Origin of the sequence: Clostridium sp. UBA7339 (assembly GCF_002470865.1) — a bacterium.
In the GTDB taxonomy this organism is placed as follows: Bacteria; Bacillota; Clostridia; order Clostridiales; family Clostridiaceae; genus Clostridium_J; species Clostridium_J sulfidigenes.
This window is the reverse complement of record NZ_DKPI01000014.1, coordinates 763,724-821,394: the sequence shown is the minus strand read 5'-3', so window position 1 is coordinate 821,394 and position 57,671 is coordinate 763,724. Positions and strand designations below refer to the sequence as shown.

Below are 57,671 nucleotides of genomic sequence, written 5' to 3'. Positions count from 1 at the left end.
AGAGAGTGGGCACAAGATACTTGCTCATATTTCTGGAAAGTTAAGAATGAACTTTATAAGAATTTTACCAGGCGATAAGGTTACAGTAGAACTTTCTCCATATGATTTGACTCGTGGGAGAATAACTTGGAGAGATAAGTAATAAGGAGGGTTAGCTATGAAGGTAAGACCATCAGTTAAACCTATATGTGAAAAATGTAAAGTTATAAAAAGAAAAGGAAGAGTAATGGTTATCTGTGAAAATCCTAAACATAAACAAAAACAAGGTTAATAAAAATAAATAAGTAGTGATACTTAGGAGGTGTAGATTGTAGATGGCAAGAATTGCAGGTATTGACCTACCAAAAGAAAAAAGAGTTGAGATAGGTCTAACTTATATATTTGGTATAGGACTACCAAAATCTCATGAAATACTTGAAGCTACAGGAGTGAATCCTGATACTAGAATCAAGGATTTAACTGAAGATGAAGTAAATACATTAAGAGATTATGTAAATAAGAGCTTAATGGTTGAAGGTGATCTTAGAAGAAAAGTTGCCTTAGATATAAAGAGACTTAAAGAAATCGGATGTTATAGAGGAATAAGACATAGAAAAGGTCTTACAGTTAGAGGTCAAAAGACTAAGACTAATGCAAGAACAAGAAAAGGTCCTAAGAAGACTATAGCAGGCAAGAAGAAATAGTAAGGAGGGAATATAATGGCTCAAAAGAAAGTTAGAAGTAGAAGAAAAAAAGAAAGAAAAAATGTTGAGCACGGTGCTGCACACATAAAATCTACTTTCAATAATTCCATCGTTACACTTACTGATGCAGCTGGAAACGCATTGTCATGGGCAAGTGCTGGTGGATTAGGATTTAGAGGTTCAAGAAAAAGTACTCCATTTGCAGCTCAAATGGCAGCTGAAACAGCAGCTAAAGCAGCGATGGAACATGGTTTAAAAAGCATAGAAGTTTATGTTAAAGGTCCAGGAGCAGGTAGAGAAGCGGCTATAAGATCACTTCAAGCTGCAGGATTAGAAGTTACTTTAATCAAAGATGTAACTCCAATTCCACACAATGGATGTAGACCACCAAAAAGAAGAAGAGTTTAATTAACAGGAGGTGTAATGAATGGCAAGATACACAGGCGCTACATGCAGACTTTGTAGAAGAGAGGGCCTTAAGCTTAACCTTAAAGGTGACAGATGCTTCACTGAGAAGTGCGCTTTTACTAGAAGAGGTTATGCACCAGGTCAACACGGTCAAAGCAGAAAGAAAATGTCAAACTATGGAACTCAATTAAGAGAAAAGCAAAAAGCTAAGAGAATATATGGAGTTCTAGAAGGACAATTTAGAAAGTACTATGAGAAAGCTGAAAAGCAAAGAGGAATTACAGGTGAAAACCTATTAAAATTCCTAGAATTAAGATTAGATAACGTTGTTTATAGATTAGGATACGGAAGCTCAAGAGTTGAAGCTAGACAATTAGTAAACCACGGACATTTCTTAGTAAATGGTAAAAAAGTAGATATTGCATCTTACTCTGTTAAAGCTGGAGATGTTATATCAGTTAGAGAAAAAAGCAGATCTTCTGAAAAATTCAAAGTTTTTGCTGAAAATCCAAAAACTCTACCAACTTGGTTAGAAGGAAATATTGAATCATTTGAAGGTAAGGTTGCTTCAATACCAGCAAGAGAAGACATAGACGTTCCTGTTAATGAAACATTAATCGTTGAGTTATACAGTAAATAGTCAATAATGTAATCAGTTGCCCTCGATATAAAAAAACCACTAAATTTAAAAGGAGGGTTATAAATGTTAGAAATTGAAAAGCCAAAAATAGAATGTGTTGAAACCGCTGAAAATGGTACATATGGCAAATTTGTTGTTGAACCATTAGAAAGAGGTTATGGAATAACTTTAGGTAATGCATTAAGAAGAATTCTTCTTTCTTCACTACCTGGAGTTGCTGCTAATTCGATTAAAATTGATGGTGTTTTACACGAATTCTCAACTATACATGGAGTTAAAGAAGATGTTTCTGAGTTAATTCTAAATATAAAGGAATTAGCACTTAAGATGTCTGGTGAGGGCCCAAGAACAATATATATTGATGCTGAAGGTCCTGGTGAAGTTACAGGAGCAGATATTAAAGTGGACGGAGATGTTGAAGTAGTTAATAAGGATCTTCATATTGCTACCCTAGATGATGGTGGAAAGTTATTTATGGAGATAAATATTAATAGTGGTAGAGGTTATGTTTCTCAAAATAAGAACAAAACTGATGATAAGCCAATATCAACTATACCTGTTGATTCAATATATACTCCAGTTAAAAGAGTTAACTTTACAGTTGAGAATACAAGAGTAGGACAGATCACAGATTATGATAAATTAACTATAGAAATTTGGACAAATGGAACTATTAGACCTGATGAAGCTATTGGTTTATCAGCTAAAATTCTTATTGAACACTTTAAACTATTTATGACATTAACTGATCATGCAGATAATGTTGAAATAATGATAGAAAAAGAAGAAGACAAGAAAGAAAAAGTTCTAGAAATGACTATAGAAGAACTAGATTTATCTGTTAGAAGCTTTAACTGCTTAAAGAGAGCTGGTATTAATACTGTTCAAGAGTTAACAGAAAAATCAATGGATGATATGATGAAGGTAAGAAACCTAGGAAAGAAATCTCTTGAAGAGGTTGAGCAAAAACTTGAAGGCTTAGGATTGGGATTCAAACCTAGCGAGGAGTAAGGAGGTATAGAGATGGCACAGCAACGTAAGTTAGGACGTCCAACTGATCAAAGAATGGCAATGCTTAGAAATCTTACGACTAGTTTCTTAAAGCACGGTAGAATTGAAACAACTGAAGCTAGAGCAAAAGAAACTAAAAGATTAGCTGAGAAAATGATAACTTTAGCTAAAAGAGGAGATCTTCATGCTAGAAGACAAGTGCTTGCATTTGTTACAGAAGAGGATGTTGTTAAGAATTTATTTGATAACGTAGCTCCAAAGTACGCTGAGAGAAATGGTGGATACACTAGAATAATGAAAATGGGACCTAGAAGAGGCGACGGAGCAGAGGTTGTTGTATTAGAATTAGTATAATAATTCAAGGGGATTAAGTAAGGCTAACTTAGTCCCCGTTTTGTTATAAAATTGAGTATTAGATAGTAACTCTCTAATGGAGGGATAATTGATGGAAACTAATATAAATTCTAGAGATAATCAAATTGAAAAGCTTAATGAAATTAATAAAATAGATAATTTAAATTCATCCAGTGAAAAAGTACCGGAAGTTATTAGTGAAAACTTGAGATACACTTATCCTCCGGATAGTGAAGGTAATATAAAATTGGCTATAGATGGTGTTAATATTACCATTAATAAGGGTGAGTTTGTAGTTGTATTAGGTCATAATGGATCAGGAAAATCTACTTTTGCAAAACATATAAATGCACTCTTAATTCCAACAGAGGGCAAAATTAGTGTGTCTGGATATGATACTAGCAAAGAAGAAAACATATGGAATGTAAGAAGCAAAGCGGGGATGGTTTTTCAAAACCCTGATAACCAAATTGTTGCAACTATAGTAGAAGAGGATGTAGCTTTTGGACCAGAAAATTTAGGCGTAGAGCCTAAGGAGATAAGAAGAAGAGTAGACGAGTCACTTAAGAGAGTAAACATGTATGATTATAAAAAACATGGACCACATCTTCTATCTGGGGGTCAAAAGCAACGTGTAGCTATTGCTGGTATATTAGCTATGATGCCTGAATGCATAGTATTAGATGAGCCAACAGCCATGCTTGATCCATCTGGAAGAAAAGAAGTTATAAATACGATAATGGATTTAAATAAAAACAATGGGATTACAATAGTATACATAACACACTTTATGGAAGAAGCTGTTGCAGCAGATAAGATATATGTTATGGATTCAGGAAAAGTTATAGTAGAAGGAAAGCCAAGAGAAGTATTTCAAAATGTAGAAATTATGAAAAACTTAGGTTTGGATGTACCACAAATGACAGAATTGGCTTATGAATTAAATAAATCAGGTGTTAATATAAAATCGGATATATTAACTATAGATGAGATGGTGAGAGAATTATGTCAATTAAAATAGAAAATTTAACTCATATATATATGGCTAAAACTCCCTTTGAAAAGGTTGCCCTTAGTAATGTTAATGTGAATATAAATGATGGCGAATTTGTAGCCCTCATTGGACATACAGGTTCAGGTAAATCTACTTTGATACAACACATGAATGGGTTATTAAAACCTAACCAAGGAAAGATATTTGTTGATGGTGTAGATATTACTGCTAGTGGAGTTAAGCTTACAGACATAAGAAAAAAAGTTGGATTAGTATTCCAATATGCAGAGTATCAACTTTTTGAGGAAACAATAGAAAAGGACATAATGTTTGGACCTAAGAATTTAGGGCTTAATGATGAGGAAGCTTTAGCAAGAACTAAAAGAGCCATGGACATGGTAGGTTTAGACTATGAAACTTACAGAAATAAATCTCCATTTGACCTAAGTGGAGGACAAAAAAGAAGAGTAGCAATAGCTGGAGTTGTAGCTATGGAACCAAGGGTTTTAATATTAGATGAACCAACAGCTGGATTAGATCCTAAGGGGAGAGATGAAATTCTAGGAGAGCTATATAAGCTTCATAAATCCTATAACATGACTATCATTCTTGTATCTCATAGCATGGAGGATGTGGCAAAGGTTGCAGACCGTATATTGGTAATGGATGAAGGAAAATGTGTATTAGATGGTACACCACAAGAAATATTCAAAGAAGTAGATACATTAGAAAATGTAGGTCTTGCAGTTCCACAGGTAACATATCTTATGCGAGAATTGAGAAGGGTTGGATTTGAATTACCTGATGATATTTTCACATTAGAACAAGCTAAAAAAGAGTTACTTAAGATACTAGCAAAAAACTAGGCTCTTTTATAAAGTTGTGGAGGAGTAAATATGATTAAAGATATTACCATAGGCCAATATATACCTGGAGAGTCATTTGTCCATAAATTAGATGCTAGGGTAAAAATACTATTTTCCTTACTCTTTATAATAGACTTATTTTTAATAAAAGAGTTCTCAGGATATATTGTTATTTTTATATTTACAATGATGGCTATAATTGTATCTAAGATTCAATTTAGATATATATATAAGGGATTAAAGCCTATATTTATATTAATGATAATAACGGCACTATTTAATGTGTTTTTAACTAGAGGTAACGTATTATTATGGCAATGGGGATTTGTTAAAATATATAAAGAAGGTATAGTAACAGCTATATTTATGATATTAAGACTTACTTTTCTTATTATAGGAACATCTCTATTAACATTAACTACATCACCAATAGAACTTACTGATGGAATAGAAAAATTACTAGGACCATTTAAGAAAATTGGTGTACCAGCTCATGAACTTGCCATGATGATGACTATAGCACTACGATTTATACCTACTTTAATGGATGAGACTGATAAAATAATGAAGGCTCAAAAGGCAAGAGGTGCAGATTTTGAAAGTGGAAGTATAGTTAATAGAGCTAAAAGCCTTATACCACTACTTGTACCGCTATTTATTAGCTCCTTTAGAAGAGCTGATGAATTAGCAATGGCAATGGAAGCTAGATGCTATAGAGGTGGAGAAGGCCGAACTAGAATGAAGATACTGAAAGTAACTTCGAGAGATTATGTAGGAATGATTGTTATGTCTGCATTAACTATAATAGTTATATATATGAGATTTTAGATGTAGTAGAATAAAGGGATATATATATGAAAAACATTAAGTTAATACTAGAATATGATGGAACTAATTATATGGGGTGGCAAAAACAGCCTAAGGGAGAAACCATTCAAGGAACAGTTGAAAATGCAATCTCTAAGATCACTGGGGAAAAAGTTGAAGTGATTGGTTGTAGCAGAACCGATAGTAAAGTACATGCTAAAGGATATGTGTGTAATTTTAAGACTAGTAGTAATATTCCTGTAGAAAAGTTTAGAGAAGCATTAAATCATGTATTACCAGAAGATATATCTGTAATTAAGTCCTCACAAGTTCATGATGATTTTCATGCTAGATATGATTCAAAAGGGAAGATGTATTGCTATACAATACTAAATACAGAAGTAAGAATGCCCATATGTAGAAATTTTTCATATCACTATAAAAAGAGTTTAGATATAGAGAAAATGAAGGATGCTGCAAAATTTTTTATAGGAACTCATGATTTTGAAGCTTTTAGGAATATTGGAAGTTCAGTTAAAACGACTACAAGAACTATTAGTAAAGTTGATATAGTTAAGAACGAACACTATATCAAAGTATATATAGCTGCTGATGGATTTTTATATAATATGGCAAGAATTATGATAGGAACGCTTATAGATGCAGGAAATGGAAAAATAAAAGCAGAAGATATACCTAAAATAATATTAAGTAGAGATCGAAAAAAAGCAGGCAAAACATGTTCACCCCAAGGTTTATGTTTAATTGAAGTTTATTATTAATAATAGTAAAAATCATTGACACACCCGGGAAATTGTATTATAATGAATTTTGTTCGTATAATAAATATTTGTGTGTAAGATCCATTAGCCCCGGATCTTTATCCATAGAATTATAATTGTTAAAAATCAGGGAGGTAGTAAGATGAAATCATACTTAGCTAAACCAAGTGAAATACAAAGAAAATGGTATGTAGTAGACGTTGAAGGAATGACTTTAGGTAGAGCTGCAAGTCAAATAGCTTCTATATTAAGAGGTAAAAATAAACCAGAATTTACTCCAAATGTAGATACTGGAGATCACGTAATAGTTGTAAATGCAGAGAAAATTGTTTTAACAGGAAAGAAATTAGATCAAAAAATGTTAAGACATCACTCATTATACCCAGGCGGATTAAAAGAGATCCCTTACAGAGAAGCATTAGCTAAGAAACCAGAATTTGTATTTGAAGAAGCTGTAAGAAGAATGCTTCCAAAAGGAGTTCTTGGAAGACAAATGGCTAAGAAGCTAACAGTTTACAGAGGACCAGAGCACAAAAATCATGCTCAAAAACCAGAAGTATTAGAATTAAAATACTAATATAGTATTGTAAGGAGGAATAAATAATGGCAAAAGTTCAACATTTTGGAACAGGTAGAAGAAAGAAATCAGTTGCTAGAGTAAGACTTGTACCTGGTGAAGGTAAAGTTGTAATAAATAAAAGAGATATGGATAACTACTTTGGATTAGATACATTAAAATTCATAGTTAACCAACCATTAGTATTAACAGGAACTAAAGACAAATTTGACGTTTTAGTTAATGTACACGGTGGTGGATACACAGGTCAAGCTGGAGCTATCAGACACGGAATATCAAGAGCTTTATTAAAAGCTGATGAGAGCTTAAGACCAGAACTTAAGAAAGCTGGATTCTTAACAAGAGACCCAAGAATGAAAGAAAGAAAGAAATACGGTCTTAAAAAAGCAAGAAGAGCTTCTCAATTCTCAAAAAGATAGTATTTGTACATACAACTGTATGTTATATAAAAATAAGGAGTATATATGTAAATATATACTCCTTATTTTTATTTTGTGTAAATTTTTAGGTAAACTCATTTTATATATAATCATTAGTGAAGTTTAAATTATAACATTACTTAATATATTTATAAAAAGTTATGTTAAATTCGTGTTAAATATGTAAATAAGTATTAACATGTTTTTGATTATAGTGTATTATTAATATGGAATTTTAATGGACAAAGAAAAAGTACATATTATGGAATGAGATTTATTGTAGGAGGTAAATTGATGTATAATATCATATTTTTGATTATTAACCTTTTAGGAGGATTAGGACTTTTTCTATATGGGATGAAGCTTATGGGGGATGGTCTTGAAAATGCAGCAGGAGATAAACTGAAGGGTATTTTTGACAGAATAACATCTAATCCAGTGAAAGGTGTGCTAACAGGTACCATTGTCACTGCTATTATTCAAAGTAGTAGTGCTACTACAGTAATGGTTGTTGGATTTGTTAATGCAGGACTTATGAATTTATTTCAAGCAACATCTGTTATAATGGGAGCTAATATTGGTACTACAATAACAGCCCAATTAATAACATTTAAATTTGATGCTTTTGCACCTGTATTTTTAGCTATTGGTGCAGTTATGATACTTTTTTGCAACAAAAGAAAAGTAAAAGAATTGGGTCAAATTATCCTTGGATTTGGTATATTATTTTTAGGATTAAAACTTATGTCAAGTGCAATGTCACCGCTTAAGGACTCAGTATTCTTTACAAATTTAATACTAAAATTAGAAGGACATACTATATTAGGTCTTTTAATAGGAATGATGATGACAGCTGTCCTTCAAAGTTCATCAGCTTCTACTGGTATACTAGTAGCATTAGCATCTACAGGAAGTTTACCATTAACAGTAGCAATACCAATATTATTAGGTAATAACATTGGTACATGTGTAACAGCATTAATATCTAGCATAGGAACTTCAATAACAGCAAAAAAAGCAGCAGTTATTCACTTGTTATTTAACCTTATAGGAGCTGTTATATTCTTAATTATCCCAGTTACATTCTTAGCTAATATAGTTTTATCAATAAGTCCAGATGTAGGTGCTGAAGCTATACCAAGACAGATAGCAAATGCACATACCTTATTTAATGTGGTAAATACCTTACTATTACTTCCTTTAATTAAATATCTTGTTTCCTTTGTTAATAAGATAATTCCTGGTGAAGATGAAAAAGATGTACCGGGTGTTAAATATATAGACGAAAGATTGCTAGAGACTCCAGCAATAGCTTTTGGTCAAACAACTAATGAAATAGTAAGAATGGGTGAGAAGGCAAAGGAAAATTTAAAAGTAGCTATGAATTCTTTTTTACAGGGAGATGAAGAGCTAATAAAGGTAGCATACAATAATGAAAAGATAATTAATCTATTAGAACATGATATAACAAGATATCTAGTTAAGTTATCTAACTCAGATTTAGGTGATGAACAGAGAGCAGAACTAGCTGCATATTTCCATGTGGTAAATGATATTGAGCGTATAGGAGATCATGCAGAGAATATCGCAGACCTTGCTAGTGAAAGAATCACTAAAAGATTGACTTTTTCTCCAGATGCTATGAATGAAATAAAAGGTATGTTTGACTATACTATAAGTGCAGTAGAAATGAGTATAGATTGTTTTAAAAGTTATAATAGAGAAAAAGCAGCGGGGATAAGAGGAATAGAAGAAAGAATAGACTCGCTAGAAAAAGAATTAAGAGCATCACACATAAAGAGATTAAACAATGGGGTATGTAATGCTGTAGTGGGAACAATTTTCTTGGATTTGATAAGCAATCTAGAGAGAATAGGTGATCACTCAATAAATATAGCTGAAATAATATATGAAAATTAAATTAATAGTTTTTTATAGCTTTTATGTTAAAAACCTTTTGGATAATGTGAATCCAAAAGGTTTTTATTATATAGGTAAAAGAATAATAGTATGAATTTATGAATAAGTATAATTACAGAGTAATAAAAAAAAGGTGGGAGGAACCATTAAGAATACTAAATTAATATCAATACTTACAGTAATTATTTTAGGATTCATATGCATGTCTGTAATTAATGTAAACAATGTGGTTACAACTTATAAAAATGCTGAATCAGAACAAGAAAAAAATAAAATAATACTAATTGATCCAGGACACGGAGGAATAGATGGAGGTGCTTCATCTAAAGATGGAACTACAGAAAAGGATATAAACCTAAACATTGGACTTCTATTAGGGGCAAATTTAAAAAGTCAAGGATATAAGGTTGAATTTACAAGAACAGAGGATATAGGACTTTATACTGAAGGAAAATCAGTAAAAGAGAAAAAATATGAGGACTTAAATAAAAGAGTAAGTTTGAAGGAAGAAACAAAGTGTGACATATTTGTTAGTATACATCTAAATACATTTCCAGAATCATATTGTAAGGGTGCTCAAGTATGGTACTCAAATTATGAAGGAAGCGAAAGGTTAGCAAATATCATGCAAGGTACATTAAAGGATAAATTGGACCAGTCCAATAAGAGAAAAGCAAAGGCTGCAGGCACTCAATATAAAGTATTGAGAGGAAATGATACTATGGCAGGAGTTATTGTAGAGTGCGGATTCCTAAGTAATACTGAAGAATATCAAAAGTTAAAGGATGAAGAATATCAAAAGAAAATTGCAGATGCGTTAGCTGAATCTATAAGCATTTACTTGAAAGAAGGAGCAAATTAAAGATAAGAGCCTACTTTTTCTATAAAAGGTGGGCTCTTTATAGAATATACAAAAATGTGAAATTGCAAATGATTAGTCCATATGATATTATGATTAAGGATTGGATTAAGCCATTGGTCCAAAGGGTCAGGAGATGAGATTTTGAACATTACAATTGATAAAAAAAATGGGATACCTCTCTATATCCAAGTAAAAAAACAAATAATGCATCTTATAAAAGATGGAACTTTGAGAGTTGGAAGTAAAATGCCGACAGAAAGAGAATTGTCTCAAGAGTTAGTTGTTAGTAGAAATACCATTAGCGCTGCCTATAATGAACTAGAAGCTAAGGGCGTATTAAAATCTATTCGAGGAAAAGGGACTTTCGTAGCAGAAGAAGTAGTATCATGGCAAAGTTATGATAGTAGAAGGAAAATTAATAAATTTGTGGATTTAGCTCTAGAAGAAGCTTTAGAATGCGGTATAGATCCAGATGATTTTTTGGACATAGTAACAAATAGGGTTAGTGAGAAAAAGGATGTTATGAATAAAGTTACTTCAGCATTTGTGGAATGTAATATTGAGCAAGCGAGAATGTTTAGTAAAGAAATAACATCAATAACAAGTATGAATACGATACCATTTACTTTAACAGACTTAGAAAAAATGAGTGACGACACAAAGGACAAGCTTTCGACTTGTGAAGTAATTATATCACCATTTAACCATGTAAATGATGTAGATGGATTTTTAAAAGGCATGAACAAGGAAATACTGGGAGTAGCAGTAAACCCTAATCTAGAATCCATTGTAAGAATCGCTAGACATCCTTCAGAAACAAAGTTTACTTTTATTTGTTTATCTGAAGAGTTTATATTTAAAATTAAGTCTGCACTTGATAATGCAGGTCTTTCAGATTTATCAGTTGAGTATTTTAGTATAACTGAAGAAGCTAAATTAAAACACATAATTGATAAATCGGAGGTACTAATAGTAACTCCAGGTAGATATAAGGATGTTTGTAAGCTCAATCATGAAAATAAAGAGCTTATAGAGTTTTCTTATAACTTAGACTCTACATCAGTGAAGGCACTTAAGTCAAAAATTGTAGAATTAAAGTATCAAAAAAATTAATTCAGGAGGAATTAAAAATGGAAAAGAAGACATTAGTTCTTGGTGTTATTGGAGCAGATTGTCATGCTGTAGGTAACAAAATCATGGATTATGCATTAACAGAAGCAGGGTTTGAAGTCATCAATATTGGGGTGCTATCACCACAAGAAGACTTTATAAATGCTGCAGTGGAAACAAATGCTGATGCAATAATTGTTTCTTCTCTTTATGGACATGGAGAGATTGACTGTAGAGGCTTAAGAGAAAAGTGTGATGAATCAGGATTAAAAGATATCCTTATCTATGTTGGTGGTAACATAGTTGTAGGTAAACAAGATTGGGATGAGGTTTATTCAAGATTTAAAGCAATGGGCTTTAATAGAGTTTACCCACCAGGAACAAGTATAGACACTACTATACATGACTTAAAAGAGGACTTAGGAATAGAATAGACATAAGCACATAAACTAACTAACTAAAGTAGATTTTACTTGGAGTTTTAATAGAGAGCTGGAGTGATTTAAATGAATGCATATTTACTTTTAGACTTTGGTAGTACTTATACCAAATTGACTGCAGTAGATATAGATAATGAAGAAATATTAGCTACAGCCAAGGACATAACAACTATCGAAGATGATATAATGATAGGATTTAATAAAGCTTATGATAAGCTAATGAATAAGCTAGAAGGTGAAGAAGTAAATTTTGTTGAAAAACTTGCTTGTTCATCTGCAGCTGGAGGCTTAAAGATGGTTGCAATTGGACTTGTGCCAGATCTTACAGCAGAAGCTGCTAAGAGAGCTGCTTTAGGAGCAGGAGCTCGAGTTATAAAAGTATATAGTTATGAATTAACTAAGGACGAAGTATTAGAGATAAAAAATTCTGATGTAGATATAATTCTTTTAGCCGGTGGTACTAATGGAGGAAATAAACAATGTATTCTACACAACGCAAAGATACTAGTAGATTTAGATGTTAATCTTCCTATAGTTGTTGCTGGAAACAAAAGTGCTAATGATGAAATAAAAGAATTATTTCAAAAAGCTGGATTCTATTTCAGCATAACAGAAAATGTTATGCCTCAATTAAATGCTTTAAATGTGGAACCAGCAAGAGAAGAAATAAGAAAAGTATTTATGGATAGGATAACTGATGCAAAAGGACTATCCAACGCAGAAAATTATATAAATGGTATACTAATGCCTACACCAGCAGCTGTACTTAAAGCAGCTAGAGTGTTGGGAGAAGGCACCGACGAAGAAGAAGGTATTGGAGACTTAATCATTGTTGATATAGGTGGAGCTACTACTGATGTACACTCTATAGGATATGGAGAGCCAACAAAGGGTGGAGTAAATATGAAGGGGTTAGAGGAACCTTTTGCAAAAAGAACTGTAGAAGGTGACTTAGGTATGAGATATTCAGCTGTGTCTCTTTGGGAAGCTGCAGGTAGTAGAAAGCTTAGATCGTATTTAAATGATAAAGATAGAAAAGTACAAATTGAAGAAAGATGTAAATATAGGAATAGTAATATTAAAATGGTACCTGAAACAGATGAAGATATAAAATTTGATGAAGCTATGGCAAAGGCAGCTACAGAACTTTCTATGGAAAGACACTGCGGCACTGTTGAATGCATATATACTCCAATGGGAGCTGTATATAATCAATTAGGAAAAGATCTTATGGATGTAAAATATATGATTGGTACAGGTGGCGTTTTAGTTCATAGTAAACATCCAGGTGAAATATTGAAAGCAGGAACCTTTAATAAAGAAAATGCTACTTCTTTAAGACCTAGAAATCCAAAAACTTTAGTAGATAAAACTTATATATTATCATCAATGGGTTTGTTAGCTCAGGATTATCCTGACAAAGCAATAAGAATAATGAAAAAATATTTAGTGGAAGTGTAAATTACTAGGAGGTAAATTAAAGTGGAACTAAAAAACAAAAAGTGGACCGAGGAAGAGTTTTTTAAGACAAGAGAAGAGGTTTTAGCACAATGGCCAACAGGTAAAGAAGTAGATTTACAGGAGGCTATAGACTACAACAAAAAAATTCCAGCACACAAGAACTTTGCTAAAAAATTAATGGAAGCAAAGGAAGCGGGCATAACATTAGCTCAGCCTAGGGCCGGTGTAGCTTTATTAGATAGCCACATAGAATTACTAAACTACTTAGACAAAGAAGGTGGAGCGGATCTTCTACCATCAACAATAGATAGTTACACAAGACAAAATAGATATGAAGAATGTGAAGTTGGGATACAAGAAAGTATAAAAGCTAGAAGATCACTTTTAAATGGATTTCCAGGGGTTAACCACGGGGTTAAAGGATGTAGACAAGTATTTGAATCTGTTAACTTACCATTAGAATCAAGACACGGTACTCCAGATGGTAGATTACTTGCAGAAATTACTCATGCATCAGGTTGGACATCAAATGAAGGTGGCGGTATATCATATAACATACCATATGCTAAAAGTGTTACTCTAGAAAAAACTATTCTTGATTGGCAATATTGTGATAGATTAGTAGGTTTCTATGAAGAGCAAGGTATATCTATTAATAGAGAGCCATTTGGTCCATTAACAGGAACTTTAGTACCACCAAGTACATCTAATGCAGTTGCAATAGTAGAAGCATTACTTGCAGCAGAACAAGGTGTTAAGAATATTACTGTTGGATATGGTCAGTGTGGTAACTTAATACAAGACGTAGCAGCAATTAGAGCTCTTGAAGAGCAGTGTAGCGATTACTTAAGAGCGTATGGTTATGGTGATGTTTACCTAACAACAGTGTTCCATCAATGGATGGGAGGCTTCCCAGCTGATGAAGCTAAGGCTTTTGGTGTTATATCTACTGGAGCAGCAGCTGCAGCATTAGCAGGAGCTACAAAAGTTATAGTTAAAACTCCACATGAAGCTATAGGTATACCAACAAAAGAAGCAAATGCTCAAGGTATAAGAGCAACTAAAATGACTTTAAACTTATTAAAAGGTCAACAAATGCACTTATCTGATGAACTTAGAACTGAAATTGCTATAATTAAAGCTGAAACAAGATGCATGGTAGATAAGTTATACGAAGTAGGAAATGGTGACTTAGCGAAAGGTGCTGTTAAAGGCTTTGATATGGGAGTTATAGATATTCCATTTGCACCAAGTAAATATAATGCTGGTAAAATGATGCCTGCAAGAGATAATAATGGAGCAGTAAGATATCTTAAATTTGGAAATGTTCCATTTACAGCAGAGCTTAAAGCTTTCAATATGAAAAAGCTAGACGAAAGAGGAAAATACGAAAATCGTCCAGTTGGATTCCAAATGACAATAGATGATATATTTGCTGTGGGAAAAGGAAAGCTTGTTGGAAGACCAGAAAAATAACATTTATAATTTATAAGCTAACAATAAACTAATATAAAATTCTTAAATTATAGAAAGCAAGGTGTATTTAAATGAAAATTGTTGATGTAGTATGTTCTGCAGGAAGAACTGGATTTTATTTTGATGACCAAAGAGCAATAAAAGCTGGAGCTGGTCATGATGGATTTACTTATATTGGAGAGCCAGTAACTGAAGGATTTACATCTATAAGACAAGCAGGAGAATCTATATCTGTAATGTTAATACTTGAAGATGGTCAAGTAGCACACGGTGATTGTGCAGCTGTTCAATATTCAGGAGCAGGTGGACGTGATCCATTATTCTTAGCTAAAGATTTCATACCAGTTATAGAAAAGGAAATAGCACCAAAACTTATAGGTAGAGAATTAACTAACTTTAAATGTTTAGCTGAAGAATTTGATAAAATGTTGGTAAATGGAAAAAGACTTCATACAGCTATAAGATATGGAGTAACTCAAGCTATTCTTGATGGTGTAGCAAAAGCTAAAAAAGTTACTATGGCTGAAGTTGTAAGAGATGAATATAATACTGGAGTAGAAATTAATAGAATTCCTATATTTACTCAATCAGGAGATGACAGATACAACAACGCTGATAAGATGATTATCAAGGGAGCAGATGTTTTACCTCATGCTTTAATAAACAATGTAGAAGAGAAATTAGGCTTAAAGGGCGAAAAACTTCTTGAATATGTTAAATGGTTAAGTGATAGAGTTTTAAAATTAAGAACTAGTGAAGACTATAACCCAATATTCCATATAGATGTTTATGGAACTATAGGAGTTGCATTTGATTGTGATACAAAAGCAATGGCAGACTACATAGCAACATTGGAAGAGGCTGCTAAACCATTTAAATTAAGAATAGAAGGACCAATGGATGTAGAGCATAGAGAAAGACAAATGGAAGCATTAAAAGAGTTAACAGATGAACTTGATAATAGAAATATCAGTGTAGAATTAGTTGCAGATGAATGGTGTAATACTTATGAAGACGTAGCATTCTTTGCAGATAACAACTCAGGACATATGCTTCAAATAAAAACTCCAGATCTTGGAGGAGTAAATAATACAATAGAAGCTATATTGTATTGTAAGAAGAAAAAGGTTGGAGCTTACTGTGGAGGAACATGTAACGAAACAAATAGATCAGCAGAAGTTTGCACTAACATTGCTATGGCTTGTGGAGCAGACCAATGCTTAGCTAAGCCAGGTATGGGTGTTGATGAAGGTTACATGATAGTGAACAATGAAATGAATAGGGTTGTTGCCTTAGTAAATAGAAGAAATAAATAATACATTAGGTATATAGTAAAAAGGCGGTTTAATTAAAACTGCCTTTTTACTTATAATAATTATAAAAATGAGATATATTATTCATGGGATTTAAATTAAACTGTATTAGTGAATTAATATTGAAATAATATATTTAATCAATGAGTTTAGGAGGATTATATATGAGAGAAATTAAAGTTTCACAGATAACAGAAGCTATAAGAAAATTATGTATAGATGCAAATTACTATCTAGGTAGTGATATCAAAAACAGACTTATAAAATCTCATGAGGAAGAAGAATGGGATATTGCAAAGGGAATATTAAACAAAATATTAATCAATGCTGATATAGCTAAAAATGAAGATATGCCTATGTGTCAAGATACTGGTGTGGCATGTGTATTTATAGAAATAGGTCAAGAGGTTCAGGTAGTTGGAGGAGCACTAGAAGATGCAATAAATGAAGGTGTTAGACAAGGATATAAGGATGGCTACCTAAGGAAATCTGTAGTTAAGGATCCTTTAGATAGAGTAAATACAAAGGATAATACTCCAGCTATGATCTACTATAATATAGTTCCAGGAGATAAGCTAAAAATCACTGTAGCACCTAAAGGATTTGGTTCTGAAAATATGAGTCAAATAAAAATGTTAAAACCTTCTGATGGACTTCAAGGTGTTAAAGATTTTATAATAAAAGTAGTTAAGGAAGCAGGTCCAAATCCATGTCCACCAATAATTGTTGGAGTAGGAATTGGAGGAACCTTTGATAAGGCAGCAACAATTGCTAAAAAAGCACTTATAAGATCCATAGATGTAAGAAATGAAAATCCATTCTACGCAGAGTTAGAAGAGGAACTAGTGACTATGATAAATGAACTAGGTATAGGGCCTCAAGGATTTGGTGGTAAAACAACAGCATTAGCTGTAAATATAGAAACATATCCAACTCATATTGCAGGCCTTCCAGTAGCTGTAAATATTAATTGTCATGCTACAAGACATGCAGAAATAGAGCTATAATTAGGGGGTAAGGTTTATGGAAAAGAGAATAACTACACCACTAACAGAAGAAAAGGTAAAAGATTTAAAAGCTGGAGACAGTGTTTTATTAAGTGGAGTTATATACACAGGTAGGGATGCTGCTCATAAGAGGCTTGCAGAACTTTTAGAAAAAGGAGAAGAACTTCCTATAGATGTAAAGGATGCTGTTATATATTATGTAGGGCCAACTCCAGCAAAAGAAGGAATGGCCATAGGTTCAGCAGGACCAACTACTAGTTATAGAATGGATGCATATACACCAGCACTTTTAGACCATGGTTTAAGAGGAATGATTGGTAAAGGATTAAGAAATACTGAAGTAATAGAATCTATGAAAAAGAATAAAGCAGTATACTTTGGAGCTATAGGTGGAGCTGCAGCCCTTATTGGTAAATGCGTAAAGAAAGCAGAAATAGTGACTTATGAAGATTTAGGAGCTGAAGCTATAAGAAGACTTGAAGTAGAGGATTTACCTATAGTTGTAGTAATAGATTCAGAAGGAAATAATTTATATGAAGTAGGTAGAGAAGCTTACTTAAGTAGTAAAAAATAAGTTTTATAGGTAGAGGTGATTTAGATGGAAATTAATAAAATTTCAAAGGCTGGAACCCTAGAATCCAATGATATATACGTTATAATCATGCCTAATGAAGAGGGCGGAATAGCTATAGAACTTGAGAGTATGGTTATGAAACAATTTGGAGCTGAAATAGAAAGAGCTATTAGAGAAACTTTAGATACTTTACAAGTAAAAAATGTCATTGTTAAAGCTCAAGATAAAGGGGCTCTTGATTATACAATAAGAGCTAGAATTGAAACTGCAGTAAAAAGAGCGCAGTAGGGGGTATAAATATGAAATTAAGAAGAACTATGCTTTTTATGCCTGGAAATAATCCAGGAATGTTACAAGATGCTGCAATCTTAGGTTCAGATTCTATAATTCTTGATTTGGAGGATGCAGTAAGTCTTACAGAAAAAGATAGTGCTAGAATTCTTGTTAGAGAAGCAATTAAAAATGTTGATTATAGTGGAGTAGAGGTGGTAGTTAGAATAAATCCACTTACTACAGAATTTTCAAGTGAAGATATAGAAGTTATCGGAAGAGTTAAGCCAGATGCATTAATGGTTCCAAAGGCAACGGAAGATGAACTTATAGAGATTAGCAGTAGACTTGAAAAAATAGAAAAAGAAGAAGGCTTTGGAGACAAATCTATAAAGTTAATACCAATAGTTGAAAGTGCTTATGGTGTTGAAAATGTATATAGCATTATAAAATCATCAAACAGAATAGTAGCAGTTCTTTTAGGTGGAGAAGATTTAACTTCTGATATGGGAATTAAGAGAACTAAAGAAGGTAGTGAGATATTTTATGCTAGAAACAGGGTAGCTGTGGCTTGTAAGGCTATGAGAGTAGGGGCTATTGATACTCCATTTACAGATACTAATGACTTTGAAGGATTAGAAAAGGATACTCTACTTGCAAAATCCCTTGGAATGACTGGCAAAGCATCAATTAATCCAAGACAAATTGATACAATACACCAAGTATATGCTCCAACTAAAGCGGAGATAATCCATGCTCAAAGGGTATTAGATGCTATGGAAGAAGCTGAAAGAGAAGGTAAGGGAGTATTTTCTCTAGATGGTAAAATGGTAGATGCACCAGTTATAAATAGAGCAAAAACCACTGTGGAATTAAGTAAAAAACTAGGCCTTATTTAATGAGGGGATTGAGGTGATAATAATATGAAGAATGTATTAGGAAGAGAAATTCCGGAGTATATAGATGGATACGGAAATGTAAAGATTTTTGAAGGTGCTTTTAAAAATATGAATCCTTTAAAAAAGGTGTCAGCAAAGATTAAACCTGTAGTTCCTGGAGATGCAAAGTTAGTAAATTCTTTAGAAGAAGTTTTAGATAAAGTGGAAATTAGGGATGGAATGTGTATATCTTTTCACCATCACTTAAGAAATGGGGATTATATTCTTAACATGGTTGTAGAATCCATGGCTAAAAGAGGAATAAAGAATTTAACTGTGGCAGCAAGTTCTATATTTCCAACTCATAAGCCGCTAGTTGCTTATATTGAAGATGGTACTGTATCTAAAATATATGCAAATTATATATCAGGGCCTGTAGCAGATGCTATATCACAGGGAAAATTAAAATATCCAGCTATAATGCATACCCATGGTGGAAGATCAAGAGCTATTGAAAGTGGAGATTTACATATCGATATAGCCTTTTTAGCAGCACCTTCTAGTGATATGTATGGTAATATAAATGGACTTACTGGTAAATCTGCTTGTGGCGCTTTAGGATATGCAGTTTCTGATGCAGAATATGCAGACACTGTAATAGCTATTACAGACAACTTAGTGCCATATCCAAACTTCCCAATGGAAATAAACCAAGTTTATGTAGATTATGTAGTTAAGGTAGATTCTATAGGAAATCCAGCAGGAATAGTATCAGGAACTACACAAATTACCAAGGATCCTATAGGCCTTAAAATTGCAAAGAATGCTTTAGATACTATGATAGCGTCAGGACTAGTTAAAGAAGGTATGTCATTTCAAACAGGAGCTGGAGGAATATCTCTAGCTGTAGCTGCAGAGCTTAGAGAATATATGAAGAAGAATGAAATCAAAGGTAGCTTTGCATCTGGTGGAATAACTGGTTATATTGTAGATATGTTTGAAGAAGGATTATTCCAAAGTTTACTAGATGTACAATGTTTTGATTTAAAGGCAGTAGAGTCTTGTGCTAAAAATGAAAAACATATAAATATGTCAGCTTCTATGTATGGAAATGCTCATAACAAGGGAGCTGTAGTAAATAACTTAGATATAGTAATACTTGGAGCAACAGAAATAGATACAAACTTTAATGTAAATGTTACTACTGCTTCAGATGGAACTATAATGGGGGGGTCTGGTGGTCATGCAGACACCGCAGCAGGCTCTAAACTTACTATAATAGTAACAAAACTAACTAAGGCAAGGTTACCAATAATAAAGGATAAGTTAACTACTATAACTACTCCAGGCGAAACTATTGATGTAATAGTAACTGAAAGAGGAATAGCTGTTAACCCTAAGAGGGTTGATTTAATTGAAAAATTAAAAGAAGCAAACCTTAATGTGGTAACTATAGAGGAATTAAAGGAAATAGCTGAAAAAATAACAGGTACTCCTAAAGCAATAGAATTATCTAAGGATATAGTTGCAGTTGTAGAATATAGGGATGGAACTGTTATAGATGTAGTTAGAAAAACATTATAAATAAAATAACACCTGTCTAAGATATTTTATTCTTAGATAGGCGTTATTTTTTGTGTTAAATCTTGGTTAGGAAGTTTAAATTTTCTTAATATATGTACAAAATTATTTGGCAATAAGTTAAATTTATATTGTTAAATAAAATAGGAAAGAGTGATGAAATAATGTGGCCTAAAGAAAAATTAAAATTCAATAGAATATTTAAGAAAAAGTTTAACATCAAGACCAGATTAATTTTAGCTTTATCAGTATTAAGCATTAGTACAATAATATTTGGAGTATATTCTATATTTCAAATGATGAAATTACATAATAGTATAGAAGGTATATCAAGTATATATGGTGGTAAAATTCAAAAGTCAGATGAACTTAGTTATCATGTTTTAAATTTTAGAACTAAAGAATATGGATATATAATGGAGACATTTTCAGAAGAAAAAAATAGAATAGAACAAGAAATGAAAGAATCAAAAGGAAATATACAATTAATTTTAGAGGATTATTTTAATTATTGTGATAGCAATAGTGAAAAAAAGGATATTGAAAATATACAAGAAAAACTTAAAGTTTACTTAGAGGTTAACAATGAAGTTATAGAAATAAATAAAAAAAATAAAGAAATGAGAAATGTTTTAACTTTAATTAAGGGAAAATCTAAAAATCAATTTGATGAATTGATAAGCTCTATTGATGAACTTAAACAAAAGAATTTAATTTATTTAGACAGTATAAATAAAGAAGCTAATGAACGTTATAAAATAGTATTAATTACATTTATAGGCGTAACTTTTGGAATAATTTTATTTACTATTGTAGTGGGTATATATTTAACAATTTCAATTGTATATCCATTAAATAGATTAAAGGGGAAGATAAATGAATTAGTAAATAAAGGTGGTGATTTAACTCAAGATATAATTGTTGAGTCAGGAGATGAAATAGGAGAATTATCACAAGCTATCAATGTGTTTATGAATAATATAAGAAAGATAATAGTGGAAGTTAATAATTCCTCAGATAATGTTTTAAGCTCTTCTAGGGATACAGCTAGGTATATAAAAGAGCTTCATATGAATGCAGAAAGAACAACGAATACTGTAGATGAAATTTCCATGGCCATTGAGGAAGCGGCAGTAAACTCTAATGAGGTTAGTGGTTTATCTTTAGGAGTAGAGAGTTTTATAAATGATATAACCCATAAGGCTAAAGAAGGAGAGAAAACTGCAATAGATATTAGAGGGAGGGCTAATGAATTAAAAGACAATGTGGAGGTATCTAACAAGAAGGCACTTCAAATATTAGAAGAAACAAAGAAAAATCTCATAGAAGCTTTGGAAAAATCTAAATCCGTCAGTGAGATAGAAAATTTATCAGGATCAATATTAGATATTGCAAATCAAACAAATTTACTAGCTTTAAATGCATCTATAGAAGCAGCTAGAGCGGGTGAGTACGGTAAAGGCTTTACTGTGGTTGCAAATGAAGTTAGAAATTTAGCGGAACATTCAAGAGTTACCGTAGAAAATATGCAACAGGTAATTAAAAATGTTAAGGAATCTGTAGATACTCTATCTATAAGCTCCAATAAGATTTTAAAATTTATAGATGATATAATAATTAAAGACTATAAAAAAATGTACATCATAGGGGAACAATATAATAGAGATTCTATAATTATAAATGAGTTAACAGAAAGATTTAGTCACATGGCAAAAGAATTAAAGGCTGTTGTATCTACTATAACAAGTTCCATGGTAAATATAAGTGAAACAGTAAATAAAGGATCAACAGGTATAGTTGAAGTTGTAGAAAAGACCAGTTGTTTATACATCAATATTGGAGAGATAGAAAATCAGATGTTGCGAAATGAAGAAAGTGCTAGGGGATTAAAAGTGATTATATCTAAATTTACAATATAAGTTATATAATAAAGTTTTCATTATAAATTATTAATGAAGACTTTTTTTATATTGCAATTAGAATTTATATTACAATACAAAATGGGGAATAAAGATTTTATTTACAGTGCTACTATGATAACATATAAGGAGAAAGTAAATTATTTACTTAGGAGGTTTTTCAATGTCTAAGTTAAAAGATCCTTTTAAGAATGTATGAAAAAGAGAATATAATGGAGGCAAGTATGCCTATAATACCACATTAATAGCAGGAATTATAATAATAAGTATGTTATTTATTATATTAATTTGTCTGTCCTAATATTATAATAAAATTTTTAGTCAACTTATTAATAAAGTAAACTTTATTAAATTAATATCGTATTATTTATATAAAGAGAGGGAAGAAGATGAAAGAATCGCAAGGAAGAGCTCCTGTAGAAGATGCCATTCTTGTAAGCAATGTATTAAAGGGAGACGTAGATAGTTTTCAAGTTATAGTCGAGAAATATCAGCTTAATATACTTAGATTTATTTATGGAATGATAAAACAGAAGGAAGCAAGTGAGGATATTACTCAAGAGGTATTTATAACTGTATATAATAAATTAGATATGTATAATAATAAATATAGTTTTATAAATTGGGTTTTGCAGATTGCAAAAAATAAAACCATAGATTATATGAGGAAATATAGAAAGGTTTATGAAAGTGATATTGATGAAGCATATAATATATCATCTTCTGAGATGGGACCGGAAGAATCTTTAGAATATTTAGAAGTAAAAGAAAATGTAAATAAATATATAAAAACTCTAGATCAAGTTGATAAGCAAATATTAAATTTAAGGTATTCTCAGAATTTAACTTTTAGAGATATAGGTGAAACTCTAGATATTACAGAAACTACTGTGAAAAGGAGATACTATAAAGTAAGAGATGGATTCAAAGTCTTTTGCAAGTAAGGTTAGGAGGAGTCACAATGAAATGTAGTCAGTTCAAAGATAAGTTAACAGAATATATTGAAGAAAATTTGTCAGCCGAAGCAGATGAAGAAATGAGGAGTCACCTTTTAACCTGCCAAAGTTGTAAAGATGATTATGACAAAGAAGTTTTAGAATATAAAACTTTTAAAGAGGCCTTTTCTTATGAAAACATTAACTTTAAAAACTCTACAGAAAAAATAATGGAGAGTATAGATAAAAATAAATATACAAGGGGGAGAAGAGGAATGAAAAGAAAATACAAAGGAGCATTAGCTATTGCAGCTGCATTTTTATTAGGGGTTATAGTTACTCCTGTAGCTATGAAATTAATGGATGGTAAAGAAATATTTTCAGCAGCCTCATCAGGAAAGGAAGAGAATTCTACTAAGCAAGAAAATATAGTTAAATCTGAAATTGCAGAAGAAAACAACAGTAACGAACCTATAGAAAGCGTTCCAGAGACATCATCAAATGAAGAAAAGACTAGTGATGATATAAAGAAATCAGTAAATGTGAATATTGTTGACTTATATAGTAAAGCGGAAGTGACTATGTCTAAGGAGTTAACTTTTAATACACCATTTATAGCTACAGAAGATGGTAAATATGAAGCTAGTATAGAAGGTAAAGGAGAAAAGGCTATAGAAGAGGGAATAGGTATACTTTATGTAAAAGATACGTCTACAAATAAGATGTATGAGTATACTGCAATAGAGAAAAAAAGTCAGCAAACACCACTATCAATAAGTTGGTATGATGACACTCATCTTATGATAGTTCATGGTTTAGGATATGGAACATTAGTTAATGGTGAACGTATTATAATCGTAGATGTAACCACAGGTGAACAAATGCTTATAGCTACGGCTAAGGATAAAGAGCGGTTTGTATCTATAACAAGAAAAGATGATAGCTTAATATTAAAATATGTTCTTTATTTAGATGACATGATGAATGATAAAGAAGACAAATCTAAAACTTTTGACAATTATATTCTTGGAGATGTAATAGAAATAGAATAAGATAGTGTATTGCAACTAAAGGTTGCAATACCTTTTTTCTTATTCATAGTTATTGATAATAAAACTAGTAACATGATAAAATTAGTTGTAAAAAGATATATAGGAATAGATACTATAAAATATATAATAAGTTATAAAATAAAATATAAGTGGTGAAGTGATGGTTAATATAAATAAGACTTATAAAAAGGCAATGGATTTTTATTGTGATGGAAGATTAGATAAAGCATTAAATTATTGTGATAGGGTATTAAACAAAGATAGAAGTCATTCTCCTACATTGAATTTAAAGGGACTAATATATTATATTCGTGGACAATTAGAAGAAGCAAAGACTCTTTGGAAGTTAAGCTATAAATTAAATGGAGATATGGTATCTAAAAAGTATTTAGATGATTCTAGACATGATGAAGGGGATATATATATATTTAGTCAAGGTGTACATCTATTTAATGAATTTAAGGTAAAAGATGCTTTAAGGTGTTTTCTAAAGTGTGAAAGTTCCCATTTTAACAGTATAAATCTTTGGAAATACATAGCTAAGTGCCATATGCAATTAGGGCAGCATAATAAAGCTGTTAAATATATAGAGGATATTTTAGCTATTGATAAACATAATCCAGAAGCTTTAAGCTTAAAAAAGCAGTTAATAGAATTAAATTTTATACCCAAAGAGACTAGGGTAAAATTTAAGAAGTTTATGGTGGTATTAGGAACAAGTATAGTTGCAGTGTGTATTGTATTATTAATAGGCATTGGAATATTTAAAGGATACAACAAAACTCATCAATGGTTACAAATCAAACAAGAAAAAAAGAATGAAGCAATTAATAAGGATAAAACAAATTTAGACAATTTCCAAGGAAATAGTGAAAAAATAGAGGGGAATTCTCATAAAGAATCAGAAAGTGATGAAATTAAAAAAGAAATAGAAAAAAATGAGAGTTCTAATATTGAAAATGAAAGTTTTAATGTAAGTACATTAAAATCCTACGTAAGAGCGAAAGACTATGAAAACATTATTAAATACATAGAAAAATATGATATAGAAGGTTTAAGTATAAATGATAGGAACATAGCTCAAAATGCAGTAACTTTAATAAAGGAAAAAGGAGTATTGTCCTTATATGAAAACGGAGTTAGTTATATTGCAGATAAGAGATATGATAATGCGATAAAGAACTTCACCTTAGTGTATAAATATAGTGAGGGTATGTATCTAAATGAACATATACTATTTATGATGGCCAGTTCCTATGAAGGTTTAGAAGATATAGAAAATGCAAATAAGTATTATGAGATATATGTAGACAAGTATGAAAAAAATGGTTCATATATAGAACAATGTCTTTACTCTCTAGCAATAAATAATGAGGGAATAGATAAAGAAAAGTCAAAAAAATATGCTAAAATTCTTACTAATAGATTTAGCAAATCAGAATATAACAATAGTAGGATAAAGGCTATATTAAAATAGAACCTATTTATAGTTCTACCATAAATAGAGAGAATGGGCTACTTTATAGCTCCATTCTCTCTATTTTTATTTTAAAGTTATTAGACTTCTATTCTAGTAGGATTAACTCTATTAAGGGTATCTATGTGATATGGAGATACGATAATGATGTTACAGAAAAGTAAAAGAATCAAAATGAATTTTTTCATATAATTCATCTCCTTTTTCAGTAATTGCTATTTAGGTTATTATACTCCTTAGTAAAATTTTTATACATTTTTTCTATTTTATCATAGGCTTCATTACTTGAAGCATAAAGTGAGTCCATAAAATCTTCTCTTACATCCTTACTATCTCTACGAACTTTTTCAGTTAAAATAGCATACTTAATTTCATATAAGTAGTCATTATATGAAGATACAACTTCCGTAAAATCTTTATATAGTGATGAAAAATCATCAGGTATAGACATTTGAGATAAAATGTTTTGTACTGAAGCTAATTTTTTAGAAGTATCATCTATATTAGAAATTAAAAGTTCATAGGTCATATTGCCACTACGACATTTTAAGACATCTTCATAGAAGTTATATTTTAAGCTATCTAGTGATATAACTAGCTCTCTTAAAGTATGAATAAATTTAGTAATATCTGATGATTTTAAATCAGATATTTTCTTTAAATTATTAGAAGATATACAATAGTCTATAGTTGAATCAATTACTGAATACATAGGAACACCTAAATCATAATTATAATCTTTTTTTAGCTTGATTAAGTCATAATAGTTTTCTGTAGCATCTCTGAAGGCTTTTAAATTATTAACTGCTAGCTGAATATCACTTCCATTAGGATTTTTCAGCATTGCTTCAAGTTGCTCTATAATGAGAATATTTTCATTTAGGCCCTTAGATAAATTTTCATAATTTTCTGGTGAGATTACTTCTTTAGCAGAAGGGTTTGAATTTAAATCTATAGATATATCTATCAAGTCAGCTTTCATTTTGGTTAAAACACTAAGAGCTTTTTCAACATCTATATTATTATCTATTAGGATTTTACAGCTATTATTAACCTTCCATATAGATTTCATAGTGTTAGAAATATATCTTTCTTCTTTGTTAAAAGAAAACTTACTAAAAAAACCATAACTCATAAAAAACAAAATTATACCTATAATAAAAAAGCATAAATATTTCATTACTATGTTGTCTATTTTAATTTTTTTTCCACTCACTTACAGCATCCCCCTTTGTATTTGTAAAAAATATATTATAATTCTTTATATTAAAGTTAAAACTAAAATATTCGTAGTTATTAACATTTATTTAATTAAAATATTTTTGGTCTAAAAATTAAAATTTATATTACAAATAGAAGTATTGGTGTATAATTAAAATAGTATTATCGTTAGGTGGTGACTATATGGAAAGCTTTAATGCACTCATAAATATTTTTAAGGGAATGACTATATTTTCTCTAATTGACATTATTGTAGTTTCTTTTATATTTTATAAAGGTTATACATTAATAAAAGAGACAAGAGCAGAACAATTATTAAAAGGAATTGTACTTATATTTTTATTAATACCAGTAAGTGATGTTTTAAACTTAACAACCCTAAATTGGATATTAGAGAATACTTTAACAATTAGTGTTATTTCTATTATAATTATATTTCAGCCTGAAATTAGAAAGGCTTTAGAACATATTGGAAGAACTTCTTTTGTAGATAAAATAATTTATGAAGATGAAGAAGTTATGAAGAGTGTGGTTAATGAAATAGTAGATGCTGTGGAAGTATTGGCTGAGGATAGAGTTGGAGCACTTATAATAATAGAACAAAAGACTGGTCTTGGAGATATTATAAACACGGGAACTAAAATAAACGGTGATGTATCTTCAGCACTTCTTCAAAATATTTTTGTTGTAAATACTCCACTTCACGATGGTGCCACTATCATAAGGAATGATAAGGTTGTAGCATCAGGTTGCTTTTTACCCCTTACAAATGATGATAAGTTAAATAAACAGTTAGGCACAAGGCACAGGGCTGGAATAGGAGTTACAGAGGTAGCAGACTGTATAACTATTATAGTTTCAGAAGAAACAGGGGTAATTTCTTTAGCTATAAATGGAAGATTACTTAGAAATTACGATAAAGATAAGCTGAGAAATGTACTACTTAAAATAATGAAGAGTAGACAAAATAGAAAAGAATCATTTAAAGAGAGGGTAAAGCTATGGATAAGCAAAAAAGACAAGACATCATAATAAGAATTTGTTGTGTAATAGCAGCACTAGTATTGTGGATGTATATTCGTAGTAGCGAAGACCCTGTCACTACTAGTGTAATAAAATATGTACCGGTAAAGATACTAAATGAAGATACTCTTGCAGATAGAGATTTAGTACTAATACCAAATCAAGATTTTTATATAAATTTAACAGTAAAGGCTCCGGCATCTACAATTAAAGATTTAGATAAAAAAGAGTTCACTCTAGTAGCAGACCTTCAAGGGTATGCACTAACCCCGGGAGAAAATAAAGTTCAAGTTAAAGTAAAAGAAGCAATTCCTGGAGTTTCTGTTGTAAACTCTGATGGTCTTCTAATGAAAGTAGATGTGGATACTTTAGCAGATAAATATGTAAATGTAACATCTGGAATTGTAGGTGAAGTAGCGAAAGGATATTATAATGATGATTCTGTAATATCACCTAATTCTGTAAAAATTTCAGGGCCACAAAGATATTTAGATCAAGTGGTAGGAGCAGTAGCTCAAGTAGATATAACTAATGCAAGCACTGATATAGATAAAAACTGTAAGGTTACTTTAGTAGATTCAGACGAAAGAGAAGTTACTGGACTATCTATATATCCAGAATATGTGCAGGTGAAAATCCAGGTGAAAAAAGGAAAATATTTGGGGATAAATATACAGACTGCTGGAACGGCAGTACCAGGAGTAACTATAGTAAGTACGGAAGCAGCACCAAAGAGTATAGAGGTAGCTGGTGTAAGTGAAATAATAGATAACATAAAAAGCATTAATACAGAACCTATAAATATTAGTAATATAACTGAAAGCACTACGGTAGATGCAAATCTAATAATGCCGGAAGGTGTACACAGTGTAAATAATGAGAAAACTGTAAAAGTTAAAATTACAGTTAAGAAAATTAGTGAAAAGACTTTAAGTATACCAATAAACTATACTAATTTGGGAGAAAAACTTACACTAGAAAACTCAACTCCAACATTAAAGTTAGTTATTACAGGAGAAGAGAGTGAACTAAGTAAAATCAGTGAAGATAAACTTAAGGCTACAGTAGATTTGAAAAGTTTAACAGAAGGCTCCCATGAAGTTAAGATACAATTAGCAGGAGTACCAAATACAGTACAAGTTAAGAGCCAAACACCTGAAAATATAACTATAACCATAAAAGCCAAAACAGAGGAGACAGGTAATAATGACGGTTAAGATAAATAATTTAGTTTTAGGAATAAATGAAGATAGTTTAGCCACCTTAAAATCAAAGGTGGCTAATAAACTTAGAATAAAAGAAAGTGATTTTAAATCCTTTAAAATTACTAAGGAATCTATAGATGCTAGAAAAAAATCAGAAATAAAAATAAATTATGCTGTAGAAATTGAATGTGATAATGAAGCTAAAGTAATAGCTAGAGTAAATAGTAATGATGTTAAATTAGGTGGAGATAATTATAAAGCAGATTTTGAAATTGGAACAAAGAAGCTAGAGAGTAGACCTATAGTAGTAGGAATGGGACCAGCAGGGCTATTTGCTGGACTTCTTTTAGCTGAAAAGGGATATCACCCTCTTATAATTGAGAGAGGTGAAGATGTAGACAGTAGAACTAGAACTATAGATGGCTTTTGGAATAATAGGATACTTAATACAGAAAGTAATGTTCAATTTGGAGAAGGTGGAGCCGGTACTTTTTCAGATGGAAAGCTAACAACTAGAATTAAAGATCATAGATGTGGATATGTTCTAGAAAAACTTGTTTTAGCAGGTGCACCAGAAGAAATTACATATATGGGGAAGCCTCATATCGGAACGGATATATTAAAAAATGTAGTGAAAAATATAAGAGAAAAAATTAAGGAATATGGTGGAGAAGTAAGATTTTCATCTAAACTTGAAGATATATCAATAAGAAATGGTAAAATTTCTGAGATAGTAGTAGAAGGTGAACATATACCTTGTGATAATCTTATACTTGCTACAGGTCATAGTGCTAGAGATACTTATGAAATACTATTTTCAAAAGGTGTTTCTATATCACCAAAACCCTTTGCCGTTGGTTTTAGAGTTGAACATTTACAGCATATGATAGATGAAAATCAATATGGTAAATATGCAACTCATCCAAAACTAAGGGCTGCGGATTATAAACTAACCTATACTAGTAATAAACTATCTAGATCTGTATACAGTTTTTGTATGTGTCCAGGTGGTCAGGTAGTGGCTTCAGCATCAGAAGAAAATACTGTAGTAGTAAATGGTATGAGCAATTATAAGCGAGATGGGATAAATGCTAATTCTGCTTTAGTAGTATCAGTAGACCCTAGTGATTTTGAAGGAAATACCCCATTAGGGGGAATTGCTTTTCAAAGACGTTATGAAGCTTTAGCTTATGAAGTTGGAGGAAGAAATTATAACGCCCCTGTTCAGCTTGTAAAAGATTTTTTAAATGACAAAGTATCAAAGAATTTTGGAAGGGTGAAACCAACATATACTCCAGGAACTGAATTTGTAGATTTAAAAAGCTGTGCACCAAATTTTGTTGTAGATGCTATAAAAGAAGCATTACCTGTATTTGATAGGAAAATACCAGGATATGCAGGAGAAGATGCAATATTAACAGGTATGGAAACAAGGACTTCTGCCCCTGTAAAAATAAATAGAAATGAAAATTATGAAAGTGTTAATGTTAGAGGATTGTATCCAACGGGTGAAGGTGCTGGATATGCAGGAGGAATTGTATCAGCAGCAGTAGATGGACTTAGAGTGGCAGAACAGATTATCACAGAATATTCACCAAAATAAAACAAAGAGAAACTTGATATTTATATTATCCATTGATAATATAATATTTAAGAAGATTATTTTATCCATTCTTCTTTTCTTTTACGGGGATATGAGTTTGCAGCAAGAAGTGAAGATAGGAATTAGGATAAACAGATTTCTTAGAGCTTTTGCTCATTAGAGATTGTTATCCTTTAGGATAAATTTTGCTAAGATTTAGAAATATATAAATTTTATATACTTCTAAATCTAATGCAAAAAAATTAAAGCTAGTATAAATATTTATGTGGAGGTATAGTGATGAGGGAAGATAAGCAAGTATTAGTGATTAATCCAGGATCGACATCTACGAAAATAGCTGTATTTTTGGGGGAGGAATGTATAGCCTCAGCTAGTTTATCTCACAGTGCAGAGGAAGTGAAAAAGTATTCTCATATATGTCAACAAAAGGACATGAGAACGGAAGTCATATATAATTGGCTTAATGAAAACGATTATTCACTTGAAAAGTTTCATGCTGTAGTAGGTAGAGGTGGACTTTTAAGACCTATGCCAGGAGGAACTTATAAGATAACTTACAAGATGTTAGACGACCTTATTGTTGGGTTTCAAGGACAGCATGCTTCAAATTTAGGTGGAGTTATTGCCTTTGAAATTGCAGAGAAGGCAGGAATACCATCTTATATAGTAGATCCTGTTGCTGTTGATGAAGTTGACGAAGTAACAAGAATATCAGGCATGGAAGATATATCTAGGCGTTCTCTTGTGCATGCTTTAAACATTAAAGCTGTAGTAAGAAAAGTATGTGCTGATAAAAACTTAGATTTTGAGAAAAGTAATTTCGTAGTAGCACATATAGGTGGAGGAATAACTGTATCACCAGTAAGAGGTGGCAGAATAATTGATTGCAACAATGCAAATGAAGATGGACCTTTCTCACCAGAAAGAACAGGAGGTCTTCCAGTAGGAGATTTAGTGAAGCTTGCCTTTAGCAATAAGTATACAATGCAAGAATTAAAAAACAAAATTACAAGAGAAGGTGGATTAGTAGCTTATCTTGGAACTAATGACGGAAGAGAAGTTGATAGACGTATCGATGAAGGCGATAAAAAGGCAGAATTAATATTAAGAGCTATGGCATATCAACTTAGTAAAGAAATAGGTGGAATGGCTACTGCACTATGTGGTAACATTGATGCTATAATTTTAACTGGTGGAATAGCTTATAATAAAAGAGTTACTAACTGGATTACTGAAGATGTAAAATTTATTGCACCTGTAGAAATTGTACCAGGTGAAAATGAAATGTTAGCCCTTGCAGAAGGAGCATTAAGGGTATTAAATGGTGAAGAAACACCAAAGATATATGACGATGAAGTTAAATTTGATTAACATTTGGGGGGAATCATAATGATTAAAACATTTGATGAGGTAATTTCTAAGGTTAAATCTCAATCAATGAAGAAAGTAGCAGTAGCAGTAGCGCAAGATGAACCAGTGCTTGAAGCTATAAGAGATGCTAAAAAAAATGGCATTGCAGATGCTATCTTAGTTGGAGATAAGGAAGAAATAGTAAAAATTGCAGAAACAATAGGAATGAACATAGATGAGTATGAAATTATAGATGAGAAAGATGTAAACAAGGCATCTATAGAAACTGTTAAACTTGTATCTTCAGGTAGAGCAGATATGATGATGAAGGGCTTAGTTGATACAGCTACTTTCTTAAGAGCAGTACTTAATAAAGAAGTAGGACTTAGAACAGGAAAACAGATGTCACACATTGCAATATTCGAAGTTCCTGGCTATGATAGATTATTATTCGTAACAGATGCAGCTTTTAATATGTATCCAGAACTTAAAGAAAAGATAGATATTATAAAAAATGCAGTTCAAGTAGCTCATGCTCTTGAAAATAACATGCCAAAGGTAGCGCCAATTTGTGCAGTTGAGGTTGTAAACCCTAGTATGCCAGCTACACTTGATGCTGCAAACCTTTCCAAAATGAATGAGAGAGGTCAAATTAAGGGTTGTATAATTGATGGACCATTGGCTCTTGACAATGCACTTTCAAAAGAAGCTGCAGCACATAAAAAAATATCAGGTCCAGTAGCGGGAGAAGCTGATATATTATTAATGGCCAATATAGAAGCAGGAAATGCTGTTTATAAATGCTTAACATATACTACAGAATCTAAGAATGGTGGATTATTAATGGGAGCAGCAGCACCAGTTATAGTAACATCAAGGGCAGATTCACCAGAGACAAAAATGAATTCTATTGCCCTTGCATCATTAGTAGCAGGAAGATAATAAGGAGGAAGAAAATGGGACATAAACAATTGATAATAAATCCAGGTTCAACATCAACAAAGATAGGTGTATATGATGATGAAAATCCTATATTAGTTGAAACTTTAAGACATTCAGCAGAAGAAATAGGTAAATACAAAGAAATATATGACCAATTAGAATTTAGAAAAGAAGTAATATTACAAGTACTAAAAGAAAAAGGCTTCGATATAAAAGAATTATCAGGAGTAGTAGGTAGAGGTGGACTCTTAAAACCTATCGAAGGTGGAACTTATAGTGTAAATGATGCTATGATTAAGGATTTAAAACAAGGAGTTTTAGGACAACATGCCTCTAACCTAGGTGGAATAATAGCCCATGAAATAGCAACAGAAATAAATGTACCATCTTTTATAGTAGATCCAGTTGTGGTTGATGAGTTAGAAGATGTGGCTAGAATATCTGGTATGCCAAAAATTGATAGAAAGAGTATATTCCATGCCTTAAATCAAAAGGCTGTAGCAAAGAGATATGCTAAAGAAACAAATACTTCTTACGAGGAGCTAAACCTTATAGTAGCTCATATGGGTGGAGGAATATCAGTAGGAGCTCATAAACAAGGAAGAGTTGTAGATGTAAACAATGCACTAGATGGAGAAGGACCATTCTCACCTGAAAGAAGTGGAGGACTTCCAGTAGGAGATTTAGTTAAACTTTGCTTTAGTGGAAAATACACCATGGATGAAATAAAGAAAAAGATAAATGGTAAAGGTGGAATAGTAGGTTATCTACAAACTAATGATGCTAAACTTGTGGGAGACAGAGTAGCAGAAGGAGATAAGGAAGCTAAATTAATATTTGATGCTATGGCATATCAAGTAGCTAAAGAGATAGGAAGATGTGCTACAGTATTACAAGGAAAAGTTGATGCAATATTACTAACTGGTGGAATTGCATACGGAAAATATATAGTAGAATACATTAAAGAAAGAGTAGAATTTATATCACAAGTAGTTGTTTATCCAGGTGAAGATGAATTACTTGCCTTAGCAGAAGGTGGACTAAGAGTATTAACAGGTCAAGAAGCTGCTAAGGAATATAAATAGGGTGAAGATATGAGTAGAATAAGGGTTTTTACAGGTCACTTTGGAAGTGGAAAGACAGAAATAGCAATAAATTATGCAATTAAGTTAGCTAAAGAAGGGAAAAAAGTAGCCCTTGTAGATTTAGATATAGTAAATCCATATTTTTGTATTAGAGATCTTACACAGGAACTTAAGGAAAAATATAATATAAAGGTTATTTCTTCAAATCCTGAGTATGTTAATGCTGAACTTATGGTGGTACCAGCAGAAGTTAGAAGTGTATTTAACGATAAAAGTTATGAGGTAATTTTTGATATTGGAGGAGATGATTCAGGAGCAATAGCTCTTGGTCAATATAACAAACATTTTAAAGAAGAACCTTATGATATGTACTTTGTGATAAATGGTAATAGACCATTTACATCTAATGACAAAGATACTATAGAGTTTCTTAGAGATATAGAAAGAGCTTCAAGATTAAAAGTAACTCATCTAGTATCTAATACAAACTTATCATATGAAACTACAAAGGAACATATAATTAAAGGGGATATGGAAATAGCAGAGATTTCTAAAGAATTAGATATTCCTCATGCATATACTGTGTGTTCTGAAGAACTTGTAGATGAAGTGGAAGGTAAAGTTTCAGGAAAGATATTTCCAATTCACATATATATGTTGCCACCATGGAGAAAAGATTCAATTTAGCACTAATTATCAAGTGCTAAGTTGACATCTTGTACTAAAAAGTGATAAATTATATATATGTAAACGTATTTATTCTATTATCCTTAGGTATATGGGACAATAAAATGTAAACGTATTACAGCTTAAATGTAGGTCTTAAACAATATATAGTAAATAAAACATTCTAAACTTTCTATATAAGGAGGTAAGTATTATGGCAAAGGTAACTTTTAGGGAAGAAAGATGTAAGGGATGTGGACAATGTATAATTGCATGTCCAAAACAAATCATAACTTATTCTGAGGAACTAAATGTAAAAGGATATCATCCAGCTACAGTTACAGAAGAAAATATGCCTAAGTGCATTGGTTGTGCATCATGTGGAAAAATGTGTCCAGATCTTGTAATTACAGTGGAGAAATAATAGGGGGGAAAGATTCATGTCAGAAAAAGTTTTAATGAAGGGTAATGAAGCCATAGGTGAAGCAGCTATCCAAGCTGGTTGTCAATGTTTCTTCGGATACCCTATAACACCACAAACAGAAATATCAGCATATCTTTCAAGAAAAATGCCTAAAATAGGTAGAGTTTTTCTACAAGCTGAAAGTGAAATAGCTGCAATAAATATGGTATATGGAGCAGCAGGAACTGGAGTAAGATGTATGACATCTTCAAGTTCACCTGGAATAAGCTTAAAAGCAGAAGGAATATCTTATATAGCAGGTGCAGAACTTCCTTGTGTTATCATTAATATAGTTAGAGGTGGTCCAGGCCTTGGTGGAATTCAACCAGCTCAATCAGACTACTTCCAAGCTACTAAAGGTGGTTCTCATGGAGATTTCAATATGCCAGTATATGCACCATGTTCAATTCAAGAAATGGTAGATTTAGTACAAGATGCTTTCGATGTAGCTGATATGTACAGAACTCCAGTTATGGTTATGGGAGATGGAATGCTTGGACAAATGATGGAGCCAGTAGAGTTTAAAGAAAGAAGTGAAAAAAAACTTCCAGAAAAAACTTGGGCTGCTAATGGATTAAACGGAAGAGCTAACCATAATGTAATAAACTCCTTATACTTAAAACCTGAAGGCCTTGAAGCTCATAACCTGAAATTACAAGCAAAATATAAAGCTATAAAAGAAAATGAAACTAAATATGAATTATACAATTGTGAAAATGAAGTAGATTTAATAATGGTTGCATACGGAACAACTTCAAGAATATGCAAGACTGTTATAAAATTAGCTGAAAAAGAAGGAATAAAATTAGGTTTAATAAGACCAATAACATTATGGCCTTTCCCAGTAGAAGCTTTTGAAAAAACTGTGGACAAAACTAAACATGGTTATGCATCAATAGAGCTTAGCTGTGGTCAAATGGTAGAAGATGTTAGACTTTCTGTTGAAGGAAGAAAACCAGTATTCTTCTTTGGAAGATCAGGTGGAATGGTTCCAAGCCCTAATGAAGTCCTTGAAAATGTTAAAAAATTCATAGGAGGTGCTAAATAATGGCAATAGTATTTCAACCAACAAAAGCATTATTAGACGTGCCTACCCATTACTGCCCAGGATGTACCCATGGAATAATCCACAGACTAGTAGGGGAAGTACTTGAAGAATTAAATGTTATAGATAAAACAATAGGTGTAGCTCCAGTTGGATGTTCAGTTCTGGCATATGACTACTTTGCATGTGATATGTTTGAAGCTGCACATGGAAGAGCACCAGCAGTAGCTACAGGAATAAAAAGATCTAATCCTGATAAAGTTGTATTCACATATCAAGGAGATGGAGACTTAGCAGCTATAGGAACAGCAGAAATCGTACATGCAGCTACAAGAGGAGAGAACATAGTTACAATCTTCGTAAATAACTGTATTTATGGTATGACAGGAGGACAAATGGCTCCAACAACATTACCAGGACAAGTTACAGAAACTTCTCCATATGGAAGAGATGTTAAACTTCAAGGTCATCCAATAAGAGTTTCTGAAATGATATCTACATTAGATGGTGCTTGCTATGTAGAAAGAGTATCAGTAGATAATGTACCACATGTAAATAAAGCTAAAGCTGCTATTAAGAAAGCTTTCCAAAATGCCATTGCTGGAAAAGGTTTCTCAATGGTTGAGGTTCTATCAATATGCCCAACTAACTGGGGATTATCAACACAAGAGTCACTTGGATGGTTAAGAGATAACATGATGCCATTCTACACTCTAGGTGTTAAAAAAGATACAACAACTGAGGAGGGGAAATAATATGGCATCACAAGAAATAATATTTGCTGGATTTGGTGGACAAGGAATATTATCAATGGGTAAATTCTTAGCTTATGCTGGAATGGATGTTAATATGAATGTTTCATGGTTACCTTCTTATGGACCAGAAATGCGTGGAGGTACTGCAAACTGTTCTGTTATTGTTTCAGATGAAGCTGTTGGTTCTCCAATAGTAACTAACCCTACATCACTAGTTGTTATGAATAGACCTTCCCTTGATAAGTTTGAAAAAGAAATTTTACCAGGTGGACTATTAATATTAGATAGTGACTTAATTGAGAGACCAGTTGAAAGAGAAGATATTGAAGTTATAAAAATACCAGCTCAAACAGAAGCTGATAACCTTGGAAGTAAACAAATTGCAAACATGGTGCTTCTAGGAGCATTAGTTGCAAAAACACAAATAGTTTCTATGGAAACTTTACTTCAATCTCTAAGAGATCACGGAAAAGAAAAATTCTTTGAAATCAATAGAAAAGCTTTAGAAATTGGAGCATCATACGTAGTAAAATAAGCTTATTATCTAAAAGTGGCTTTCGCAAAATTAGCTAATCTAAAAGAAATGTTGAGCATGCCCATATATTATTAACGCTCAGCCGTTTCGGAATATTGATTTACTAAAGCATTTATTCAAGGTAAAATCTACAATACAACAACTCGTATACACTCAAACAGGTTGTATTGCTTACGATTTTACCATTCATAAATGCTAAGTAGTCAATGTTTTGGAGGTTCTTCTAACAAGTTAGAAGAACTAAGTTCGAATAACTAAATCAAAGATTTAGATTCTTACTTATGCAAATGGCATTCGCTAACAATAATATAAAAGGCAAGCTCAACATTTTTAAGATTAGTAATATATTTTGCGAAAGCCACTTTTTTATATATAACTAAGTAAGAGAATAAGGATAAAAGTAAAAAGTATAAAACTTATTGTTTAAGTTTTATACTTTTTATTTATGACAACAATTGTATAAAAATTGAAAAAAACTATTTACAAGCGTAACAATGTTATGTTACTATAATATTATGATAAAAGATGGTTGAATATATGGCTATTTACTATATTAAGGAGCTGTGTGTAATTATTTGATGTAACATTATTACGTGAAAATAAAATGGAGGTATAAATTATGGTGAGTAATGAACAGTTTGGAGATTTAAAAATATCAGGTTCAGGGAGTGCGGCAGGAGGAAGATATAGGATTGCATCTATCAGTGGAAGTGGAAAAATTGTTGGAGATGTAAACTGTGAAAAATTTAGTATTAGTGGTAGTGGAAAAGTTGAAGGTGCTGTTATAAGCAATGGTTTTAGTATTAGTGGATGCGGAAAGGTAAGTGGAGACTTAAACTGCGTTACTGGTAGTATCAGCGGAAGTGGTTCTGTTCTTGGTTCTATTCATGCAAAGAAATTTAACATCAGTGGAAGTGGTAAAATAGGAGGTAACTTTAAAGGTGAAGAGCTCACTGTGGCAGGATCAGGAAGAATTGAAGGAAGAATAAATGCAACAAATGTTAAGCTTTTAGGTGCAATTAGAGTAGGTCATGGTATTGAGGGAGAGATTATAAATATTAAAGGTGTACTAAAAACCCTAGGAATGGTAAATGGGGATGAAGTAAATATAGAGTTAAATGGTGGTTGTGAGGTTGAAGAAATTGGAGCAACTAAGGTAAGAGTTTTAAAGGAATACTCTACTATGAATGCTATAGGAAGATTTATTTGTAAATTATTTAGTAAGAACTTTGGATATTTAACTACTAGAACTATTGAAGCTGATGAAATTTATTTGGAAAACACCATAGCAGATGTGGTTCGTGGAGGAAAAATTACCATAGGAGAAGGGTGTAAGATTAAAAGAATAGAATATAGTGAGAGTCTTGAAAAACTAAATTCAGAATCTGTTATTGAAGAGGAAATGAAACTATAGATTTTAAAATATTTTAATTACTAAAGATAAAAAGTTAAATTAAAGCTAAAAACTAAACTAAAAAAGAGGAGGAAATAAAGTGGAAGAAGAGTTAATTTCTAAAAAAGAAATATTAGATATGACGGGAATATCTTACGGACAACTGTATAGATGGAAGAGAAAAGAACTTATTCCAGAGGAGTGGTTTATAAAAAAATCAAGTTATACAGGTCAAGAAACATTTTTCCCTAGAGAAAAGATAATAAATAGAATAAATAAAATTATAGATCTTAAGGATGATATGCCTTTAGATGATTTAGCAGTTATGTTTACTAACAAACCTAAGGTAGATGATGTAAGTGAAGAGTATCTTATAGAAAAGGAAATTATAAGAGAAGAAACCCTTCCTATATATAAGGATATATTTAGAGAAAAGGAAGAATATAATTTTAAAGATGTGTTACTCATGGATATTCTTCAAAGGGAATTTGACTTAGGAAAATTAACCATTAGTGAAATAGAAATTATACTAAAGCTTATTAATAAGGAATATAAAAATATAGAAGAAAAGGATGGAACACTATATATCATAAGAAGATTAGGAATTGGAATTTGTGTAGTAGCATACAGAGAAAAAATAATTGTGGATGATGGTAGTAAAATCATAGGAGAAATAAACATTAAAAATATTATAGAAAATCTTAAAATGAGATTAACGCTATAGTTAATAATTAATAGTATAAAAATGGGGTGTAAAAATGAATTACGACAATTGTAATGATTTAAAAATAAATGATGACTGGATATCAGAAGGTGGAAATTATAGAGATATAAAGATAAGCGGAGATGGAACTATAAAAGGGGATGTTAATTGTAGAACTATCAATGTTAGTGGAGATGCAGAATTAAAAGGAAATGTATACTGTGAAGACTTGTTTAAGGTAAGTGGAGATGTGGACATAAAAAATAACCTGCAATGTGGAACTTTAAGGGTTAGTGGAGATGTAGATATCCATGAAAACTTATATGTAAAAGACGAATTAAAGGTAAGTGGAGATGTAAATATTGATGGAAGAGTGGAGTGTGGAACTCTTAAAATAAGTGGGGATATAGAGGTAAAAAGTAATCTATATTGCAGTGGTCTATTTCATTTAAGCGGAGATGCGGATATGGGAGGAAACTTGAAAGCAGATAAAATAGAAGCTTCAGGAGATATAGAATGTGGAGGTAAAGTTACTGGGGGAGATATAGTCATATCTGGAGATATAACTATAAAGGATGGCATAGAAGGAGAAAAGATAATTATAAGTGGGGATATAAACAGTAATGGACTAATAAATGGTGATGAGATATACATTACCATGTCAGGAAACCATCATATTAAAGAAATAGGTGGAAGATTTGTAGCAGTAACAGAAAATATATCAAGGAATGGAATAATAGGTTCACTATTTTCAAGTTCATTTAAAAATAAAGGAAGCCTTCAATGTGAATGTATAGAAGGAGATGACATACTACTTAAAAATTCTAAGGTAGATATAGTAAGAGGCAAAAATGTTACTATAGGAAAAGGTTCAATAATTAACAAAGTTGAATACTCAGGGGAACTTATTATAGAAGATAATGGGATAGTTAAAGAATCTGTAAGGATATAAGCAATTAACAGTAAATGTACTTTACAATGAGGGGGAAATCATGGAGGATAAATTAAAAAATCATGGAGAAAATATAAGGTTATGGAATAAGAATTTTTTCTTGCTTTGGCAAGGACAGCTAGTATCTATGCTTGGGGACATATTATATATGATGGCATTAAACTTTTGGATACTAGATATTACTGGATCTACTGGACTTATGGGACTTTTAAGTGCTCTTACAATGCTACCAAGGATAGTTTTAGGACCTTTTGCAGGAGTCTTTGTAGATAAGTGGAATAGAAGGAATATCATAGTTATAACAGATTTTATAAGAGGTGTAGCTGTTACTTTTGTAGGTATTGCAGGTATATTTGGATTTATACAGGTATGGATGGTATTTGTAGTAGGGATAATTAGTGGATTATGTTCTGCTTTCTTTGGTCCAGCAGTAAGTTCGATAAAACCAGAATTAGTTCATGAGTCTAAGTTTGTGAAGGCTAATTCGGTTACAAGTCTTGCAACATCTGGTATGGATATGATAGGGAGTGCTGTTGGTGGAATTATATATATTACAATAGGTGCTCCATACATGTTTTTAGCTAATGGTGTATCTTATTTAATTTCAGCTTTTACAGAAATGTTTATAACTGAGCCTAAAAGAGAGAAAAAAGATGATAAAATTACTTTTGTAGATGACTTTAAAGAAGGATTTAAATTCCTTTGGAACTTTAAGACATTAAGAAACTTATTCTTACTTGCATCATTACTAAATCTGTTTGCTAATGCTGCATTTATATTAATACTCCCATATTTTAAAACTATGCCCTTTCTAGGTGAAGAAAGGTACGGATTTTTTATGGCAGTGATTCCTATGGGAATGTTAATAGGTAGTGGATTTTTATCTATAATTAATATAAAAAAGAATCAGAAATTTAAAATTTATAAATTTGGTGCATTGATATGTCTTGGAACATTACCTTTTGTATTTATAGTGGAAAATTTTTATGTAATGATACCTATAGCATTTATATCCTTTTTATGTAATGTAGTCTTTAATACTATATTTAATTCTGCAATAATGCTTGTAGTACCATCAGATAAGAGAGGAAAGATTGGAGCATTAATGAATACCATAAGTGGAGGGCTACAGCCAATAGGAGCTTTAGTTGGTGGAGTCTTAGGTGAAATTTTACCTATAAGAGTAGCTGTATTATCCCTTCTAGGAATATCATTTATATTCACTATAGCCTTGGTTTTTGTTAAAGGAAGTAAAGAATTAATGGAGTATGAAAGCAGTGATGGTACTGTAGAAGAGCTTATAGAGAAAACAAATAGTATTGTGTTAGAAAGTTAATATGAGATAGGAATAATATATAATAAAAGCAACACAGTTTTTGTGTTGCTTTTATTCGTATAGAATGTATAATGGTAAACTGTTATTGTTATGATACATAATTTGTATTATAATTAACCTGTATGTTGTAATGAGAATTTCACATAGTGATGTAAACTTAATAGAAAAATAAGATTATTGAAGATAAAAAATCATACTAAGAGGAGAAGATTTATATATGAGTAGAATGTTTGGAACTGATGGAGTAAGAGGAATTGCTAATAAGGAATTAACTGTAGACCTTGCATATAAACTTGGAAAAGCGGGAGCATTAGTTTTAACTCAGTGCACTAGCAAACCTAGAATAATCGTAGGAATGGATACAAGAATATCTGGAGATATGCTTGAATCAGCTTTAGTTGCAGGGATATTATCAGTAGGAGCAGAAGCTCTTTGTTTAGGAGTAGTTCCAACTCCAGCCGTTGCATATTTAACAAAGAAGTATAAGGCAGAAGCAGGGGTTGTAATATCTGCATCACATAATCCTGTTGAATATAATGGTATTAAGTTTTTTAATAAAGATGGATTTAAATTAAGTGATGAATTAGAAGATAAAATTCAAAAGTTAATAGAAAGTGATTTTGAAGGAATCAATATTCCTACAGGAGGAATGTTAGGTAGAAAATACATAGGAGAAGATGCTATAAATGACTATGTAGAATTTGCTAAATCTACAATTGATGGTGATTTAAGTGGTATGAAAATTGCCGTTGACTGTGCCAATGGTGCAGCTTATAAAACATCAGTAAAAGCGTTAAAAGAACTAGGAGCAGAAGTTTTTATCATTAATAGTGATCCAGATGGAATCAATATAAATAAGGATTGTGGATCAACTCATCCTGAGGATCTAATGAAATTTGTTGTTGAAAATAGATGTAACTTAGGATTAGCTTTTGATGGAGATGCAGATAGATGTCTCGCAATAGATGAAAAAGGAAATCTTGTAAATGGAGATTTCATGATGGTAATAGCAGCTAAACACCTTAAGTCTATAGGTAAATTAAACCATGATACAGTTGTTGTAACTGTTATGAGTAACCTTGGACTTCACATAGCTTTAAAAGAAGCTGGAATTAAAACTGTTAGTACTAAAGTTGGGGATAGATATGTATTAGAAGAGATGGCTAAAGAGGGCTATTCTATTGGAGGAGAGCAATCAGGTCACGTTATATTCTTAGATTTCAATACCACAGGAGATGGTTTAGTTTCAGGTCTTCAACTTGCAGAGACAGTAAAGAGTACTGGAAAGCCATTAAGTGAACTTGCAGCAACAATGAAGGAATTACCACAAGTATTAGTAAATGCTAAGGTACCAAACAACATGAAGGACATCCATGAAAAAGATGAAGAAATCATGGCAGACATAAAAGCAATGGAAGATAAAATGGCAGGTTGCGGTAGAGTGTTAATAAGACCTTCAGGTACAGAACCGTTAGTAAGAGTAATGCTAGAAGGTGAAAATCAAGAAGAGATAGATAAAATGGCTCATGACCTAGCTAAAAAAATAGAAGAAAAAGCAAATAGATAAAATAAGACCCGTGAAATTTCACGGGTTTTTTACTTATAAAATTCAATTAGAGTTTTTTACTATAGTACACTTGCAGAATGACAAATATAACCATAAATATAATAAGGACAGTCCATAGAGTCCAGAATACAGCAAGGTTAAAAATTCCAGATATCATCAAACCGATATATGCAAGAATATTTATTATAATAGCAGCAGAGTACAAAGATTTTTGTGTGATCAATTGATTTCTTTCATCTTGTTCTTCTAATCTTTTTTCTTTTAATTTCTTTTCATCTTTTAAAAGTTTTTTTATCTTAATGATAAATATTAAACCTATTGTAATTAGTGAAGCACCGATTCCTGTATAAAATCCACTTAAAAAGTCAGGTAAATAATTATATTTTCCAACAGAGAATATAAAGCTAATAGCTAGAGTGGCTACTCCTAGAATAATCACAATGTAAAGTAAAGAAATTCTTTTCTTTAGTACTTTTTTGTAGTCCTTATCCGTTGTTGCATTAGATATAATGGCTTTTAATAACATAAATTTTCCTCCTCCAAATCAAAAATAAAGATATCTTCAATATTCATTTCAAAATATTGAGCAATTTTATGGGCCAACACCAATGAAGCTTTATACTTCCCGTTTTCTAAAGAGATAATTGTTTGTCTAGTAACATCTACAGCATCAGCAAGTTCACTTTGCGTAACACGTTTTTCTTTTCGAAGTTCTTGGATTTTATTTTTCAACTTATCACATCCTGTTCTATTAATATTATTTGTAATAAATATTAGAATTTAAATGTATAGTATGCTTTACAATTTAAGTATAGTATACTTTACATTGAATGTCGAGTTTATTATACATTTTTATATTATTTATTTTATATTTTAAATGTGAAAAACCTGGAAGACCGCATGGGGAGAACAACTAGTTAACTAGTTATATAGTTTTATAGGTAAATAGATTTATAGTTTCATAGTTAAATATTTATATATAAAAAATTTTAGCTATGTTTATATATAAATATTTGTATAATTCACATTGAAATTAAATAAATATTAATAATTGTGGAATTAATTTGAAATAAAATAATATTTAATTGAATAATATTATAATTAGGATATGTATATATATAGATGAATTTCATTTAATAGACACTATTAATAAATACCATTGACCAAAATGTATTAAATGAATATAATATAATGAGGTTAATTGGTTTTAGATTTTGGATAAATAATTATTAAAATTTGGTTTTAAAAATTAATTTTAATATTAAGTTCACAAACTTTATTATTTTTTATATCGTATATGTGGAGTATGAGTAGAGGAGAGTATATAAAATGTGGACATCCTAACTCTTTTAAAATACACTTTGAAAACCAGGTGTTGGGAAGGAGGTAATAGTCTAACCACGTAACTAAGCGCCAGGACTCTGAGGAGTTGACGAGGATGGGGAGTATCGAATCTTCGGCGGGTGCCCCACGGTATCGCACTACCGTTAACGATTGATAAAGACAGGAAGTGATTCCTGTTACAAAGCAATCTGGTGTAAAACCTTAACTAAATGTGGATAAGTTGATAAGTATTTTTAAAAAAATACTAAATCAAAGGTTTTTCTTGTTCATATAGAGTTAATCTAATTTGAAATAGAAGACATTTAGGAGGAAGATTTTTTTATGTGCGGAATAGTAGGTTATTTTGGAAAGAGAGAAGCAGCACCACTGCTTATTGAAGGATTAAGTAAACTGGAGTATAGAGGATATGACTCAGCTGGAGTATCTATACTAAATGAGAAGGGTATTGATCTTACAAAATGCAAAGGTAGACTTGCAAATTTAGAAGAAAAGTTAGAAGAAGATCCAATAAAAGGACATATAGGTATAGGACACACTAGATGGGCTACTCATGGTAAGCCATCAGATTTAAATTCACACCCTCATACTAATGGGGATGGAACTATATCTGTAGTTCACAATGGTATTATAGAAAACTATATGGAACTTAGAGAATGGCTTATGGAAAAAGGCTATGAGTTTAAGTCAGAAACAGATACTGAGGTTATTCCAAACCTTGTAGATTTCTACTATAAAGGGGATTTGCTAAAGGCAGTAATGGAAGTCACTAAAAAGCTAGAAGGAAGCTATGCTATAGGAGTTATAGCCGCTAATGAGCCTGATAAACTAGTAGCTGTAAGAAATGAAAGCCCATTAATAGTTGGTCTTGGAGAAGATGAAAACTTCATTGCTTCAGACATACCAGCTGTATTAAATCAAACAAGAAAAGTTTATCTTTTAGAAGATAAAGAATTTGTTGTTATGACTAAAGATGGAATAAAAATATATGACCAAAATGAAAAAGAAGTTAAGAAAGAAGTATTTAATGTAACTTGGGATGCTGATGCTGCTGAAAAAGGTGGATATGATCACTTCATGATGAAGGAAATCCATGAGCAACCAAAGGCTATAAGAGATACTATGGCTTCAAGGATTATTCCTGGTCAACCTATAAGAATCGATGATATAACTATTACAAAAGAACAAATAGAAAAATTAAACAAGGTATATATAGTAGCATGTGGAACTGCATACCATGCTGGATTAGTTGGAAAAAATATTATTGAAAAACTTGCTAGAATACAAGTTGAAGTAGATATAGCATCTGAGTTTAAATATAGAGATCCAATAATAGACGAAAACACTCTTATGATAGTTGTTAGCCAATCTGGAGAAACAGCAGACACTATGTCAGCTTTAAGACTTGCTAAGAAAAGGGGTGCTAGAGTAATAGCTGTTACTAATGTAGTTGGAAGTTCAGCTTCAAGAGAAGCCGATGATATACTATACACTTGGGCAGGCCCAGAAATAGCAGTTGCATCAACAAAGGCTTATGTAACTCAATTAATAGCTATGTACACAATTGCTCTATTCTTTGCAGAGCAAAAGGGTACAGTACCTCAAGATAAGATAGAAGCTATTAAAACAGAAATGTTAGCTCTTCCAGAAAAAGCAGAAGCAGCACTTAAGTGTGATGATGCAGTTAAGGCTCTAGCAGCTAAAACTTGCTGTGAAAATAACATGTTCTTCCTAGGAAGAGGCCTTGACCATGCTGTAGCAATGGAAGGATCTTTAAAATTAAAAGAGATATCTTATATTCATTCAGAAGCTTATGCTTCAGGAGAATTAAAACATGGTCCAATAGCTTTAATTGAAGAAGGAACAGTAGTAGTAACTATGGCAACTCAAGAAGACTTATTTGATAAGACTGTAAGTAATATGAAAGAAGTTATTGCAAGAGGAGCTAGAGTGTTTGCAGTGGCTCAAGAAGGTCACACAGATATAGAAAAATCTGTAGAATCAGCAATCTACATTCCAAAAGTAATGGACTTATTAGCTCCAGTTATAGCTATAATTCCAATGCAACTATTCTCTTACTACATGTCCATGGAAAAAGGTTGCGATGTAGATAAGCCAAGAAACCTTGCAAAATCAGTTACTGTAGAATAGATAGCTGAAACGTAATGTAAAAATATTTAATTTTAAGATAAATATTGATTATTTGTAATAAAATCGAATTAAAAATTTATTAAGTGGAAAAACAAATAAGACTAGACATTTTAAAATAAAAATGTCTAGTCTTTTTTTTATAACTTCTTACATTTTTTATTATTATACATATTGCTATCAGCGGTATCCAATATAGATTGCATTTTTGAAGTAATATGTTCATTAGTAAATACGGATTTTAATACCCTTGCAATTTTTCTAATAAGCATATCACCACTTAAATGCAAAAAGAGTTATTATTATATTTTAAAAATATAGTTAATAATAATATGAAAATTACACAATACTAAGAGTATAAGATTTATATTATATAATACTAACACAAAGATGAAGGAGAATTAATTTATGAAAATAGAAAAAATATCTGACAAAATAATGTACAATGATGAATCCTTAACTAAGAAAATAATTTACAAAGAAGATAAGATATTGAATTTTGTTTTAAATTTTAGACCAGGGCAAGGTGTGCCACCACATAATCATGAGCAAAGTGATTTACTTATTCATGTACTTTGCGGAGATGGCGAAATGACTGTAGATGAAAGTTTAAATAAAATAACACAAGGAGATGTAATTCATTGTAAAGGAGTAGAGGTGTTTAGTATAAAAAATACTGGCAATGATGATATGTCATTATTTGTAGTATTAGCTCCAAACCCATCAGCAGTATATTCAAAAGGAATATAAAAGGGGGGTGAATTAATATGACAAATAGGATTATTATAATCGGAAATGGAATAGCAGGAATTACTGCGGTGAAAGCCATAAGAGAAGTAGATAAAGAGTCAGAAGTATTTATATTTGGAGAAGAGAAATTTTACCCTTATAACAGAATAAAATTGTCTAAGAATCTATTTGATGAACTCTCTGAAGATAATACTCTTCTTCTAAAGAAATCTTGGTATGAAGAAAATAAGGTTAATATTTACGTAAGCAAAAAAGTGGCAAAGATTAATATTGAAAATAAAGAAGTAGTTTTATGTGATAAAAGTATACTTAAGTATGACAAACTTTTATTAGTAAATGGAGCAAGAAATAATAAACCTCCAGTTGAAGGCATAGAAAAACCAGGTGTCTTTAACTTAAGAACGTTACAGGATGCATGGGATATTAAAAGTAAAATAAAAAAAGGTGAAAGTGTTATAAACATTGGTGGAGGAATACAAGGGTTAGAAACTGCTTGGAATTTGAATCAGCATGGAATCAACGTTTCTATTGTTGAGATTCAATCTAGACTAATGCCAAATCAATTAGATGAAAAGGCATCTAAAATACTTCAGGATTCAGTAGAAAAGTTTGATATTAATATACACTTAAATACGAGAGTTAATAAAATAGCAGGAAATAATGAGGTTGAAGGTGTTGTAATAAGTTCAGATGAATTTATGCCTTGTAACAAAGTTATATATTCTGCTGGAATAAAGCCTAACATAGAAATGTTTGAAGATACGCCTATTAAGTGTGAAAAAGGAATTGTTATAAATGAGAAGATGGAAACTAATATAGCAGATATATATGCAGCAGGTGACGTTGCTGAACTTGATAACTTTGTTCCAGGACTGTGGAATATATCAATAGGCCAGGGTAAAGTTGCAGGATATAATATGATAGGAAAAGATAGTACTTATAAGCATATTGTTCCTGTTACTACTTTAAACGCTTTTAAATTATCCTTATTTTCTATGGGGTGTGTAGATGAAAATAATGCAACTAATGTTCTTGTAGAGGATAATGATGAAGGTCAATATATGAAGGTATATATACGAGATAGAAAAATAGTAGGGGCCATTGTAATTGGAGATACGAAACGATCACCAATATTAAAATCAGCCATAGAAAAAGAAATATCCTTAGAAGCTATTGATTTATCTAAAATTTCAGTAACAGAATTATTGGATAACATACAAAGTAAAAAATAAAGGAGAGAATAAATATGACAGAAATAAAATTTTGTGAAAATAATTTTACATATGGAACTGAAGATACCATGAAGAAATTACAAGAGAATTATCCTGACGTAGATGTAACCGTAGAATCATGCTTAGGATATTGTGGAGACTGTGCCACTAATCCATATGCACTTGTTAATGACGAAATGATTCTAGCGGATTCGGCAGATGAATTATATGAAAAAATTGAAGAGTTAATATAAAGTCCTTGGCTCATATTGATAACATATAAACACGCTCTATTTCAATAATTTATTTCCCTAACTTAATTATATCACTTAAAAAATGCAAAATATAGACTTAAAATTTCTAAATTTTGCTATTAAACTAAAGATAATAATTGTTTAGGGGATGGTGATTTGTACAAAGATTTATTAAAAAATAAAAACTTTACTTTGTTATCTATTGGAGGATTTATTTCTTCTATAGGAGATTATCTTTACAATATAGGTGTAACTGTATACATATATAGCTTAACAAAATCCGTTGGTGCGGTGGCACTTATGTGGCTTTCTAGGGGTGTTTTAAGAATTCCTATGCTTTATTTATCAGGACTCATAGCTGACGCTTATAATAAGAAAAGGGTTATTATGGTTACTAATCTAGTTAGTGTGATTTTTGCATTTCTCTTTATTTTTATTAATGAACAGAGATTCTGGAATAATAAAAAGTGGCATTGAAGGATATAAGATATTTACAAGATATTCCAGTGCTAAAACTGTATTTATTATAATGAGCATGTTTGCAGTATTAGGAAGGTTTTATGAAACCTATAAAGTAGCAGTTTCTGATATTTTATTAAATCTAAATCCAGAAGGCATTATTTACTTTTCTTATGCTCTGGCTCTTGGAGGACTTTTAATTGCTACTCCACTATACAATTTAATTGGTATAGGTAACTCCTTTACAAGTATTGCAGTTATACTAATTATTCTATGCATCTTCAATCTAAAAAGGAGTTTTAATAGAGCTGTAGATGAAGTTTTAGATATTAGCGAGATATAAGTATATTCAATAATTACAGAAGCCTATATATTAATTTGCTAGTTAAATTAATATATAGGCTAGTTTTGCTTTATAACTAATCAAGTTGCCTGCTGCTCTTGTTATTGAACAATATGTAGATTATCAAGAGTAATTTTCCATAACACTGTCAAAATACAATGGTACTAACAAAATAAATTAATTCTTGACATCTCATTCAACATAGATTAATATGAAATTAACTTCACATGAAGTAAACTTCATATTACACTATGTTAGGAGCGATTCGTTTGAAAAATAGATTTACTGAGCTTTATTTATGCTCATTGGCAATTCTCATAATGGGTTTATTTGAAATAATTTTTAATTATACTAGAGCTAGTATTACAGAAGTATTTTATTCAGGTATTATAATGTTTTTCGTAGGGGTAGGGTTTTTAGTTTTAGCTATAACTTCCCACATTAAATATAATGCTAATAGAAAACAGTTGGAAAGAGAGATGTCAAAAGAATATGATGAAAGAGATGATTTAATAGAAGGAAAAGCTTCACACTTTACCATGAGAATTCTAATGATTGTGATTATACTTATGATGTTTCTTTCAAAATGGATTACAATTCCAACAAATGCTGCTTTATTTATAATTATAATATTTTGCATGATTACGAATATATTAGCTAAAAAATATTATAATTATTTTCTTTAATTAGGAGAAGGCTATGAAAAATAGGATAAAAGAATTGCGTTTAGAACATAAGATAACACAACAAGAATTAGCAGATAAAGTATGTGTGTCTTCAAGAACAATTATTTCTTTAGAAAAACAACAATATAATCCATCTGTTTTATTGGCATATAAAATTTCTTCGGTCTTTAACCTACCAATTGAAGAAACTTTTATATTTGAAGAAGATGACTAATTATAAAAATGTATGCAATAAAATAATAAAATAATGAGCGGAGGAAAATATTATGATAATTGAAAAACTATTATTTATACTTTTCGGAGTAGTATTAACATTATGGGGAGTATATAGAATGAAAACAGATAAGGCGTTTGTAGGGAAAACGCAAACAAGAAAAAATATTTTTAACCTTTTAATATTAGGAGAAGCTTCTGGAATAGGCCAATTGTTAGGTGGAATTACGTGTATAGGTTTAGGAGTTTTATCTTTTATAATTAAGTAATTTGTAATGTTGAGTAGTTAAAGTTAATAAAAAATGAGATAAAAACCATGATTCTTAAAAATAAGTTTCATGGTTTTTTCATTTAAAGGAATTTAAATGGTGACTATAGAATAATCTAGAGAAAGTTATGAAAAAATTTAAACTATTAATCTATTTAAGTAATAAGGAGAAGAATAATGGAAGAATTGAAATACAAAGTTCCAAGTCGGAGGATTGCAGAAGAAATATTAAAGGAAGCATCTATTTTAAATCCTGGTCCATGGGTGGAACACTCAAGATATGTAGCAGAGGCAGCGGCCTTAATTGCTCAATATGATAGGGATTTGGATGAAGATACAGCTTATGTACTGGGATTGCTTCACGATATTGGAAGAAGGAATGGTAGACATTATGTAAGACATGCTATTGCTGGATATAATTATGCATTAGAAAATGGATATGATTTTGTGGCTAGAATTTCAATCACTCATGGTTTTCTATGCAGTAATGTAGATGATATATGTGGAGAAATGGATTTAACTAAAACAGAATACGACTTTATTAAAAATTATTTAGGTAATATCGAATATAATTCATACGATAAATTAATTCAATTATGTGATGTATTAGCTCTTCCATCAGGATTTTGTTTAATAGAAAAAAGGATGGTTGATGTGGTTATGAGATATGGATTTACTGATTTTACACTAGAGAAATGGAAAAAAACCTTTGAAATAAAAGAATATTTTGAGAGCAAAATAGGAAAATCTATTTATAGTATCCTGCCAGGAATAGAAAAAAATACTTTTGATTAAACTTTTAAAGAAAGTGCAAAACATGTAAGTATAAAATTGTTAAAAAGAAAAGAGAAACTCCTGAAGAATGTATTATAAGAAAAATTAAGGAAGGGATTAATTGTAAAATTAGCAATTTGAAACTATTTAAAATTTATGTTATCAATTCTTTGAGTTAGGAGAAAGTATTGTGAGGGAGAATGAATTAAAGTCATATCTAAAAAGTCTAGGGGCATCATTGGTTGGATTTGCAGATTTAAATAGCGTTAATACCTCATTGCATAATAATCTAAAGTATGGTATTGCATTTGCAATAAAATTTAAGCCTGAAATTATACAAGGTATTTATGAAGGACCAACAAAAGAATATTATGATGAATACAAAAAAATAAACAAAGAACTTGATGATATCGCTATATGCTGTGTAAGATACATAGAGAAGCAGGGATATAGTGCACTAGCTCAAACTTCAACATATGTTACTAGTGATGAAAATTTGACTACTTATTTACCACATAAGACAGTTGCTACACGGGCAGGAATGGGTTGGATTGGCAAAAATGCTCTTTTAGTTACTCAACAATATGGTAGTGCAGTTCGTATCTCTTCAATACTAACTGATATGCCAGTCATACCAGATATGCCTATCAATGATTCTAGGTGCGGAAAATGTAGTAAGTATGTTGATGCTTGCCCAGCAACAGTAATAAAAGGTAATTTATGGAATATAAATTCAACAAGAGAAGAACTAATAAATCCTTTTAAATGTCGTAAAAAAGCAAGAGAACTACTAAAACAAAGAATAGGAATAGAGATGTCTTTATGTGGAAAGTGTATTGAGATATGTCCATATACACAGCAATATATTAAAAGAAATTCCCATAGGTGTGATTAGAAATATTTTAGTGATATTTTAAGTAAGAGATAAGAAGGCTAACTAAATTAATGTTACCTGATTTTCTCTTTTTATTTTGAAGAAAGTTAGAAAGAAAATTAAAAAATACAATAATATAACTCTAAGTTAAGTTTTATGAGAATCAATGTTTTTATGTTCTTGCACCTTTATGCCATTGATATGACTAAGGCTAAGTCTCCTAGAGTAAAGCAATATTTTAATAAAAATTAGCTTTCACTAATACGATTATTTCAATTATAAATAAACATTTATGTATAAATATGTTATTTAAGTAAAGATGGTGTTATAATATATACATATTTAGTTAAATAGTTTAATAAATTAAATTATATTAATATACTGTAAACTATTACTGAGGTGAATAAACAATAGATATACAATATTGTTCAGAGGAGATGATTCAATAGTATAAAGTAATAGACGGGTATGTAAATGGGGGGAAATTATGAGATTAGAAAGTAAAAATTATAATGCGGGGGATATAATTAAAATTCCATTTAAATTTGCACCAGCACAGGCTACATTAATAGCAATACAAAAACTTTTGGATGGTTTAGTTCCAACACTACAAATTTTGGCTACGGCTAAGTTTCTAGATATTGCAATTTTAATATTTAAACAAGAAAAAGATATTAAAGATATAGTAATGCCTTTATTATTTGTGATACTTCTTTTAGCTTATGACTGGATTTCTACGCAATTATCAAAGTTTGCAGAGGTTCAGATTAAAAACAGACTAAGAGGTGAATTCAGGGTAAAGATTGTAGAAAAAATAGCAACCTTGAGATATAAATATATAGAAAGTCAGGATAGTTGGGATTTGATATCTAGGGTTATAAAGGAGCCAGAAGTTCAATGTACTAAGGCCTATATTTCATCTTTAGATATGATAGCAATGATTTTAAAAATAACAGGAATACTAGTAGTTTTATTTATTCAAGTATGGTGGTCTGCAGTTTTAATTGTTTTAATTTCTGTACCTCTATTTTTTATAGCTTTAAAAAGTGGAAAGGAAACTTATGAAGCAAATAGAGAAGTAGAGAAAAATAAAAGAAAGGTTAAATACTTAGAAGAAGTGTTAAACGGTCGTGAGGCAGTGGAAGAAAGAACCTTGTTTGGCTATTCTGATAAGATTAATAACCAGTGGCATAAAGAGTTTGAAACTGCTAGAAAGCATGAACTTAAGGTAAGTCTTAAATGGTACGTTAATATGAAAACTGGTGGGGTTATTATTGCTATTTTATCTGTATTGATAGTTTTAATTTTAATAGGACCTGTAACTAGTGGAATTTTATCCATAGGAATGTTTATGTCCATTGTTAATAGCGTATTTGAATTAATACAATATTTAGCTTGGAGCCTTCCTGAGTATGGAGATAATTTAGCAAAGAATAAAGAGTATCTTGTTGACTTAACTAACTTTTTAAAATTAGAAGGTGATGAAGGATACTTATTAAGACCAGCTAAGGAGGTTAGCAAATTAAAGTCCTTAGAGTTTAGAAATGTATCTTTTAAATATCCAGGCACAGAAAAGTATATTTTAAAGGATATGTCTTTTGTCATAGAAGAAGGAAGGCATTATGCTTTTGTAGGTGCTAATGGAGCTGGTAAGACTACAATAACTAAACTTATAACTGGCTTATATGAGGACTTTGAAGGAGAAATTTTGATAAATGGAAAATCTATAAAGACATATAGACAAGATCAGTTAAAAGCAATGTGCTCTGTAGTGTATCAAGATTTTGCAAGATATTGTATTTCTTTTAGAGATAATATTTTATTAGGAGATATCAATAGCTTTGATAACCTAGATAATATGAATAAGGCTATAGAAACTGTTGAACTGCAAGATGTTGTTGGAGGATTACCTCTAGGTATCAGTTCAAACTTGGGTAAAATTAAAAATGATGGTGTAGATTTGTCAGGAGGACAGTGGCAACGTATAGCTATGGCAAGGGGAATTGTAAGTCCAGCATCCATTAGAATTTTAGACGAGCCAACTGCAGCCTTAGATCCTATAAGTGAAAGTAATGTCTATGAAAAATTTGAAGAGATAAGTAGGGGACAAACTACTATATTTATCAGTCATAGGCTTGGCTCAACAAAGATTGCAGATGAAATCTTCGTTATAGGAGATGGAGCCATTGTAGAAAGTGGTTCCTATGAGGAGCTTATGAAAAGAAATGGGGTTTATACAAAAATGTATGAAAGTCAAAGGAGTTGGTATATATAATGGAAGGGAAAAGTAAAGATATTTCTTTTTTAAAGATAGTAAGGACAGTTGAACCTATGATAATTAAATCATGTCCTATACTTACAGTGGCAGCTATATTAACTTCAATACTACATAGCTTGGCTTATGTAGTAAATACTTTCATGACACAAAAGTTTTTTGACTCCATTACAGCTACTTTCTTAGGGAAAGTAGAGTTAAAAATAGTATATTTTATGCTAGGAGGACTATGTATTTCATTAGTTCTTACACAAGTGCTTAATGGGATATCTAACTTTTTAGCTAATGCCTTAGTTAATAAGGCAAAGGGAACTATAGGTAAGATATTAAATCATAAAAGCTCAAAGTTAGATGCCGCTGATTTTGAAAATCCAACATTACTTGATGATATTAATAAGGCTCAGAAGGGATTAGAGGGTGGACTTTGGATGTCTTTGATATTAATTGTAATAGTAACCTTCTATATTCCATATTTTATTTTTATGGGTATATATCTTTATAAATTAAAGCCTATACTTTCTATTTCTATTATATTAGTATTTATTCCAGTAGCTATATCACAACTAATTAGAATTAAGATATTCACTAATTTAGAAGATAAGGTAGCTCCAATAAGAAGAGAATATGAACATTATGAAAAATGTATAATGGATAGAGAATATTATAAGGAAACAAGGCTTTTAGGAGGGTTCTTCTATTTCAAAAAAAGATATATAAGTACCTTAGAGCTTATGAATAAAAATAATTGGCAAGCAGAAAAAAAATCAGGACTTGCAGAGCTAGCCATGAAGATGTTAACATTACTTGGTTATATGGGGGTTTTAGCACTTCTTGTATATGCACTTTTAGATGGTTCTATATCAATAGGTGCCTTTGGGGCAGTATTTTCATCTATAGGCTTTATGTTTTCTTTAATGAATGAGCTGATATGTATGCATATAGGAAACATGGCTGAAGATTTAGGTACAGTGAAAAACTTTATTAGATTTTTAGAAATCCCTGAAAGAGAAGGGGAGGACATAGAAATTGTAGGAGTACCTAGTATTTCAATTGATAATGTAAGCTTTACTTATCCAGGAACTGATATAAGTTCTTTGAAAGACATATCTTTAAAGATGAATTCAGGAGAAACCATTGCCATTGTTGGGGAAAATGGAGCTGGTAAGAGTACCTTAGTTAGGATTCTTACAGGAATATATAGCCCTACTAAAGGTAATGCTTCAATAAATGGTATAGATATAGATAAAATATCAGCTAAAGAATTATATAGGGTTACATCAGGGGTATTTCAAAAATACCAACGATATAAAATGACTTTAAGAGATAATATATCTATAAGTGAAAAATCTAATGAAATAAAGGAAGAACTACTAAAAGAAGCTATAGATAAAGCAGATTTTCAGGTTTCAAAGGAAAAATTTCAAGATGGTTATGATACCATGCTATCTAGAGAATTTGATGGTATAGATTTATCTGGTGGGCAATGGCAAAGGTTAGCTATAGCTAGGGGTTTTTATAAGGATAGTAACATGATAATTTTAGATGAACCTACAGCAGCCATAGATCCTATAGAAGAGACTAAAATATATAAGAAGTTTAAAGAGATGTCCAAGGATAAAACTGCTATAATCGTTACTCATAGACTTGGTTCTGCTAAGATTGCAGATAGAATAGTAGTTATGGATAAGGGTGAAATTGTACAAGTAGGTACCCATGATGAACTTATAAGTATAGATGGAAAGTATAGTGAGATGTATGAAGCTCAAAGTAAGTGGTATCTAACTGATCAGGATGAAAAGGCAGTTTGATTTAAGGGATTAATGCAAAATATTTAAAGGTTTGAGTCTGAAATGGGTTAGTAAGTTGGTATATAAGGGCTCTATAAGAGTTTGTGAATTTAAAAATCATGGATAGATATCAGTTATTTATACTGAACTATCCATGATTTTTTTATATTATATTACTAGAGATAATTTGGATACAATCCTAATACTATTGAACGTTATACATGCCATTCTTCTCCATGTATTGGAATATAGCTTCTCCGTGTTTTTGTTCTTCTTTTTGTATGTGATTTAATACATCACGAACTCTAGTATCTCTAAATTCGAATATTGTAGTATCATAGGTTCCTGAAACATATTTTTCAGTCATCAATAAATCTGTACACATATCAGCATCAGATAAATTAACTCCTCCTGATTGCATATTATTTGTATTTGTTGTGGAACCGTGAGCTGTCATATTTTGCCCTGAGTTTTGATTTTGACTTTGCGGATTCTGTTGACCTTGTTGTTGCTGACCCATTTGAGGAAGTTGACCACTTAATAATTGATTGATGCTACCTAGATGGGTTCTTTCTGATTGTCCATTAGCATTAAAAATATCTTTTAACTGACTGTCTTTAGCTTGATT

General features: G+C 31.1%; 62 protein-coding genes (2 of these 62 running past the window's edge). 58 read left to right on the top strand and 4 right to left on the bottom strand.

Annotation, left to right across the window (positions count from 1 at the left end; translation table 11 throughout):
• The 29 genes from infA to B2S02_RS17930 form a co-directional block, all read left to right on the top strand.
• Positions 1–142, top strand: the 3' portion of a protein-coding gene (infA, locus tag B2S02_RS18070) for a translation initiation factor IF-1 (RefSeq protein ID WP_035133338.1). Its footprint begins 77 nt before the window's first position; only the last 142 of its 219 coding nucleotides appear in the window; the start codon falls outside the window, past its left edge; its stop codon occupies positions 140–142.
• A 15-nt stretch (positions 143–157) separates the two neighbouring features.
• Positions 158–271: a 50S ribosomal protein L36 gene (gene rpmJ, locus B2S02_RS18065; RefSeq protein WP_003373491.1), complete on the top strand. Its 114-nt coding sequence runs from the start codon at positions 158–160 to the stop codon at positions 269–271.
• A 43-nt stretch (positions 272–314) separates the two neighbouring features.
• Positions 315–683, top strand: a complete 369-nt coding sequence (rpsM, locus tag B2S02_RS18060) for a 30S ribosomal protein S13 (RefSeq protein ID WP_150845881.1) — start codon at positions 315–317, stop codon at positions 681–683.
• A gap of 15 nt (positions 684–698) precedes the next feature.
• Entirely contained in the window at positions 699–1,091 is a 393-nt protein-coding gene (rpsK, locus tag B2S02_RS18055) for a 30S ribosomal protein S11 (protein ID WP_035133342.1), read from the top strand.
• Positions 1,092–1,110: 19 nt separating this feature from the next.
• Positions 1,111–1,731 carry a 30S ribosomal protein S4 gene (rpsD, locus tag B2S02_RS18050; protein ID WP_150845882.1) on the top strand — a complete coding sequence of 207 codons (621 nt, stop codon included), beginning with the start codon at positions 1,111–1,113 and terminating at the stop codon, positions 1,729–1,731.
• Between the two features lie 63 nt (positions 1,732–1,794).
• Positions 1,795–2,742 carry a DNA-directed RNA polymerase subunit alpha gene (locus tag B2S02_RS18045; protein ID WP_035133346.1) on the top strand — a complete coding sequence of 316 codons (948 nt, stop codon included), beginning with the start codon at positions 1,795–1,797 and terminating at the stop codon, positions 2,740–2,742.
• A 12-nt stretch (positions 2,743–2,754) separates the two neighbouring features.
• Entirely contained in the window at positions 2,755–3,096 is a 342-nt protein-coding gene (gene rplQ / locus B2S02_RS18040) for a 50S ribosomal protein L17 (protein ID WP_035133348.1), read from the top strand.
• A 91-nt stretch (positions 3,097–3,187) separates the two neighbouring features.
• Positions 3,188–4,117, top strand: a complete 930-nt coding sequence (locus B2S02_RS18035; protein ID WP_084178155.1) for an energy-coupling factor transporter ATPase — start codon at positions 3,188–3,190, stop codon at positions 4,115–4,117.
• Positions 4,102–4,956: an energy-coupling factor transporter ATPase gene (locus B2S02_RS18030; protein WP_346847797.1), complete on the top strand. Its 855-nt coding sequence runs from the start codon at positions 4,102–4,104 to the stop codon at positions 4,954–4,956. Before B2S02_RS18035 ends, B2S02_RS18030 begins: the two co-directional genes overlap by 16 nt.
• Positions 4,957–4,986: 30 nt before the next feature.
• On the top strand, positions 4,987–5,784 hold the full coding sequence (locus B2S02_RS18025) for an energy-coupling factor transporter transmembrane component T (RefSeq protein ID WP_346847796.1): 798 nt from the start codon (positions 4,987–4,989) through the stop codon (positions 5,782–5,784).
• A 26-nt stretch (positions 5,785–5,810) separates the two neighbouring features.
• Positions 5,811–6,545, top strand: a complete 735-nt coding sequence (truA, locus tag B2S02_RS18020) for a tRNA pseudouridine(38-40) synthase TruA (RefSeq protein ID WP_035133355.1) — start codon at positions 5,811–5,813, stop codon at positions 6,543–6,545.
• Positions 6,546–6,687: 142 nt separating this feature from the next.
• A complete protein-coding gene (rplM, locus tag B2S02_RS18015) occupies positions 6,688–7,122 on the top strand; it encodes a 50S ribosomal protein L13 (protein WP_035133357.1) in 435 nt (144 codons plus the stop codon).
• A gap of 26 nt (positions 7,123–7,148) precedes the next feature.
• On the top strand, positions 7,149–7,541 hold the full coding sequence (gene rpsI / locus B2S02_RS18010) for a 30S ribosomal protein S9 (protein WP_035133359.1): 393 nt from the start codon (positions 7,149–7,151) through the stop codon (positions 7,539–7,541).
• Between the two features lie 294 nt (positions 7,542–7,835).
• Positions 7,836–9,461: a Na/Pi cotransporter family protein gene (locus tag B2S02_RS18005; protein WP_346847795.1), complete on the top strand. Its 1,626-nt coding sequence runs from the start codon at positions 7,836–7,838 to the stop codon at positions 9,459–9,461.
• A 202-nt stretch (positions 9,462–9,663) separates the two neighbouring features.
• Positions 9,664–10,323, top strand: a complete 660-nt coding sequence (cwlD, locus tag B2S02_RS18000) for an N-acetylmuramoyl-L-alanine amidase CwlD (protein WP_346878120.1) — start codon at positions 9,664–9,666, stop codon at positions 10,321–10,323.
• A gap of 141 nt (positions 10,324–10,464) precedes the next feature.
• The gene (locus B2S02_RS17995; RefSeq protein WP_346847793.1) at positions 10,465–11,436 is read left to right on the top strand and encodes a winged helix-turn-helix domain-containing protein; all 972 of its coding nucleotides are present in this window, start codon (positions 10,465–10,467) and stop codon (positions 11,434–11,436) included.
• 17 nt (positions 11,437–11,453) lie between these two features.
• On the top strand, positions 11,454–11,867 hold the full coding sequence (glmS, locus tag B2S02_RS17990) for a methylaspartate mutase subunit S (protein ID WP_035133365.1): 414 nt from the start codon (positions 11,454–11,456) through the stop codon (positions 11,865–11,867).
• Between the two features lie 72 nt (positions 11,868–11,939).
• Positions 11,940–13,334: a methylaspartate mutase accessory protein GlmL gene (glmL, locus tag B2S02_RS17985; protein ID WP_346878121.1), complete on the top strand. Its 1,395-nt coding sequence runs from the start codon at positions 11,940–11,942 to the stop codon at positions 13,332–13,334.
• A 21-nt stretch (positions 13,335–13,355) separates the two neighbouring features.
• A complete protein-coding gene (locus B2S02_RS17980) occupies positions 13,356–14,810 on the top strand; it encodes a methylaspartate mutase subunit E (protein WP_035133368.1) in 1,455 nt (484 codons plus the stop codon).
• Between the two features lie 71 nt (positions 14,811–14,881).
• Positions 14,882–16,126, top strand: a complete 1,245-nt coding sequence (locus B2S02_RS17975) for a methylaspartate ammonia-lyase (protein WP_346876705.1) — start codon at positions 14,882–14,884, stop codon at positions 16,124–16,126.
• 161 nt (positions 16,127–16,287) lie between these two features.
• Positions 16,288–17,130 (top strand): fumarate hydratase, encoded by an 843-nt coding sequence (locus B2S02_RS17970; protein ID WP_346878122.1) that lies wholly within the window; start codon positions 16,288–16,290, stop codon positions 17,128–17,130.
• A gap of 16 nt (positions 17,131–17,146) precedes the next feature.
• On the top strand, positions 17,147–17,704 hold the full coding sequence (locus B2S02_RS17965) for a Fe-S-containing hydro-lyase (RefSeq protein WP_346847790.1): 558 nt from the start codon (positions 17,147–17,149) through the stop codon (positions 17,702–17,704).
• Positions 17,705–17,728: 24 nt separating this feature from the next.
• Entirely contained in the window at positions 17,729–17,992 is a 264-nt protein-coding gene (gene citD / locus B2S02_RS17960; RefSeq protein WP_035133374.1) for a citrate lyase acyl carrier protein, read from the top strand.
• A gap of 11 nt (positions 17,993–18,003) precedes the next feature.
• Complete coding sequence (locus tag B2S02_RS17955) at positions 18,004–18,873, top strand: HpcH/HpaI aldolase/citrate lyase family protein (protein ID WP_346847789.1); 870 nt, start codon at positions 18,004–18,006, stop codon at positions 18,871–18,873.
• 24 nt (positions 18,874–18,897) lie between these two features.
• Entirely contained in the window at positions 18,898–20,436 is a 1,539-nt protein-coding gene (gene citF / locus B2S02_RS17950) for a citrate lyase subunit alpha (RefSeq protein WP_346847788.1), read from the top strand.
• Between the two features lie 128 nt (positions 20,437–20,564).
• Positions 20,565–22,352 (top strand): methyl-accepting chemotaxis protein, encoded by a 1,788-nt coding sequence (locus B2S02_RS17945; protein WP_346878123.1) that lies wholly within the window; start codon positions 20,565–20,567, stop codon positions 22,350–22,352.
• 389 nt (positions 22,353–22,741) lie between these two features.
• Entirely contained in the window at positions 22,742–23,296 is a 555-nt protein-coding gene (locus B2S02_RS17940) for a sigma-70 family RNA polymerase sigma factor (protein WP_346876700.1), read from the top strand.
• Between the two features lie 17 nt (positions 23,297–23,313).
• On the top strand, positions 23,314–24,339 hold the full coding sequence (locus B2S02_RS17935) for a DUF4652 domain-containing protein (RefSeq protein WP_346921110.1): 1,026 nt from the start codon (positions 23,314–23,316) through the stop codon (positions 24,337–24,339).
• Positions 24,340–24,499: 160 nt separating this feature from the next.
• Positions 24,500–25,816: a tetratricopeptide repeat protein gene (locus tag B2S02_RS17930; RefSeq protein ID WP_346921109.1), complete on the top strand. Its 1,317-nt coding sequence runs from the start codon at positions 24,500–24,502 to the stop codon at positions 25,814–25,816.
• A 205-nt stretch (positions 25,817–26,021) separates the two neighbouring features.
• Here the strand turns inward: B2S02_RS17930 and B2S02_RS17925 are convergent, their stop codons facing one another.
• Complete coding sequence (locus B2S02_RS17925) at positions 26,022–27,032, bottom strand: hypothetical protein (RefSeq protein ID WP_346876698.1); 1,011 nt, start codon at positions 27,030–27,032, stop codon at positions 26,022–26,024.
• Between the two features lie 188 nt (positions 27,033–27,220).
• On the opposite strand from B2S02_RS17925, the gene cdaA reads away from it, so the two are divergent.
• The 16 genes from cdaA (at position 27,221) to glmM (ending at position 43,660) form a co-directional block, all read left to right on the top strand.
• Positions 27,221–28,069 carry a diadenylate cyclase CdaA gene (gene cdaA / locus B2S02_RS17920; RefSeq protein WP_035133386.1) on the top strand — a complete coding sequence of 283 codons (849 nt, stop codon included), beginning with the start codon at positions 27,221–27,223 and terminating at the stop codon, positions 28,067–28,069.
• Positions 28,039–29,277, top strand: a complete 1,239-nt coding sequence (locus B2S02_RS17915) for a CdaR family protein (RefSeq protein ID WP_346847782.1) — start codon at positions 28,039–28,041, stop codon at positions 29,275–29,277. Before cdaA ends, B2S02_RS17915 begins: the two co-directional genes overlap by 31 nt.
• Positions 29,267–30,868, top strand: a complete 1,602-nt coding sequence (locus B2S02_RS17910; RefSeq protein WP_346876697.1) for an NAD(P)/FAD-dependent oxidoreductase — start codon at positions 29,267–29,269, stop codon at positions 30,866–30,868. Before B2S02_RS17915 ends, B2S02_RS17910 begins: the two co-directional genes overlap by 11 nt.
• A 279-nt stretch (positions 30,869–31,147) precedes the next feature.
• The gene (gene buk, locus B2S02_RS17905; RefSeq protein WP_346847780.1) at positions 31,148–32,239 is read left to right on the top strand and encodes a butyrate kinase; all 1,092 of its coding nucleotides are present in this window, start codon (positions 31,148–31,150) and stop codon (positions 32,237–32,239) included.
• Positions 32,240–32,257: 18 nt separating this feature from the next.
• Positions 32,258–33,160, top strand: a complete 903-nt coding sequence (ptb, locus tag B2S02_RS17900) for a phosphate butyryltransferase (RefSeq protein ID WP_346876696.1) — start codon at positions 32,258–32,260, stop codon at positions 33,158–33,160.
• A gap of 14 nt (positions 33,161–33,174) precedes the next feature.
• Positions 33,175–34,245, top strand: a complete 1,071-nt coding sequence (buk, locus tag B2S02_RS17895; protein WP_346921108.1) for a butyrate kinase — start codon at positions 33,175–33,177, stop codon at positions 34,243–34,245.
• 9 nt (positions 34,246–34,254) lie between these two features.
• Complete coding sequence (locus B2S02_RS17890; protein WP_346847777.1) at positions 34,255–34,932, top strand: ATP-binding protein; 678 nt, start codon at positions 34,255–34,257, stop codon at positions 34,930–34,932.
• 193 nt (positions 34,933–35,125) lie between these two features.
• A complete protein-coding gene (locus B2S02_RS17885) occupies positions 35,126–35,335 on the top strand; it encodes a 4Fe-4S binding protein (protein ID WP_035133400.1) in 210 nt (69 codons plus the stop codon).
• Positions 35,336–35,351: 16 nt separating this feature from the next.
• Entirely contained in the window at positions 35,352–36,422 is a 1,071-nt protein-coding gene (locus tag B2S02_RS17880; RefSeq protein ID WP_346921107.1) for a 3-methyl-2-oxobutanoate dehydrogenase subunit VorB, read from the top strand.
• On the top strand, positions 36,422–37,174 hold the full coding sequence (locus B2S02_RS17875) for a thiamine pyrophosphate-dependent enzyme (protein WP_035133404.1): 753 nt from the start codon (positions 36,422–36,424) through the stop codon (positions 37,172–37,174). Before B2S02_RS17880 ends, B2S02_RS17875 begins: the two co-directional genes overlap by 1 nt.
• 1 nt (position 37,175) lies before the next feature.
• Positions 37,176–37,709, top strand: a complete 534-nt coding sequence (locus B2S02_RS17870) for a 2-oxoacid:acceptor oxidoreductase family protein (RefSeq protein ID WP_346847776.1) — start codon at positions 37,176–37,178, stop codon at positions 37,707–37,709.
• Positions 37,710–38,328: 619 nt separating this feature from the next.
• The gene (locus B2S02_RS17865) at positions 38,329–39,123 is read left to right on the top strand and encodes a polymer-forming cytoskeletal protein (RefSeq protein WP_346876694.1); all 795 of its coding nucleotides are present in this window, start codon (positions 38,329–38,331) and stop codon (positions 39,121–39,123) included.
• Positions 39,124–39,202: 79 nt separating this feature from the next.
• Positions 39,203–39,826, top strand: a complete 624-nt coding sequence (locus B2S02_RS17860; protein WP_346847774.1) for a DUF4004 family protein — start codon at positions 39,203–39,205, stop codon at positions 39,824–39,826.
• Between the two features lie 34 nt (positions 39,827–39,860).
• Positions 39,861–40,757 carry a polymer-forming cytoskeletal protein gene (locus B2S02_RS17855; RefSeq protein WP_346876693.1) on the top strand — a complete coding sequence of 299 codons (897 nt, stop codon included), beginning with the start codon at positions 39,861–39,863 and terminating at the stop codon, positions 40,755–40,757.
• A gap of 40 nt (positions 40,758–40,797) precedes the next feature.
• Positions 40,798–42,093: an MFS transporter gene (locus tag B2S02_RS17850; protein WP_346876692.1), complete on the top strand. Its 1,296-nt coding sequence runs from the start codon at positions 40,798–40,800 to the stop codon at positions 42,091–42,093.
• 217 nt (positions 42,094–42,310) lie between these two features.
• On the top strand, positions 42,311–43,660 hold the full coding sequence (glmM, locus tag B2S02_RS17845) for a phosphoglucosamine mutase (protein ID WP_346847771.1): 1,350 nt from the start codon (positions 42,311–42,313) through the stop codon (positions 43,658–43,660).
• A 46-nt stretch (positions 43,661–43,706) separates the two neighbouring features.
• Here the strand turns inward: glmM and B2S02_RS17840 are convergent, their stop codons facing one another.
• The gene (locus B2S02_RS17840; protein ID WP_346869291.1) at positions 43,707–44,186 is read right to left on the bottom strand and encodes a hypothetical protein; all 480 of its coding nucleotides are present in this window, start codon (positions 44,184–44,186) and stop codon (positions 43,707–43,709) included.
• On the bottom strand, positions 44,177–44,392 hold the full coding sequence (locus B2S02_RS17835) for a helix-turn-helix transcriptional regulator (protein WP_035133418.1): 216 nt from the start codon (positions 44,390–44,392) through the stop codon (positions 44,177–44,179). The genes B2S02_RS17840 and B2S02_RS17835 overlap by 10 nt, the downstream gene beginning before the upstream one ends.
• Positions 44,393–45,325: 933 nt before the next feature.
• Between B2S02_RS17835 and glmS (B2S02_RS17830) the strand changes: the two genes are divergently transcribed.
• The 13 genes from glmS (B2S02_RS17830) (at position 45,326) to B2S02_RS17770 (ending at position 57,064) form a co-directional block, all read left to right on the top strand.
• Positions 45,326–47,152: a glutamine--fructose-6-phosphate transaminase (isomerizing) gene (gene glmS, locus B2S02_RS17830; protein WP_346876690.1), complete on the top strand. Its 1,827-nt coding sequence runs from the start codon at positions 45,326–45,328 to the stop codon at positions 47,150–47,152.
• A 405-nt stretch (positions 47,153–47,557) separates the two neighbouring features.
• Positions 47,558–47,899: a cupin domain-containing protein gene (locus B2S02_RS17825; RefSeq protein ID WP_346847767.1), complete on the top strand. Its 342-nt coding sequence runs from the start codon at positions 47,558–47,560 to the stop codon at positions 47,897–47,899.
• 17 nt (positions 47,900–47,916) lie between these two features.
• The gene (locus B2S02_RS17820; RefSeq protein ID WP_346876689.1) at positions 47,917–49,131 is read left to right on the top strand and encodes an NAD(P)/FAD-dependent oxidoreductase; all 1,215 of its coding nucleotides are present in this window, start codon (positions 47,917–47,919) and stop codon (positions 49,129–49,131) included.
• A 14-nt stretch (positions 49,132–49,145) separates the two neighbouring features.
• Entirely contained in the window at positions 49,146–49,364 is a 219-nt protein-coding gene (locus B2S02_RS17815) for a DUF1450 domain-containing protein (RefSeq protein ID WP_150845930.1), read from the top strand.
• Positions 49,365–49,520: 156 nt separating this feature from the next.
• The gene (locus tag B2S02_RS17810; protein ID WP_346921106.1) at positions 49,521–49,841 is read left to right on the top strand and encodes a hypothetical protein; all 321 of its coding nucleotides are present in this window, start codon (positions 49,521–49,523) and stop codon (positions 49,839–49,841) included.
• Positions 49,804–50,166: a hypothetical protein gene (locus tag B2S02_RS17805; RefSeq protein ID WP_346876688.1), complete on the top strand. Its 363-nt coding sequence runs from the start codon at positions 49,804–49,806 to the stop codon at positions 50,164–50,166. Before B2S02_RS17810 ends, B2S02_RS17805 begins: the two co-directional genes overlap by 38 nt.
• Before the next feature lie 269 nt (positions 50,167–50,435).
• Complete coding sequence (locus B2S02_RS17800; RefSeq protein ID WP_346876687.1) at positions 50,436–50,852, top strand: hypothetical protein; 417 nt, start codon at positions 50,436–50,438, stop codon at positions 50,850–50,852.
• Between the two features lie 13 nt (positions 50,853–50,865).
• Positions 50,866–51,066: a helix-turn-helix transcriptional regulator gene (locus tag B2S02_RS17795; protein ID WP_346847762.1), complete on the top strand. Its 201-nt coding sequence runs from the start codon at positions 50,866–50,868 to the stop codon at positions 51,064–51,066.
• Positions 51,067–51,118: 52 nt separating this feature from the next.
• Positions 51,119–51,334: a hypothetical protein gene (locus B2S02_RS17790; RefSeq protein ID WP_346847761.1), complete on the top strand. Its 216-nt coding sequence runs from the start codon at positions 51,119–51,121 to the stop codon at positions 51,332–51,334.
• A 176-nt stretch (positions 51,335–51,510) separates the two neighbouring features.
• Positions 51,511–52,128: an HD domain-containing protein gene (locus tag B2S02_RS17785; RefSeq protein ID WP_346921105.1), complete on the top strand. Its 618-nt coding sequence runs from the start codon at positions 51,511–51,513 to the stop codon at positions 52,126–52,128.
• Positions 52,129–52,297: 169 nt separating this feature from the next.
• Positions 52,298–53,002: a 4Fe-4S double cluster binding domain-containing protein gene (locus B2S02_RS17780; RefSeq protein ID WP_346847759.1), complete on the top strand. Its 705-nt coding sequence runs from the start codon at positions 52,298–52,300 to the stop codon at positions 53,000–53,002.
• Between the two features lie 466 nt (positions 53,003–53,468).
• Positions 53,469–55,256 carry an ABC transporter ATP-binding protein gene (locus B2S02_RS17775; protein WP_346921104.1) on the top strand — a complete coding sequence of 596 codons (1,788 nt, stop codon included), beginning with the start codon at positions 53,469–53,471 and terminating at the stop codon, positions 55,254–55,256.
• The gene (locus B2S02_RS17770) at positions 55,256–57,064 is read left to right on the top strand and encodes an ABC transporter ATP-binding protein (protein ID WP_346921103.1); all 1,809 of its coding nucleotides are present in this window, start codon (positions 55,256–55,258) and stop codon (positions 57,062–57,064) included. Before B2S02_RS17775 ends, B2S02_RS17770 begins: the two co-directional genes overlap by 1 nt.
• Before the next feature lie 184 nt (positions 57,065–57,248).
• On the opposite strand, the gene B2S02_RS17765 is transcribed toward B2S02_RS17770, so the two are convergent.
• Positions 57,249–57,671: the 3' portion of a spore coat protein gene (locus B2S02_RS17765; protein ID WP_346921102.1), read on the bottom strand. 93 nt of this gene lie beyond the right edge of the window; 423 of the gene's 516 nt are visible here — the last part of the coding sequence; the start codon falls outside the window, past its right edge; it ends in the stop codon at positions 57,249–57,251.

Excerpts from the sequence above, each read along its gene's own strand:
- rpmJ (WP_003373491.1), top strand. The coding sequence starts at position 158 with ATGAAGGTAAGACCATCAGTTAAACCTATATGTGAAAAATGTAAAGTT.
- rpsM (WP_150845881.1), top strand. The coding sequence starts at position 315 with ATGGCAAGAATTGCAGGTATTGACCTACCAAAAGAAAAAAGAGTTGAG.
- rpsK (WP_035133342.1), top strand. The coding sequence starts at position 699 with ATGGCTCAAAAGAAAGTTAGAAGTAGAAGAAAAAAAGAAAGAAAAAAT.
- rpsD (WP_150845882.1), top strand. The coding sequence starts at position 1,111 with ATGGCAAGATACACAGGCGCTACATGCAGACTTTGTAGAAGAGAGGGC.
- B2S02_RS18045 (WP_035133346.1), top strand. The coding sequence starts at position 1,795 with ATGTTAGAAATTGAAAAGCCAAAAATAGAATGTGTTGAAACCGCTGAA.
- rplQ (WP_035133348.1), top strand. The coding sequence starts at position 2,755 with ATGGCACAGCAACGTAAGTTAGGACGTCCAACTGATCAAAGAATGGCA.
- B2S02_RS18035 (WP_084178155.1), top strand. The coding sequence starts at position 3,188 with ATGGAAACTAATATAAATTCTAGAGATAATCAAATTGAAAAGCTTAAT.
- B2S02_RS18030 (WP_346847797.1), top strand. The coding sequence starts at position 4,102 with ATGTCAATTAAAATAGAAAATTTAACTCATATATATATGGCTAAAACT.
- B2S02_RS18025 (WP_346847796.1), top strand. The coding sequence starts at position 4,987 with ATGATTAAAGATATTACCATAGGCCAATATATACCTGGAGAGTCATTT.
- truA (WP_035133355.1), top strand. The coding sequence starts at position 5,811 with ATGAAAAACATTAAGTTAATACTAGAATATGATGGAACTAATTATATG.
- rplM (WP_035133357.1), top strand. The coding sequence starts at position 6,688 with ATGAAATCATACTTAGCTAAACCAAGTGAAATACAAAGAAAATGGTAT.
- rpsI (WP_035133359.1), top strand. The coding sequence starts at position 7,149 with ATGGCAAAAGTTCAACATTTTGGAACAGGTAGAAGAAAGAAATCAGTT.
- B2S02_RS18005 (WP_346847795.1), top strand. The coding sequence starts at position 7,836 with ATGTATAATATCATATTTTTGATTATTAACCTTTTAGGAGGATTAGGA.
- cwlD (WP_346878120.1), top strand. The coding sequence starts at position 9,664 with ATGTCTGTAATTAATGTAAACAATGTGGTTACAACTTATAAAAATGCT.
- glmS (WP_035133365.1), top strand. The coding sequence starts at position 11,454 with ATGGAAAAGAAGACATTAGTTCTTGGTGTTATTGGAGCAGATTGTCAT.
- glmL (WP_346878121.1), top strand. The coding sequence starts at position 11,940 with ATGAATGCATATTTACTTTTAGACTTTGGTAGTACTTATACCAAATTG.
- B2S02_RS17975 (WP_346876705.1), top strand. The coding sequence starts at position 14,882 with ATGAAAATTGTTGATGTAGTATGTTCTGCAGGAAGAACTGGATTTTAT.
- B2S02_RS17970 (WP_346878122.1), top strand. The coding sequence starts at position 16,288 with ATGAGAGAAATTAAAGTTTCACAGATAACAGAAGCTATAAGAAAATTA.
- B2S02_RS17965 (WP_346847790.1), top strand. The coding sequence starts at position 17,147 with ATGGAAAAGAGAATAACTACACCACTAACAGAAGAAAAGGTAAAAGAT.
- citD (WP_035133374.1), top strand. The coding sequence starts at position 17,729 with ATGGAAATTAATAAAATTTCAAAGGCTGGAACCCTAGAATCCAATGAT.
- B2S02_RS17955 (WP_346847789.1), top strand. The coding sequence starts at position 18,004 with ATGAAATTAAGAAGAACTATGCTTTTTATGCCTGGAAATAATCCAGGA.
- citF (WP_346847788.1), top strand. The coding sequence starts at position 18,898 with ATGAAGAATGTATTAGGAAGAGAAATTCCGGAGTATATAGATGGATAC.
- B2S02_RS17940 (WP_346876700.1), top strand. The coding sequence starts at position 22,742 with ATGAAAGAATCGCAAGGAAGAGCTCCTGTAGAAGATGCCATTCTTGTA.
- B2S02_RS17935 (WP_346921110.1), top strand. The coding sequence starts at position 23,314 with ATGAAATGTAGTCAGTTCAAAGATAAGTTAACAGAATATATTGAAGAA.
- B2S02_RS17930 (WP_346921109.1), top strand. The coding sequence starts at position 24,500 with ATGGTTAATATAAATAAGACTTATAAAAAGGCAATGGATTTTTATTGT.
- cdaA (WP_035133386.1), top strand. The coding sequence starts at position 27,221 with ATGGAAAGCTTTAATGCACTCATAAATATTTTTAAGGGAATGACTATA.
- B2S02_RS17915 (WP_346847782.1), top strand. The coding sequence starts at position 28,039 with ATGGATAAGCAAAAAAGACAAGACATCATAATAAGAATTTGTTGTGTA.
- B2S02_RS17910 (WP_346876697.1), top strand. The coding sequence starts at position 29,267 with ATGACGGTTAAGATAAATAATTTAGTTTTAGGAATAAATGAAGATAGT.
- buk (WP_346847780.1), top strand. The coding sequence starts at position 31,148 with ATGAGGGAAGATAAGCAAGTATTAGTGATTAATCCAGGATCGACATCT.
- ptb (WP_346876696.1), top strand. The coding sequence starts at position 32,258 with ATGATTAAAACATTTGATGAGGTAATTTCTAAGGTTAAATCTCAATCA.
- buk (WP_346921108.1), top strand. The coding sequence starts at position 33,175 with ATGGGACATAAACAATTGATAATAAATCCAGGTTCAACATCAACAAAG.
- B2S02_RS17890 (WP_346847777.1), top strand. The coding sequence starts at position 34,255 with ATGAGTAGAATAAGGGTTTTTACAGGTCACTTTGGAAGTGGAAAGACA.
- B2S02_RS17885 (WP_035133400.1), top strand. The coding sequence starts at position 35,126 with ATGGCAAAGGTAACTTTTAGGGAAGAAAGATGTAAGGGATGTGGACAA.
- B2S02_RS17880 (WP_346921107.1), top strand. The coding sequence starts at position 35,352 with ATGTCAGAAAAAGTTTTAATGAAGGGTAATGAAGCCATAGGTGAAGCA.
- B2S02_RS17875 (WP_035133404.1), top strand. The coding sequence starts at position 36,422 with ATGGCAATAGTATTTCAACCAACAAAAGCATTATTAGACGTGCCTACC.
- B2S02_RS17870 (WP_346847776.1), top strand. The coding sequence starts at position 37,176 with ATGGCATCACAAGAAATAATATTTGCTGGATTTGGTGGACAAGGAATA.
- B2S02_RS17865 (WP_346876694.1), top strand. The coding sequence starts at position 38,329 with ATGGTGAGTAATGAACAGTTTGGAGATTTAAAAATATCAGGTTCAGGG.
- B2S02_RS17855 (WP_346876693.1), top strand. The coding sequence starts at position 39,861 with ATGAATTACGACAATTGTAATGATTTAAAAATAAATGATGACTGGATA.
- B2S02_RS17850 (WP_346876692.1), top strand. The coding sequence starts at position 40,798 with ATGGAGGATAAATTAAAAAATCATGGAGAAAATATAAGGTTATGGAAT.
- glmM (WP_346847771.1), top strand. The coding sequence starts at position 42,311 with ATGAGTAGAATGTTTGGAACTGATGGAGTAAGAGGAATTGCTAATAAG.
- B2S02_RS17840 (WP_346869291.1), bottom strand. The coding sequence starts at position 44,186 with ATGTTATTAAAAGCCATTATATCTAATGCAACAACGGATAAGGACTAC.
- glmS (WP_346876690.1), top strand. The coding sequence starts at position 45,326 with ATGTGCGGAATAGTAGGTTATTTTGGAAAGAGAGAAGCAGCACCACTG.
- B2S02_RS17825 (WP_346847767.1), top strand. The coding sequence starts at position 47,558 with ATGAAAATAGAAAAAATATCTGACAAAATAATGTACAATGATGAATCC.
- B2S02_RS17820 (WP_346876689.1), top strand. The coding sequence starts at position 47,917 with ATGACAAATAGGATTATTATAATCGGAAATGGAATAGCAGGAATTACT.
- B2S02_RS17815 (WP_150845930.1), top strand. The coding sequence starts at position 49,146 with ATGACAGAAATAAAATTTTGTGAAAATAATTTTACATATGGAACTGAA.
- B2S02_RS17805 (WP_346876688.1), top strand. The coding sequence starts at position 49,804 with ATGAACAGAGATTCTGGAATAATAAAAAGTGGCATTGAAGGATATAAG.
- B2S02_RS17795 (WP_346847762.1), top strand. The coding sequence starts at position 50,866 with ATGAAAAATAGGATAAAAGAATTGCGTTTAGAACATAAGATAACACAA.
- B2S02_RS17790 (WP_346847761.1), top strand. The coding sequence starts at position 51,119 with ATGATAATTGAAAAACTATTATTTATACTTTTCGGAGTAGTATTAACA.
- B2S02_RS17785 (WP_346921105.1), top strand. The coding sequence starts at position 51,511 with ATGGAAGAATTGAAATACAAAGTTCCAAGTCGGAGGATTGCAGAAGAA.
- B2S02_RS17775 (WP_346921104.1), top strand. The coding sequence starts at position 53,469 with ATGAGATTAGAAAGTAAAAATTATAATGCGGGGGATATAATTAAAATT.
- B2S02_RS17770 (WP_346921103.1), top strand. The coding sequence starts at position 55,256 with ATGGAAGGGAAAAGTAAAGATATTTCTTTTTTAAAGATAGTAAGGACA.